This window comes from Sphingomonas sp. JUb134 (genome assembly GCF_004341505.2).
In the GTDB taxonomy this organism is placed as follows: domain Bacteria; phylum Pseudomonadota; class Alphaproteobacteria; order Sphingomonadales; family Sphingomonadaceae; genus Sphingomonas.
The window spans coordinates 1758935-1815842 of the sequence record NZ_SLYP02000001.1; the positions used below are offsets into that span (position 1 = coordinate 1758935).

Below are 56908 nucleotides of genomic sequence, written 5' to 3' on the forward strand. Positions count from 1 at the left end.
CTTTGCGTCGGGCTTCGCGTTGAAGGTCCCGCGATTGTTGGCGAAGGTGACGGTGCTGTTCGCCTCCAGCTTCGTCATGCCCTGTGACAGGTCGGTCATGCCGCTGGCGAGCAGGCTCTTCTGCTGCTGCAGCCCTTCGAGGAAGCCGGCGTTGGCGGCCAGTCCCGAGTTCACCGTGTTCTGGTTCACGTTGGTGTTGGCGATGCTGCCGCCGACCTGCACCGTCTGGGCTGCACCGTTCAGGTTGAAGCCGCTGCTGACGTTGCCGCCAACCACGGCGCCCGACCCGTTGTTGAGGTTCTTCGCGCCCCCGGTCACGTCGCCGACGACGATCAGGCCGGGCGTGTCATAGGAGGACGGCGGCGGCGTCTTGATCTGGTAGTTCGACGAATTGCCGTCGAGGTTGCCGCCGACGAAGGTCCGCCCCTCCACCTCGGAACTGGAGGTCAGGTCCCCCAGCACGATCAGGTTCCATTCCTTCAGCGCGTCGACGCCGACCACCGGCGAGGCGACCGCCGGAAGGGCGAGGGCGGTAGCCGAGAGGGCGGCTGCGAGGAGGCGGGTTCTCATGCCTCCTGCGTACCCGCTTCGCCCGTGCCCTACACGTGAAGAATTGGTTAACCCTGTCCCAAAATGTGCCGGTTCAGCGACCGTCGTAGCGGCGGCGCAGCAATGCCCAGGCTGCGCGCAGGCCATAGGCGTCGCCGCCCTTGGGTCGGCCCGGCTTGGGGGACGGCCGCCACGCGAAGGTATCGAGATGCGCCCAGGCGATCTCCCCGGGCACGAAGCGCCGGAGGAACAGCGCCGCGGTGATCGCCCCGGCGAAACCGCCTTCGGGCGCATTGACCATGTCGGCGACGCTCGATTTCAGCATGTCGTCGTACGCGTCCCACAGCGGCAGCCGCCACAGCGGATCCCCTTCGGCCGTACCGCAGGCGAGCAGGTCGACCGCCAGCGCCTCGTCATTGGCGAAGGTCGCGGGCAGGTCGGGCCCCAGCGCGACGCGCGCGGCACCGGTGAGCGTCGCGAAATCGATCATCAGCTCCGGCTGCGATTCGACGGCGCGGGTGAGCGCATCGCCCAGGATCAGCCGCCCTTCCGCGTCCGTGTTGGTGTTCTCGACCGTGATGCCCTTGCGGGTGCGGAGCACGTCGCCGGGCCTGAAGGCGTCCCCGGCGATCGCATTCTCGACCGCCGGCACCAGCAGGTGCAGCCGGACCGGCAACCGCGATTCGATCACCAGCGTGGCAAGCGCCAGCGCATGGGCGGCACCGCCCATGTCCTTCTTCATCAGCGCCATGCCGCTGCCCGGCTTGATGTTCAGCCCGCCCGAATCGAAGCATACGCCCTTGCCGACGATCGCGACGCGCGGATGCGCCGGATTGCCCCATTCGACCTCGATCAGCCGCGGCTCGCGACCCTTGGCGGCGGCCTTTCCTACAGCATGGATCATCGGGTAGCCCCGTTCCAGCTCGGCACCCTTGGTCACCGTCAGCGTGGCGCCATGCGCGCTGGCGAGGCTTGCCGCCTGCGCCTCCAGCTCGGCGGGGCCGAGGTCGTTGGCGCCGGTGTCGACCAGGTCGCGGACCAGCAGCGTGGCCGCCGCCTGTCGCACCACATCGTCGACCCGCGCCGGGTCGCCGGTCAGCAGGATACGAGGGCCTTCGCCACCCTCGTCCTTGCGGTAGCGGGTGAAGCGGTGCTGCGCGACGAGCCAGCCGAACGCCGCCGCGCCGGGCTCGCCGCTGTGGAGGCGGTAGCTGCCGGCGGGCAGCACCTCGGCCAGCTTGGCCAGGCACCAGGGGGAGAGTTCGCTTGTGTTCGCAACGACACCCACCACCGACCAGTCCTCGGCACCCTCGCCGGGAAGAATGGCGTGGGCAAAGCCCGTCGGCTTCAGCCGCTGCGCGGCGATCGTGGCGCGATGGCGGGGTGGCTGCTGCCCGAGCCACGCGTCGAACCCTTGAGGGTCCACCAGATGGATGGTGCGGGCAGGTTGGCCGCGATCGGCCTGAAGCAGCGAGGAAAGCTCGGACATGGAGGTGATCTAGGCTCTGGACCGGCCGAGCGAAAGACCTTGCTCCGTTCTGGACACGCTACCCGGCCGCCCGTCTGTTCACGCTTTGGGCGCGCGGATAGGCAGGCGGCAGTGCCGGCGGGGGGCTGGAGGGACGAGGGGAGGCTGGTCTGTTCGAAGACGCGCGAAAGCTCGGAAATGCGCCGCTGGAGGCCGATCTCTGCATCATCGGAGCGGGCGCCGCTGGCCTAACCTTAGCCTCACCTTTCGCCGGCACGGGGGTGCGCGTGCTGCTGCTGGAGAGCGGTGGCGAGGGGATCGAGCGGGAGGTGGAGCAGCTCAACGGCAATGCAACAGTCAGCGGGCTTCCCTATCCGCTGCAGGCCTCCCGCCTCCGCTACATCGGCGGGACGACCAACCATTGGTCGGGGCACTGCTACCGCTTTCTCGACCGCGACTTCGCGGCGCGGCCGGGCATCCCCAACACCGGCTGGCCCATCGCCCTTGCCGACGTGGCCGGCTATCTGCCGGAGGCGTCGAAGCGGGTGCTGTTCCGGGAGGACACCGTCGATTGGTCGCCGGAAGCCTGGCGTCGGCGCCTGGCGACGCAGGGTTGGCCGCTCGACCCGCAGCTGTTCGAGACCCGGTTGACGTTCGTCGCGCCGATCAATCCCCAGACCGGCAACCGCACCTTTGCCCGCTATGCGCCTCCGGTCGCCAAGGCGCCGAACATCCGCTTCCTCCACCACGCGAACGTGACCGAGCTGGTCGGCTCCGCGGGTGGCACCAGCATCGAGGAGGCGACGGTTCGCACGCTCGCCGGTACCGAGGCGAAGGTGCGCGCCCGCGTGTTCGTTCTGGCCGCGGGCGGGGTGGAGAATGCCCGAGTGCTGCTCGCCTCGCGCCGGCCGTTCGCGGCGGGCCTCGGCAACGCTCACGACCAGGTCGGGCGCTACTTCACGGACCATGTCGTGATCTACCAGGACTTCGCCCGCAATCCGGCCGTGCCGATGGACCGGCTGATGGCGTTCCAGGACTATCCGGGCGATACCCACACCGTCAGCCACTTCCTGCTCACCGACGCAGCGCTCAGGCGGGAGCGGATCGACGACGTCTTTCTGCGGGTGACGCCCGTCTACGAGCAGCCTACCGCCGGCGGTGCCGCTGCCAAGCGGCTCCAGGACGGCATCGCCGCCGGAGACGCCGGCAGCATCCGCGGCGAAGACCTTTCCACCGCGCTCGCCCACCCGCTCGACACCGCGGGCTGGGCGGTCGATCGCGGTTACTGCCGGGCGGAGCCGACCCGCTACCGCGTCGCCGCTCGGCTGGAGCCGCGGCCGATCCCCGAGAGCCGCGTGACCCTCACCGATGCGGTGGACGCGCTGGGCATGCCGATCCTCAATCTCCACTGGGCGCTGGCGGACGAGGGCAAGCGCTCGCTCCACCGCAGCCTGATGCTCTTCGCCGAGGAGACCGGCCGGCGCGGGCTCGGCCGGTTGCGGCTGCGCTACGATCCCGATGCGCCGTGGCCGGACTTCCCCGAACTCGACATCGGCTATCATCACACCGGCACGACCCGCATGAGCCACGATCCGCGCCGGGGGGTGGTCGATCGCGACTGCCGCGTGCACGGCGTCGGCAACCTCTATGCCGCGGGAAGCTCGGTGTTCCCGACCGCGGGCAGCGGATCGCCCACGATGATGCTGACCGCCCTCGCGCTACGGCTTTCCGATCATCTCAGACAGGAGCATTTCGCATGAAGCTCTCGCGCCGCGGCTTCGCCGCCGGGGCCGGTGCGCTGCTGGCCGGCGGCGCAGGCCTGGCGTTGCCGCCGGTCCGCCGCACCTTGTGCGGCTCGCCGGAGCAGCGCTACCGCCAGGACGCGATGGCGAGTGTCGGCCGCGCCTGCGTGCGCTGTGACCCGGCGCTTTCCCGTGATGCCGTGCGTGCCGGCTGGCGGGCACTCGGCACGCCGGACGGCGAGCGCCTGGCGGCGTTGGTGGCGGCAGACTTCGCAGAGGGCCGGACCCGGCAGGTGGATGGCTGGCTGCTCGCCTCGACAGAGGTGCTGGCCTTCGCCGCCGCCTATCACGGGGTCACCGCATGAAGGCGCTGGGCGGGGCCGCGGGGTTGCTGCTGCTGGCGGCACTCTCCGGGTGCCGGGGCGAGAAGCCGCGCGCCGCGCTCCCGCAACCCGCCGCCTTCGCTGCCTGCCAGACCTGCCATCGCACCACGCCGGGCGCCGTTGCGCTCGGTCCAACTCTCGCGGGTCTCGCCGACCGGCGCGCGGGGAGCCTACCCGGCTATGGCTATTCCCCCGCGATGCAGAAGCTGGAGGGCGGCTGGGACGAGCCGCGGCTGACCGCGTTCCTGCTCGACCCGAACGGCGTCGTGCCCGGTACCCGCATGGCCTTCGCGGGGCTCGAGAACCGGAAGCAGGCGGCCGAGGTCGCCCGCTACGCGCTCAGTCTTCCAGGAGAATGAAGTTCCGAGCAGCCACGGCCCGGCATCCGCGAGTCCGGATCAGGGGGCAACAGCGGTTCGCGCGCGGTACTCTGGGCTCCCGCATGCGCGGGAGCAAAAGCAGGAGGAGGGACCCTCTCACCGTCCTTTCGGAGGAAGGTAGGGTCTATGGATCGAAGATGGCCGAGGCACCGGTATGGCGAACTCGGCGTACCCACTGAATGCCCGCAACGGCGCCGACTTTCGCCGGACGCCGTGGTACTCAGAAGCCAGCCCGCTCTCGGCTCCCTAACGGGGAACCAGCCGCGGATCAGCGGTTGACCGGCACCCCGTAGAGGTCGTGCTCGTCGGCATCCTCCACCAGCACGGGGACGATGTCGCCCTGTGCGAGATGGCCGGAGTCGCGCAGGAACACCTCGCCGTCGATGCCCGGCGCATCTGCCTGCGAGCGGCCGGTGGCGCCGCCCTCTTCATCGACGTCGTCGATGATGACCGGGATGGTGCGGCCGACCTTTGCCTGGAGCTTGGCTGCCGAGATCGCAGCGGTCTTCTCCATCAGGCGGGTGTAGCGCTCTTCCTTCACTTCCTCCGGCACCGGGTCCGGAAGCGTGTTGGCGGCCGCACCCTCGACCGGCTCGAAGCGGAATGCGCCGACGCGATCGAGCTGCGCCTCGTCCAGCCAGTCGAGGAGATACTGGAAGTCCTCCTCCGTCTCGCCGGGGAAGCCGACCACGAAGGACGAGCGGATCGCGATGTCGGGGCAGACCGCACGCCAGCCGCGGAGCCGCTCGAGCACCTTGGCGTCGTTGGCCGGGCGCTTCATCGAACGCAGCACCTTGGGGCTGGCGTGCTGGAACGGGATGTCGAGGTAAGGGACGATCAGCCCCTGCGCCATCAGCGGGATGACGTGGTCGACGTGCGGGTAGGGATAGACATAGTGCAGCCGCACCCAGACCGGCTGGTCGGGCGTGCCGAGCTTGCCGAGCTCGCGGGCAAGGTCGGTCATGTGCGGGCGAACTTCGGCGCCCTTCCAAATGCGCGGCTGGTCGCGGATGTCGATGCCGTAGGCGGAGGTGTCTTGGCTGATGACCAGCAGCTCGCGCGTGCCGGCCGCCACCAGCTTCTCCGCCTCGCGCAGGATCGCGTCAGGACGCCGCGAGGCCAGGTCGCCGCGGATCGCCGGGATGATGCAGAAGGAGCAGCGGTGGTTGCAGCCCTCGGAAATCTTCAGATAGCTGTAGTGGCGCGGCGTGAGCTTCAGCCCCGCCTCCGGCACCAGATCGACGAAGGGCGAGGGGATCGGCGGCGCCGCCTCATGCACGGCCTCGACCACCGACTCATACTGGTGCGCGCCGGTGATCGCGAGGACGTTGGGGAAGCGGGCGCGAATCGCCGCGGCCTCGTCGCCCATGCAGCCGGTGACGATGACGCGGCCGTTCTCGGCGATGGCTTCGCCGATCGCCTCGAGGCTCTCCTCCTTGGCGGAATCGAGGAAGCCGCAGGTGTTGACGAGCACGACGTCTGCGCCGGCATAGTCCGGCGACAGCCCGTAGCCGTCGCTACGCAGCTTGGTGAGGATCCGTTCGCTGTCGACGAGGTTCTTCGGACAGCCGAGCGAGACCATCCCCACTTTGGGGGCTTCAGGAAGTCTGGTTGCCATGATCGCCGCGCGACATAGTGATTTCGTGCGAAAAAGATAGGGGCAGGAGGGGTTTGCCGGCGCTTAACCCGCCGGCGCGCGAAACACGAACCAGGCGCCCAACGCGATCAGCGCAAAGCCGATCAGGTGGTTCACCGTGATCTTCTGCCCCAGGTAGAGCACGGAAAAGGCGCAGAAGATCGCCAGCGTGATCACCTCCTGCATCGCCTTGAGCTGCGCGGCCGAATAGACCTGCGCGCCGATGCGGTTCGCGGGCACGGCCAGGCAATATTCGAAGAACGCGATGCCCCAGCTGCCCAGGATGATCAGCAGCATCGGCGCGCTGCGGACCTTCAGATGCCCGTACCAGGCAAAGGTCATGAACAGGTTGGAGCAGACCAGCAGCAGGATCGGCAGCAACCGGGTCGCGACCTCCGGCATCAGGGCAGCGTCGGCCCGGAGGCCGTTTTCCGGTTCGGGACGATCTCCACGATCAGATCTCCCGACTGGAGCGATGCCGCCTCGGCTTCGGCGAAGCTGAAGAAGCGGTCACCGCGATAGACGCGTACGCCAAGCCCGGTCGTGATCCCCGAGAGCGGTTTTCCGATCTCCTCCGGCCGGACGGGGCGCTCCGACAAGGCGACGGGGCCGCCGATCGAGGCGAGATCGTTGATATAGTCCGCCATGTGCGGTCCGCGGCAGGATCCCGCCAGCAGCAATCCGGCAAAGCTGATCGGGTTGATCACGGTCGTGGCGCCCGCTGCCCGCGCCGGCAGTTCGTTGTCCTCTGCCTTGACGATGATGCTGATCGGCACCGTCGGCGCCAGATGGCGCGCGGTGAGCGTGATCAGGATGGAGGTATCGTCCCGCCCGGCCGCCACGATGATCGTCCGGGCGTTTGCGACGCGCACGTCCTGCAAGACCGTGTCGCGCGTTGCATCCGCCTGGAGAACGGTGCAGCCAAATGCCTCGGCCGCGGCGAGGTTGTCCTGATCGCGGTCCACGACGACGATCCGCTGCGGCATCTCGCCCCGAGCGATCAGTTCGGCGACCGCCTCGGAACCGGTCTTGCCGAAGCCCGCGACGATCACATGGTCTTCCAGATTCTTTTGGATGCGCGCCATCAGCCATCGGTCCCAAGTACGTCGAAGCACGAATTGATAGGTGGTGCCGATGAACAGCAGCACCACGAAGACCCGGATCGGAGTGACGATCAACGCGTCGAACAGGCGGGCGCGCTCGGACACCGGCGCGATATCCCCATAGCCCGTCGTCGTGATGGAGATCATCGTGAAGTAGATGACGTCGAGGAAGCTGACCTCGCCGTCGTAATTGTCCCGCAGCCCGGTGCGGTCGAACCAGTGGACGCTGATGGCGAGCGCGAGCAGCGAGAGAACCGCCACCACCCGCCAGGCGATCTGGGCCCAGACCGGCGTCTGGGACGCTCGCCTGAGCGTTCGGTGGGAGGGTTCGCGCCGGTTCACCGCGCGGGCAGCTTCGACAGCGGATCGACGGGCGCGCGGCCCTGGCGGATCTCAAAGTGCAATTGCGGTCGGGCGGCATAGCCGGTCTCTCCCGAAACCGCGATCTGCTGTCCGCGTTTGACCGACTGCCCCCGCTGCACGAGCAACTCCTTCGCATGCCCATAGACGCTGGTGTAGCGGTCACCGTGCCGGAGGATGACGACGCCGCCAAGGCCCGGAACGCCGCTGCCCGCATAAGCGACGACGCCGTCCGCCGCCGCGAGCACGGGCGTGCCGAGCGGCACCGCGATCTTAATGCCGTCGTTGCGTTCCCCGCTTTCGCCCGCGCCGAACCGCTTCGAGACGGTGCCGCTGGCGGGCCATTGGAACTGGCCGGCCAGGCGCGCGGGCGGGGCCACCGCTGCACTGGGGGGCAGCACGCGGGCGGGCGAAGCGGTGGCTCGGGCGGGCTTGTCCTCCGGCTCGATCGCCGGTTCGCCGCCGGTCAGGATGTCGTCGATGTCGAGGCGGAAGGCAGCGGCCCGTTCGGCGACGCTCATGCCGGCAGTCGCCGCGGCGCCAGGGATGAGGATCCGCTGTCCGGTGCGGAGGATATAGGGATCCTCCAGCCCGTTGGCGGAGACGATCTTCGACCAGGGCACGCCATAGGCGCGGGCAATGGCGATGCCGGTCTGCCCCTCGCGCACCAGATGGTAGCGACCACCCGGAATGGTGAGCTTCTGCCCCGGATAGATGGTGAAGGGCGGGGCGAGACCGTTGGCACGCGCGATCGCTTCTGATCCCGCGCCTGTCTTGTTCGCGATCGCGCGCAGCGTCTCTCCGCGAGTTACGGTGTGGACGTCCTGCGCGACGGTCCGGGCGTCCGCCACGACGCGGTTGACCTCCCACGCGGGCGGCGCGGTCGGCGGCGCAGTGACGCCCTCCGCCTGCGGCTGCGCGCTGCCCGTCCGGTCGTCCGGCGGCCCCGCCACCGTTCTCGACGGGATCTGCTGCGGCCGGCCGCCGGGAATGCAGGCACTCAGCAGCCCCAGTGCCAGCAAGGGCAGAGCGCGGCAGCAAGCGCGTTGGCCGATCATGCGTTCCCCCTCGATCCCTTGCCTGGCCGGCAAACCGGTTTTCAGCGCGTCGGCGCGAGCGTCTCCAGTCCGCCCAGATAGGGCTGCAGCACGTCCGGCACGCCGACGCTGCCGTCGCCGCGCTGGTAATTCTCCAGCACTGCCACGAGCGTGCGCCCCACGGCCAGGCCGGAGCCGTTGAGCGTGTGGACGAAGCGAGTCGCCTTTTCACCCTCGGGCCGGAAGCGCGCGTTCATCCGGCGCGCCTGGAAATCGGTGCAGGTGGAGCAGCTCGAGATTTCCCGATAACGATCCTGGCCCGGCAGCCACACCTCCAGGTCGTAGGTGCGCCCTGCCGAGAAGCCCATGTCGCCCGTGCACAGCTTCATGCGGCGGAACGGCAGGCCCAGGCGGGTGAGAATGTCCTCGGCCGCGGCGGTCATGCGCTCATGCTCCGCCTCCGACTGCTCGGGCGTCGTGATGGAGACCATCTCCGCCTTTTCGAACTGGTGCTGGCGGATGAAGCCGCGCGTGTCGCGACCGGCCGCACCCGCTTCGGAGCGGAAGCAGGCCGTCAGCGCGGTGAAGCGCAGCGGCAGCTCCGTCTCGCTCAGGATCTTGCCGGCGACGATGTTGGTGAGGCTGACCTCGGCGGTCGGGATCAGCCAGCGCCCGTCGGTAGTCCGGAACAGGTCCTCGGCGAACTTGGGCAGCTGCCCGGTTCCGAACAACGCCTCGTCCCGAACCAACAGCGGCGGCACGACCTGTTCGAAGCCGTGCGCATCGGAAAGCGTGTCGAGCATGAACTGGCCGAGCGCACGGTGCAGCCGTGCGGCGCCGCCGCGAACCAGCGTGAAGCGTGCCCCGGACAGCGCCGCGCCGGTTTCGAAGTCGAGGCCGATCGCGGGGCCGATCGCGTCGTGCTCCCGGACGGCGAAGTCGAAGCTCCGGGGCTGGCCGCGCTCGTGCACCAGGGCGTTGTCGTCTTCGTCGGCACCTTCCGGCACGTCGGCGAGGGGAAGGTTGGGGATGGACGCTAACCGCGCGGTGAGGTCCTCGCCGACCGTGCGCTCCTCTGCTTCCAGGGCGGGCAGCCGTTCCTTGAGGATCGCCACCTCGGCCATCAGGGCAGCGGCGGTCTCCTCGTCCCGCTTTGCCTTCGCAGCGCCGATCGCCTTGGACGCTTCGTTGCGACGGGCCTGTCCTTGCTGCAGCTCGGTCACCAGCGCGCGACGGCGCTCATCCAGGGCGACGAGCTCGGCCGATACCGGCGCCAGGCCCCGGCGGGCTAGCGCTGCGTCGAAGGCTGCGGGATCGTCGCGGATCAAACGGATGTCGTGCATGGCCGCGGCTATGGCCGGGCGTTCCGCGCCGTGCAAGCCGCAAGACCAACCGGGGAAACCTGTACGGCGAACGATGCGTTGGGCTGGCAACTGGAACGAGAGGAGACCCTTCCATGCAGATCCCCCACGACGCCTTCGTGCTTGTCGCCGACGGCCGCAAGATGCTGTTCCTGCGCAACGAGGGTGACGCGGTGCAGCCGAACCTGCAGGTCGAGGCCAAGGAAATCCATCCGAACCCGAAGGACAGCGACCAGAAGCGGGATGCGTCCGGAACCGCGTCTTCCACCCAGTCCGGCCCCGGCGCCCCGTCCGTGGCCCGCAACGGCTCGATGCATGCCCAGGGTGGCGGCGCGCAGTTTGCGCCTTCGCGCGGCACCTTCGAGGAAACCGACTTCCACCAGCTGGAGGAGGATCGATTTGCCGCAGAGACCGCAGAGATGCTGCGCAAGCGCGCGCTCAGCAACGAGTTCGACAAGCTGATCATCGTTGCGCCGCCCAAGACGCTCGGCGAACTGCGCAAGCATTACCACAAGGAAGTCAGCACCCGCCTGATCGGGGAACTGGACAAGGACCTGACCGGGCATCCGGTGGATCAGATCGAGCGCCTCCTGCTCGACGCCTGACGCGCACGAGCCCCGAAAGAGGAAGGGCCGCGCGAGGCGATCGCGCGGCCTTTTCTATGCGGAGGTTTCGGCCTGCGACTTGCGGGCGAAGCGGCGGCGGCCGACCAGCGCCGCGGCGGCGCCGCCGAACAGCAGCAGCATCGGCGGTGCGGGCACCGGAGCGGGCGGTCCCGGAGGTCCTGGAGGACCGGGCGGATGGCCATGCGAGCTGCCGGAACTGGTCGACGTCGAACTGGACGTCGAGGAGGAACTCGAGGTCGAGGACGAGGTGGACGTCGAGGATCCGCCGCTGCTGGTGGAGGTCGACGATCCGCCGGTGGAGGTCGACGTCGAGGACCCGCCCGTCGAGGTCGAGGAGCCTCCGGTCGACGTCGAGGTGGACGAGCCACCGGTGGAGGTCGACGAGCCCCCCGTAGACGTGGACGAGCCGCCAGTCGAAGTGGAGGATCCCCCCGTTGAGGTTGAGGATCCTCCACTCGACGTCGAGCCCCCGCTCGAACTGGAACTCGTGGTCGAGGAGATGACGATGCCGCTCGACCCGCCGGTGCCCCCGACGAAGCCACCGCCCCCAAAGAAGCCGCCGCCGCCGTAGAAGCCACCACCACCGGTGCCGCCGACGACCACAGGACCGCTGCTCCCGCCGCTCGGCGCGATCGGCACCTCGCCGCTCGAACCCACATAGACGGGGGGCGGGACCGACGGTTCCGGCGCCCCGGCGACCGTCACCACGGGCGGCGGACAGGCGGCAGTTGCGACTACCGGGTTGCGAAGCAGCCGCTTGGTGGGGCGGGGAGTCTCCTGGCGCGCGACTCGCTTCTTCGGGACGATGCGTTTGGTGATGCCGTAGCTGGTCGGATTCTCGGCCACGTGCACGGCGCCGCCTCCGACCAATGCGCCCCCACAGGCGCATGCACAGAGTTTCGCCAAGGCCATACGAACCGACATAGTGCCACTCTTCATCTTTGGCAGGAGTCGCAGCCGTCGGATGACGGCGGCGCTACGCTCGCACGCACCGGGTCCGGCGCACCGTGTGGAGCGAGAGACCATTAACGCATCTATAACCATATAGTGGCGTGCGTTTACAGCCTTCTTGGCGCCGCCGGGGCGCTTGTGTCGTTATGGTACGGACGCGGAAGTGTTCGCAGGTCGGAACATCTGCAAGCTTCCAAGTCATGATCGGCGGTATCCAGAATTTCCCCGAAGTCGATCGGGATAAAAGCTAGTGTTCCTGCGGCTTTGTGGCGCTTGTGATGGCTTGTGCTTGTCAGTATAGGCGCGCCAGGCACAGGCGGTTCCCCCGCCAGTACGTTCGGGCGGGAGACCGGGGTGGAGAGTGGGGATGGCAAGTGTATTTGATTTGACCGGGCAATCTGACACACCGCCCGTTGCGGCCAATGACCAGGTCGCCGATGGCTATCGTCCAAGTTCGGACGAGCCGTTCATGAACCTGCGGCAGCAGGCATATTTTCGACAGAAGCTGCTCGCGTGGAAGGAAGCGATCCACCGCGAGGCACAGGGCACGCTTTCCCAGTTGCAGGTGGACTCGCTTCGCGAAGCGGACCTGACGGACCGTGCATCGAGCGAAACCGACTGGTCGATCGAACTGCGCACCCGCGATCGCCAGCGCAAGCTGATCGCAAAGATCGACGCGGCCCTTCGCCGCATCGAAGATGGCGAATATGGCTATTGCGAAGTGACGGGAGAGCCGATCTCGTTGGGCCGGCTGGAAGCGCGGCCGATCGCCACCATGACCGTCGAGGCGCAGGAGCGACACGAGCGGCAGGAGAAGATCTCTCGCGAGGAGTAGGCCTCACATCGCCGCACCGTTAACTTTTGGGTAAGGAGTTGCTGGTTGAGGTCTGCCGAAGCACGCGTTCGGAGTAGATAGGATCAGCGAGGATATTTCCCCCGACGGCCAGCACAAGCGCGCCCAGGATCGCGACAGCCTCCTGCTCACTGCCACGCTGCGGCGGGTGGGGCGCGGCGATCCGGTGCCGGTGCGGATCAGAAACCTTTCGGCAGGCGGCCTGATGGCAGAGCACGGGCCGGTGCTGCCCGTAGGAGCCGAAGTGGAGATCGATCTGCGAGGCGTGGGCCTGGTGCGCGGGACGGTGGCTTGGTCCACCGAAGGGCGCATCGGTGTCGCCTTTGTCGAAGAGATCGACCCGAAGGCTGCACGCAAGCCGGTCACCGTTCGCAAGCCAGAAGCACAACCGCTCAAGCGTCCGCTTTGATCCTGCAGCTTTGGTGAGGTCCCCGCGCTCTGCACGCGCTTTGCGGGCGCAGGGGCATGCGGGGGTCGTGGGGCGCGGATCTTTCGACCCGCGCCCGAAGGCATCACTGCGCCGTCATCTCTTGCTTGATCTGCAACTTGCGCTTCTTGAGCGTGGCGAGCGTCTCCTGATCCGGGGACGGGCGTCGCGACTCGGCCATGATCTGGCTGTCGAGCAGTGCGTGCTTCGCCTCAAGCGCGGCGAGATGGCCAGTCTGCATGGATGCAATCCTCTGCTGTTGGGGTTGGGGGAGGAGCATTAGAACACGCGATTCTCCGCTTGTCTCCGCACTAGCCGTGCGCTTTCGACGCGCCGTGCGGAAAGTGCAGACGGAGCGTTGCACCCTTCCTCGACACAGGCAATGGTTAGCGGATGCACGATCCCGAGATCACGACCCAGCTGGAGCACCTGCGCGTGGAGCATCGCGACCTGGATGATGCGATCGCCGCGTTGGTGGTGCAGGCAAGTCCCAACCAGTTGCAGATCGCCCGGCTCAAGCGGCGCAAGCTGCGCCTGCGCGACGAGATTGCGGCCCTGGAAGACCAGCTGATCCCCGACATCATCGCCTGACCCGTGCGCGTTTCAGAACGGGACCGCATCCTTGTTCTTGATCATATCGCACTGCAACCAGCTGTGGCATCTCCACGGGCCATGGATCGCTTCGCTCCGCCTCCTGCGCTGCATCACCGGCTGATCGGCCCGCTCCACGTCGAGGCGATGCTGCTCGCTGACGAAGCGCGGGCCTATTTCGACCTGGCCGGCAAGCGCGACCGCGGCCGATTGGATCCGATCGCGCGGGTCGCCTTCTCCTGCGAATCGCTGAAGCTGACGACGCGGCTGATGCACGTGACCTCCTGGCTGTTGACCCAGCGGGCTCGGGAGACCGGAGAAGTGGAGGCACGACCCGTTCTCACGAGCAGCCGCGCAATCGGGATCGCGCCGGAGACTGCCGAGGATGTGCTCGCGCTGCTTCCGGAGCCGGCCCGTGTGCTGATCGAGGCCAGCATCGACCTTTACCGGCGGGTGGAGCGGCTGGATGCCGCTCAAGGAGCGGATGCTGCAAGCCCCGCGCGCGTCATGCTCGACAGGCTCTCCGCCAGCTTCTGATCGGGGCCCCGGGCTACAGCAGCCCGGCAACTTGCCCCAGCAGCACGCAGTTCAGCGTGATGACTGCGGCACAAATCGCCCACGCCGCGATCTTCATGACCGGCCCGTTGACGAAGCTGCCCATGCGCCGGCGGTCGCTCGTGATCTGCACCAGCGGATAGACGGCAAACGGAAGCTGGAGGCTGAGCACCACCTGGCTCGCCAGCAGCAGCTGTGCCGTGCCGCTCGCACCATACCAGGTCGCAACCACGGCCGCCGGCACGATCGCGATCAGCCGGGTGATCATGCGCCGCATCCAAACCGGCATCCGCAGATCCAGGAAGCCTTCCATGACGATCTGGCCGGCGAGCGTGCCCGTCAGCGTGGAATTCTGCCCGGACGCGAGCAGGGCGATGCCGAACAGGATGCTTGCCACGCTCGCGCCCAGCATGGGCGTCAACAGGGCGTACGCGTCCTGAATCTCGGCAACATCGGTTCGCCCGGCGGTATGGAACGTCGCGGCGGCGAGCACCAGGATCGAGCCATTGATGAAAAGCGCCAGCATGAGCGCGACGGAACTGTCGATGGTGGCGAGCTTCACCGCCTCCTTGCGCCCCTCCAGCGAGCGATCGAAGCGCCGGGTCTGCACGATCGAGGAGTGCAGGTAGAGATTGTGCGGCATCACCGTCGCGCCGAGGATGCCGATCGCAACATAGAGCATGGCCGGGTTGGTGACGATCTCCGGCTTGGGGATCAGCCCGGCGGCGATGCCGGCAAGGCTCGGCTGCGCCAGGAACAGCTCGACCGCAAAGCACCCGGCGATGATGATCAGCAACGCGACGATGAACGCCTCGAGCTTGCGGAAGCCATATTGCTGAAGAAGCAGGATCAGCATGACGTCGACCGCCGTCAGGCAGACGCCGAGCGCAAGCGGAATGCCGAACAGGAGCTGGAGCGCGATCGCGGTGCCGATCACCTCGGCGAGATCGCAGGCGATGATCGCCAGTTCGCAGAGCACCCAGAGCATCCAGCGGACGGGCGTGGAATACTGCTCGCGGCATGCCTGCGCCAGGTCGAGCTCGGTCACGATGCCGAGCTTTGCCGACAGCGCCTGCAGCACCATCGCCATGATGTTGGAGATCAGGATGACCGACAGCAGCGTGTAGCCAAAGGCCGATCCGCCCGCCAGGTCGGTCGCCCAGTTGCCCGGGTCCATATAGCCGACGGCAACGAGGTAGCCTGGGCCCGCGAAGGCGCCCAGTTTTCGCCAGAAGCTGCCGGCGCCTGCAGGCACGCTGATGCTGCGGTTGGCGCCGGGGAGGCTGGGTGCCCGGGGTGCGGCGGCACCCCCGGCGAGCGGTGAAGAACTCGCCGGGGGTGGGGTCATTCTGCCATTCTTCCTCGGTATTCGGTGTTTCTCGCGGGCCTCAGAGCGCCGCGCTGGACTTGAGCAGGCCGTTCACACCCTTCGGGAAAAAGCCGCCGCTGGTTGCGACCTTGTTGCCGAGATAGACGATGTTGAGAACCTGCGTTGGGGTACGCGCGAACGCGATCCCCGTTCCGTCAGAAGGCACGATGTTCGACGCATTGTTCACCAGCCGGACGCCTTGGTCCGTGTCGCTGCCGGCGCCGTCGAGCGCGTCGCGCGCATTGGAGATCTTGTCGGTGGCGTCCAGCAGCGACGCCATGTTGACCCCCTTGCGGTAGAGGACGGTACGGACGAGCCCCGCGTGATAGGCTTCCGACGCCTGGATGCCGGCCGTCGCGTCGATGTAGCTGGTGGTGCTCAGATACTGAATGGCGCCGCGATAGGCGGTGACGCCCACGTCCTCGAACAGGAACGCCGCGAGCAGGAAGTTCTCGTCGTTCGCATACGGATCGAACGTCTGCCCCTGCTGGATCAGGCCTGCGGCGACCGCGGCGCTTGCAAAGGCGCTGGTGGCGGACGTGCCGAGGTCGATCGCCGGCTGCGCGATCACCGGAGTGCCGATCGTGCGGCGGAGGAAGGCGACGTGCGCCTGCTCGTCCGCTGCGATCTCGCGCGCATAGCGCGCCACCAGCGGATCGGTGAAGTTCACCTGGCGTCCACCCGTCGCCTCGCCCGCGGTGCCGGCGCCCGACAGAAGGTTCGACGGCAGGCCCGCACCGGTCGCGGCGAAGGCATAGAACTGCGCCTCGAGATATTCGAGGTTCAGCGCGAAGTTGAGCACGTCCGCTTCGGTGGCCGTGGGCGTCGGCGTCGGCGTTGCGGTTGCCGATCCGGTCGGCGTGGGCGTCGGGGTGGCCGCAGTGGTCACCGTACCCGCGTCGTCGTCATCGTTGCCGCCGCACGCCGACAGCACCGCGGCACCGGCCGCGGCGATGCCGAAGCCGCCTGCATAGCGGAAGAATTCACGGCGCTCGGCGCGACGCTTGTCGCTGGCTTCGAGCACCTGCTGGAGGGGTTCCTGCTGATCCATGGTAAGCTTCCTGCCTGTCGGTGCGTCAGTTGGCGTCGCTGGTCTTGACGGCGCCGTTCACCCCGTTGGGGAAGAAGCCGCCCTTGTCTGCCGCCGCCGCGCTCAAGAAGAGGACGTTCAGCGTCTGCTTGAACGAACGACCCAGCACCAGGCCGTCGTCGTTAGTCGGCACGATGTTGCTCGCGTCGCCACGGTTGCTGATCCCCTGGTCCAGGTCGCTGCTGCCGTCATAGCCGTCGCGCGCGTTGGACAGACCGTCGGCGCGCGTGATCAAATCGGGATTGGTCGAGCCCTTGGTATAGAGCGTCGTGCGGACCATGGCGGCGTGATACGCCTCGGTCGACATGATGCCGCTCGCCACCTGAAGCAGGGTGCTGCTCTTGATGAGGGTTGCCGCACCGCGATAGGCGCTGACCCCCAGATCCTCGAACAGGAATGCCGCGAGAAGGAAGTTCTCGTCGCTGGCATAAGGATTGAAGGTCTCGCCGGTGCCGATAATGCCGGCCGCACGGGCAACCACCGAGAAGGCACTGGTGGCGCTGACGCTCAGGTCGATGGCAGGTTGGGCGACCGCCGAGGTGCCCAGCGCGCTGCGCATGAACTCGACATGGGCGAGCTGGTCCTGCGCGATCTCCCGCGCCATCTGGCCGACCACGTCATCGCTGAAAGTGACTTTCGCGCCACCCGTCACGCTGCCCTGCGTACCCGTACCGGTGAGAAGGGTGCTGGCGATCCCGCTGCCGGTGGTCGCCAGGGCATAGAATTGCGCCTGGAGATACTCGATCTGGAGCAGGAAGTTCAGGATGTCGGCATCGCTGATCCCGCTCGTCGCAGAGGTCGTGGGGGTGGGCGTCGGGGTCGGCGTGGGGCTCGACGAGCCGCCGTCGTCATCGTCGTCGCCGCCACAGGCGCTGACCAGCGCCGCACCTGCCGCCGCGACGGTGAAGCCGCCCGCATAGCGCAGGAAATCACGCCGGTCGGCGCGGCGCCGCTCCTGCGTGTCCAGAACCTCGTCCAGCCCCGTGTCGTCGCTCATCAACGCCTCCCAATGAACACGTCGGTCCGCCGTTCTGCGGTGTTGCCGCGCTCAGCTCCCGACGGCACGCCCGCCCATGCCGATCCGGCAAGGGCGGTCCGTGTCCGAACCGCTGCTGTTACCGGCGATTGCGTCGATTACCAACTGTCTTTCGGCAGCATGCCAAACGCGAGCCACTACAGGCTGGGTCGCCTCGACGAGCGGTGTCATGAATGAAGGGGGGGCAGGATAGGTCCCGCTATCCAACACGCACACCTATCCTGCCGTCAGATCGTCATGTTTCTGAGGAGGAAGGTGGTGGACGCACTTGGGCTCGAACCAAGGACCCGCTGATTAAGAGTCAGCTGCTCTACCAACTGAGCTATGCGTCCGTCGCCTTTGGCGAGGGCGGTGGGCTAGGCCCGCCGCGTTGGAGGCGGCCAACTAGCAACGTCCCCCGAGCCTGCCAACCCCAAAAATGCAGTGCGGCGAAGTTTTTTCACCAGCGCTGCTGATCGCGGTTGCTCCGGTCGATCGACATCAGAATGCCGAGCGACAGCAGCACCGTCATCTGGGCCGATCCGCCATAGCTGACGAGCGGCAGGGGAATGCCCACCACGGGTGCGAGGCCCATCACCATCATGAGGTTGATCGCCACATAGAAGAAGATGGTGGTGGCGAGTCCGGCCGCGGCAAGGCGGGCGAAGCGGGTGTTCGAGCGCACGCCCACGTTCACGCCCCAGCGGATGACCAGCAAGAACGCCAGGATCAGCAGCACGCCGCCGATCAGGCCCCATTCCTCGGCCATCGTGGCGAAGACGAAGTCGGTGTGACCTTCGGGGAGGTAGTCGAGGTGGCTCTGGGTGCCTTGAAGGAAGCCCTTGCCGAAGATGCCGCCGGAGCCGATCGCGATCTTGGACTGGCTGATGTGATAGCCGGCACCCAGCGGGTCGCTTTCCGGATCCAGGAAGATCAACACCCGGTTGCGCTGATAGTCGTGCAGCAGGAAGTTGAACGCCACGGGCACGATCACGACGAACGCCAGCGCGCCACCGATGAACAGCCGCAGCGGCAAGCCTGCCAGGAACATGACGGTCAGGCCGCCCGCGGTGATCATCAGCGCGGTGCCGAGATCGGGCTGCAGCATCACCAGCGCGGCGGGGACGCCGATCAGCGCGAGCGCAGGCCAGATCGCGCCGAAGCGCCGGATCTCGGAAGGCGGCAGGAGGTCGTAGAAGCGCGCCAGGGCCAGGACGATGGCAGGCTTCATCAGTTCGGAAGGCTGAAGCCGGATAATGCCGATGTCGAGCCATCGCTGGCTCCCGCCGCGCACCGCCCCCAGCAGTTCCACCAGCAGGAGCAGGACGACGATCACCGCATAGGCGGGAAGCGCGCCTTGCTGCCACACCGAGAGGCGGACGCGCGAGATCACTACCGCTGCGGCGACGAAGACCAGGAAGCGGATGCCCTGGCGGAGCGCCCACGGATTGATGCTGCCGCCGGCGGCGGAGAACAGCACCACCAGCCCGAATCCGCCGATCGCCAGCACCAGCACGAGCATCCGCCACGGCAGCTGGGCGAGCGCCGACGGAACAAGGCCGAGGCCGACGCCGGAGTTCTTGATGCGCTTCATTCGGGCCGCTTCACTCCGGACTACGGCTGGTGTTGGACTGGGCGACGTCGCCTTCGGGCACGGCCTGGTTGGCGATCGCCGCATCGACGGCGTTGCCGACCGCCTCCGGCGTGTCGACCGTTGCGGGGGCGGGCGCTACCTGCGCAGCGGCGTTGGCTGCCTGGAAGGCGGCTGCTTCCGCCCGCATGCGTGTGGCGATGTCGCCGCCCCAGGTTGGCTCGAACTCCGCCAGCGATTTCATCGCCCGCTCCTTGTCATAGAGATAGGTGAAGATGTCGCGCGCGATGATCGGGGTGTCCAGGTTCCGGATCAGGTGGGCGTTGTGCTCCAGCACGATACCCGCCGCGTAGCGCGGGTTGTCCGCCGACGAGAAGCAGATGAACAGCGCGTGGTCGCGCAGCTTGAAGGGCAACTGGGCGTTGCTGAGCACACCGGAGCGGCGCTCTGCCATGGTGATGCGGCGGACCTGGGCGCTGCCCGTCTTGCCGGCGATGGTGACACCCGGCACCTGCATCCGTGCCGCGCCGCCGGTACCACCGTCGTTGACCACGGCGAACATCGAATCCCGCACGATCGCCATCTGCTCGGGCGTTGCCGAGAGCAGCGGTGCGGTAGGAGCGCGGCCGTTCAGCAGCAGCCGAGGCTGAAGCGCGCGACCCGAGGCGAGCCTGGACGCCATCACCGCCAGCTGGAGCGGGTTGGCGAGCACGTACCCCTGACCGATCGACGCATTGAGCGAATCGGCCACGGTCCAGGGCTTGCCATATTTTTTCAGTTTCCACGCCGAATCCGGCATGGTCCCGTAGCGCTGGGAGGAAAACGGCAGGTCGAAGGTCTGGCCGAGCCCGAGCGAGCGGGCGACCTTTGCGAACATGTCGTAGCCGAACCGGCGTGCCATCTCGTAGAAGTAGATGTCGCAGCTCTGCGCCACCGCGCGGCGCATGTTGGTGGGGCCATGGCCGCCGCGCTTGTGGCAGTGGAAGACGCCGGTACCGACGCGCATCGCGCCTGAACAAAACACTGTCTCCTGCGGGTGCACGCCCGCCTGCAGCAGGGCCAGCGCGTTCATCGGCTTGACCGTCGAGCCGGGGGGATACAGCCCCTGGAGCACCTTGTTCATCAAGGGGATGTGGTCGTCTTCCGAAAGCATCTTCCATTCGAGCCGGCCGATGCCGTCGGAGAAGCTGTTCGGATCATAGGCGGGCATCGACACCATCGCCAGGATGTCCCCGGTCAGGCAGTCGATGACGACCGCGGCGCCGGAATTGGTGCCCAGGCGGCGGGCCGCATATTCCTGCAGCCCCGCGTCGATCGTCAGGCGGACGGTCTGGCCGGGGCGGTCCGGACGGGTGGCGAGTTCGCGCACCGGCTCGCCGCGGGCGGTGACCTCCACCCGCTTTTCTCCCGGCACCCCGCGGAGCCGAACTTCCAGCGTCTTTTCAAGGCCATCCTTGCCAAGCTTGAAGCCCGGTGTGATGAGCAGGCGGTCCTTGGTCTCCTGATACTGCTCGGCCGACGCGGCTCCCACATAGCCCGTCAGATGGGCAACGGCCGCTCCCATGGGGTAGTTGCGCGAGAAGCCGCGTGCCGGGACGACCCCTGGAAGGTCGGGCAGGCGAACGCTGAGCGCGGCATAGCGCTCCCAAGGCAGGTTCTCGGCGACCTGAACCGGCTGCAGCCCGCGGCTGCGCTTCAGGTCAGTCTCGATCCGCTCCATGTCTTCGGCGGGCAGCGCGAGCAGATCCCGCAGCACCCCCAGAACGCGGGCAGGATTCTCCAGCCGGTCCGGGATGATATCGACGCGGAAATCGGTGCGGTTGTTGGCGATCGGCGCGCCGTTGCGGTCGACGATCCAGCCACGGCGCGGCGGCACCAGCGTCATGTTGACGCGGTTGCTTTCCGCCATCAGTTCGTAATGTTCGTTCTCGGCGACGGCGAGCCACGCCATCCGCCCGGCGAGCAGCAAGCCCATGCCGCCCTGCATCGCCCCCAGCGCAAAGGCGCGACGGGAGAAGGTGAAGGCCTGGGTCGCCTCGGTAACCACCCGCGACGGGCGGCTCACCTGCCGGCGCTCCGGCGATACTGCCAGGCGCAGAGGCGGGTGATCGCAGGAAAGAGCAGCCCGGAAAGAGCCGTCTGGATGAGCAAGGGGCCGTCCACATAGGCCGAAAGCATGCCGGCGAAGACCCGGCCAAGCGCCAGGCAAAGCGCCACAGCCGCGGTTGCGATCAGCCAGTCCTGCCAGAAGTCCCGCTGGACGAGGCGGGTGTCCAGCACGTCGAGGGCGATGAGGCACAGCGACCAGAGCAGCATCGCGCTGCCGAGCGGCTGGCCGCTCACGAGGTCGTCGAACAAGCCCAGCGGTGCGGCCGCCCAGGCCGGCAAGGCATTCGATCGAAACAGCCGCCACGCGAGCAGGGCCAGCAGCCCGAACGGGGGCAGGAACGGGATGGTCGCGATGATCGGCACGATGGTGATCAGCGATCCGATCAGCACCATCACCACGGCTGGACGCCAATGGCGATAGGGCGGTTCGGGCACCGAAAGCTCGATCGGCACGGGCGTGCTCACGGAGCCGCGTCCGGGGCGGGAGCGGGGGGCGACGACGCGCTCGAAGCCGGGAAGGCGGGGGGCGGCGGCAACGGCGGCAAGAAAGTCTGCAGCACCAGCGCATAATCCGCGCGGTCGGGCTGGGCGAAGACCCGCGAGGTCGCGGTGTCGCGCGCATTCTGGAGCACGCGGGCAACCGGGATCCCGGGCGGATAGATGCCGCCGATCCCCGACGTCACGAAGATGTCCCCCGCGAGGAACGGCGCGTTCGCGATGTTCGCGGACCGCACGTCCACGAACCCGTCGCCACGGCCGCTGGCAATCGCGGGCAGCCCGTCGCGAGTACGGCGAACGGGAATGACGCTGTCCGGGTCGGTCAGCAGAACCACGCGTGCGGTATTGGCGCTGGTCTCGACCACACGGCCCAGCAACCCTTCCGGTCCACGAACCGGTTGACCGGAGCGCACGCCTTGGCTGTAGCCGGCGGCAAGCACGGCATAGCGCCGCGTGCTCGACGCGCTCGAACTCACGAGCCGGGCCGTGGCCACGGCCTGGATCGGCAGTTCCCGCACCTCGAGAAGCCGCCGCAGCCGCGCATTCTCCCGCGCCAGGAGGCGTGCGCGCTGCACCAGGGCCTCGTCCTGCTTCAGCGTGGCGCGCAGCCGACGGTTCTCACTCGCCGTCCGGAAATGCTCCGAGACGGCCGCCGGACCGCTCGCGAGGAAGTCGCGGACGTGGCGCAGCCCCAGCGAAACGGGTGCCGTCCCTTCGCGCACGACGCCGCGCGCGGCTGCGAACGCTGCGGGGTGGAACGTCGACAGCAGCAGCAGGGCAGCCGCGATCAGCGCCCCTGCCGCCGCCGCGACATAGCCCAGGAACAATCCATATTGCGCCCGGCGCGAAAAGCCCGGACGCCGGTCGCGTTGCGGCGCCATGGCCGGCAACCCCCCATCAGACGGCGAGCAGAACGCCCCGGTAGATCTCGTCCTCGAGCGCACGGCCGGTGCCCAGCGCCACGCAGGTCAGCGGATCTTCCGCAACCGAAACGGGCAGGCCGGTCTCGTCGCGCAGCACCTCGTCCAGCCCATGCAGCAAGGCGCCGCCGCCGGTGAGCACGATGCCCTGGTCGACGATGTCGGCGGCCAGCTCGGGCGCGGTGTTCTCCAACGCGATGCGAACGCCCTCAACGATGGTGTTGACCGGCTCCGCCAGCGCCTCGGCGATCTGGCCCTGGTTGATCTGGATTTCCTTGGGCACGCCGTTCACGAGGTCACGACCCTTGATGTGGATCACCTTGCCGATGCCGTCCACGGGCGGCTTGGCGGTGCCGACTTCCTGCTTGATGCGCTCGGCCGTGGCCTCGCCGATCAGCAGGTTGTGGTTGCGGCGGACGTAGCTGACGATCGCCTCGTCCATCTTGTCGCCGCCGACGCGCACCGAGGTGGAATAGGCGAGGCCGCGCAGCGAGAGCACCGCGACTTCGGTGGTGCCGCCGCCGATGTCGACGACCATCGAGCCGATCGGCTCGGTGACGGGCATGTCGGCGCCGATCGCGGCCGCCATCGGCTCCTCGATCAGGAACACCTGGCTCGCGCCGGCATTGGAGGCAGCGTCGCGGATCGCGCGGCGCTCGACCGAGGTCGAGCCCGACGGCACGCAGATCACGATCTGCGGCCAGCGCACGAAGCGGCGCTTGCCGTGCACCTTCTCGATGAAGTGCTTGATCATCTGCTCGGCGACATCGATGTCGGCGATCACGCCGTCGCGAAGCGGGCGAATCGCCTCAATCGAGCCCGGCGTCTTGCCCATCATCAGCTTGGCGTCGTCGCCGACCGCCTTCACCTTCTTGACGCCGTTGAGCGTTTCCACGGCTACCACCGACGGCTCGTTCAGCACGACACCGCGACCGCGCAGATAGACCACCGTGTTCGCGGTGCCGAGGTCGATCGCCATGTCGTGCGACATGAATTTGAAGAAGCGGGAGAAGAGCGCCATCAGTTGTTCCGTCTATCGCCGCGTCGCCCCCGTCGCGGCAGTTCGCACCTGTTCCGGACCCCATCGACTGGATCTCTCCGGCCGATTTACGTGGCGGATGCGGGTCGCGGGATGGCGCCGCTTGGGCTAGAGCGGCACCCATGTCAATACGACGCCTGCCCGAGCATCTCGTCAACCGCATCGCCGCCGGTGAAGTGGTGGAACGCCCCGCCAGCGCGCTGAAAGAACTGGTCGAAAATGCGATGGACGCCGGCGCTGCGCGGATCGCCGTCCGCATCGCGGGCGGAGGCATCGACCTGATCGAAGTGACCGACGACGGATGCGGCATGTCGCCCAGCGACATGGCCCTGGCGCTGGAGCGGCACGCGACCTCCAAACTGCCCGACGAGCGCATCGAGGCGGTGGAAACGCTGGGCTTCCGCGGCGAGGCGCTGCCCTCGATCGCGAGCGTCGCTAGGCTGACGATGGAAAGCCGTCCGCGCGGCAGCGTCGGCTGGATGCGGACGGTCGACAACGGCCGGGTCGAGGCGGAAGGACCGGCGGCGATCCCGCCGGGTACCCGCATCCGCGTGGAGGGGCTGTTCGCGCGGGTGCCCGCCCGTCGCAAGTTCCTGCGCACGCCGCGTGCCGAGTTCGGCGCCTGCCTGGACGCGGTGCGCCGGCTGGCGATGGCGCGGCCGGACATCGCCTTCTCGCTGGAGCATGACGGCAGGCGCGCCCTGTCGGTTCAGGGCGGCGAGACTCAGCCCGAACGGGTGGCCGGGCTGGTCGACCGGGCGCTCGCCGAGAACAGCGTCGCGATCGACTATGTGCGCGAGGGAATGCGGCTGGGTGGCGTCGCGGGGCTGCCGACCTTCAACCGCGGCATCGCCGACCACCAATATCTGTTCGTCAACGGCCGGCCCGTAAAGGACCGGCTGCTCGCCGGCGCCGTTCGCGGCGCCTATGGCGAGATGCTGGCGCGGGACCGCCATGCGGTGGTGGCGCTGTTCCTGGACGTGCCGCCCGACCAGATCGACGTCAACGTCCACCCGGCCAAGACCGAGGTCCGCTTCCGCGACCCGGCGCTCGCACGCGGGCTGATCGTGGGCGGCTTGCGGCGCTCCCTGGACGCTGCCGGGCACCGCGTGGTCCAGCGCCCGCAGGCAGATGCGCTCGCGGCGTGGCAGCAGGAGCCGCTCGCGCCGGCGATGCCCGAGGGGGCATTGTTCGCAGCCGCGGCGGCGGCGGCGGCAGGGCAGGGGACGACGCCCTATGTACCGGTGCCGAGCTTTCACGAGCCGCGCACCAGCTTCTTCACGCCGCCTCCGCTCCAGGCGCGGGCCGAGGTTGCGGAGGCGCCGGTACCCGCAACCGTGTCGCATCCGCTGGGGGTCGCCCGCGGGCAGGTGGCCAAGACCTACATCGTCGCGGAGGCGGAGGATGGATTGGTGCTGGTCGACCAGCATGCCGCGCACGAGCGGCTCGTGCTTGAACGCATGCGTCGCGCACTCGCGCAAGGCGGCGTTGCCGCCCAGGCGTTGTTGCTGCCGGAGGTGGTCGAACTCGACGAGCCTGCCTGTGACCGGCTGGAGGAGCGCAGCGCCGAACTCGCCGAATTCGGGCTGGAACTGGAGCGTTTCGGTCCGCGCGCCATGCTGGTCCGCGCGACCCCGGCGATGCTGGGGAAGAGCGACATTGCCGGGCTCGTCACCGACCTCGCCGACGAACTGGCCGCGCACGACACGGCGTTCAGCCTGAAGGAACGGATCGACCATGTCGCCGCCACCATGGCCTGCCACGGATCGGTACGGGCCGGGCGGGTGCTCTCGGTCGCCGAGATGAACGCGCTGCTCCGCGAAATGGAGGTGACGCCGCATTCCGGCCAGTGCAACCATGGTCGGCCGACGTGGGTGAAGCTGTCCATGACGGACGTGGAGAAGCTGTTCGGGAGGAAGTAGCCCCGGAAGGGCGGTTCAGAAGTGGCGATCGCAGAACTTCTTCTGCTCGGCAGGGTGGAGGCTATTCCATTGGCGCACGATGAAGTCGGCCGCTGCGAAGCATTGTCGGTAGAAGTCTCGTCCGTTCTCTTCCGCCGTTCTCGCGGAGGCGAGGCAGAGACGCGCCGTCTCCTCGCCCGAGAAGATCGCCGAGACATAGGGACCGGGCACGCCCCTGCTTGGGAGGGCGACCAACAGGTCCGATTTGAAGCGCTCGACGCCGGTCGCATCTTTTGCCCACGATGGCACGGCGGCGACCTGCTTGGGTGCCGGGCGTTGCGCGGTCGGTTGCGCTACGGGAGGCGTAGGTGCTGGCTGCCGCTCTTGGGTCGCTCTGTCGGTCCAGGCTCTCAATGCGAGGGCGCCGAGGATCGGAAGGAACGACAATCCGTAGGTCGGGATGGCGAGCAGAAGCGCGACGAATAGCAACATCCACACGGTTGACGGCCCCCTGTCGGCGAGCAGCCCTCCGTCGATGCACCCCCATGTGCCGGATCAGCTGATTGCCACTTCCCGCTCCTAGCGCGAGAACCCTAACAATCGGTAGCCAACGCGCGCCTCCGGGGCACCGTGAGCCGTAGCAACCCAGCGGAGCCCCGGATTGGAAACCGGCGCTACGCCGCCGCCCGCCGCCGCTCCGCCATCTCTGCGTTCAGCATCTCGGCGAGCAGGAAGGCCAGTTCCAGGCTTTGCCCGGCGTTCAGGCGCGGATCGCAATAGGTGTGGTAGCGATCGGCAAGCGCCTGCTCGGTCACCGCGACCGCACCGCCGGTGCACTCGGTGACGTTCTGGCCGGTCATCTCCGCATGGATGCCGCCCGCGAAGCTGCCTTCCGCGCGATGCACGGCAAAGAAGCCGCGCACCTCGGCGAGAATCCGGTCGAAGGGGCGCGTCTTGTAGCCGTTCGCCGCCTTGATGACGTTGCCGTGCATCGGGTCGCAGCTCCACACCACCGGATGGCCCTCGCGTTGGACCGCGCGGACCAGCGTCGGCAGGTGCTTTTCGATCTTGTCATGCCCGTAGCGGGTGATGAGCGTCATGCGCCCCGGCACCCGGCCCGGGTTGAGCACGTCGAGCAGGCGCAGCAGTGCATCCGGCTCCAGGCTCGGCCCGCACTTCATACCGATCGGGTTGCGAATGCCGCGGAGATATTCGACGTGCGCCGAACCTTCGAACCGCGTGCGGTCACCAATCCACAGGAAGTGGGCCGAGGTGTCGTACCAGTCGCCGGTCAGCGAATCCTGCCGGGTCAGCGCCTGCTCGTACGGAAGCAGCAGCGCCTCGTGGCTAGTGTAGAAGCTGGTTGCCTTGAGCTGCGGCACGCTGTCCGCGTCGATGCCGCAGGCGGACATGAAGTCCAGCGCCTCGCTGATGCGATCGGCGATGTCGGCATATTTCTGCGCGAGCGGACCGCGGCCCATGAAGTCGTGCGTCCAGCGGTGCACCTGGTGCAGGTTCGCGTAGCCGCCGGTCGCAAAGGCGCGCAGCAGGTTGAGCGTCGCTGCCGACTGCGAATAGCCGCGGATCATCCGCTGCGGATCGGGGATGCGGGATTCCGGCGTGAAGGCGATGTCGTTGATGATGTCGCCGCGGTAGCTCGGCAACTCCACGCCATCCTGCGCCTCCAGCGGCGCGGAGCGCGGCTTGGCGAACTGGCCCGCCATGCGGCCGAGCTTCACCGTCGGCAGCTTGGACGCAAAGGTCAGCACCACCGCCATCTGCAGCAGCACGCGGAAGGTGTCGCGAATGTTGTTGGCGCTGTGCTCGGCAAAGCTCTCCGCGCAATCCCCGCCCTGGAGCAGGAACGCGCGGCCGGCCGCGACCTCGGCCAGTTCCGCCGTCAGGTTGCGCGCCTCGCCCGCGAACACCAGCGGCGGGAAGCTCGCGAGCTGTGCGGTGGCGGCGTCGAGCGCGTCGGCGTCGGGATAGTCGGGCATCTGGCGGGCCTCGGCCCGTTTCCAGCTGTCGGGGGCCCAGTTCGCGGCCATGGCATTCTCCAGCGAGGGAGCCGGGATGAACCAGTCGGCGTGATGCGCGATGCCGTTCGCGGCGATCTGGTTGACCACCTTGGCATTCGCGCGCTTGCCGTCTTCTTCCCAGCCTTGGACGGTGCTGCCAGGCGTGTCGTACCATGCGCCGAAGCCCGCGCGGGTCAGCGCGCGTTCTTCGCGGAAACGTCGGATCTTGGCACCGGCTAGCGTCGTCATGCGCCGGCGTTACCCGAACAGGGTAAGGCTCTGCAACCCGCTTTGTGGCGCCATCCCTTGATCGGGGGTGGCGCCGTTGGATCAGCGGCGGCCGTCCTCGCGCCGCTCCTGCGCGCGGTCGGAGGTCGCGTGCGGCGTCGCCTGCGCCCTGGGGTTGGTCGAAACTGCCCGGTCGCCGCGCTGGTTGGCGGTCGGCTGCATACGCCTCGGAGCCTCGGGCGCGGCTGCGGTGCGGGTCGGGGTCGGAGTGGGTCGCGCGGTATCGGTATCGCGGCTCCCGTGCTGGGTCGGGGCGGGGGCTTGCGTGCGGCCACTGCCTGTGGCGGTCGGCCGCGGCGAGCGCGCCGCCTGCTGCCTGGCCTCGTCACGCTGGTTGCGCGCCGTCCGGGCGACCTGTTCCGCCTCGCGGGTGCGGGTTGCGTCCGGCCTTTCCGACCTGCCGTTGCGATCGACGACGCCGCGAACCTTGCCGCCTTCATAGGTATAGCCGCGGTCGTCGCGCTGGACGAAATAGGGGGCATCCTCGCCGTTGCGGAAATAGGCGACCTGCTTGCCGTCACGCGAGGCGGTGCGGACGATCTGGCCGTTGCGCATCCACGCCCAGCCATCCCCGTGGCGAACGCGGGTGATGCCCGTGTCGGCCGCGATCGCTGCCGCCGTCGCCGCTGCGGCCGCCACCGCCGTGGCGTCTGCCGACGACGTGCTGCTGGTCACGGCCGGAACGGCTTCCACTTCCACGTCCTCGATGGTCGCCTCGTCGACGACATCCTCGTCGACGCCATTCTCGTCGAGGACTCCGTCGTTGAGGGCCGCTTCGCTGTTCTCGGCGGCAGGCTCGCTCGGGCTGTTGCAGGCGCCCAGCGCCAGCAGCGCCGCGAGCGCGCCAGCGGAAGCGAGCGTCCGAGCGCGTCGAGGGGGGAAGCCATAAGCCATGCACGGTCCTTTCTTGCTGCCGCCGACCGGGTCATGGCCCGCGTCGGAACGGCTGCTTGAATGATCCTGCGCCCCGGCCGGTTCCGTTTCGCCCCCGAAAGGATGTTGCCGCGCTGCCAGTCTACAGCGTCGGTTTCCAGTCCCAGCCCAGCGGATCGCCGTCCATCACCTCGATCTGTGCTGCCGAGAGTTCGTCGCGGATCGCGTCCGATCGCGCGAAGTCCTTGTCGGCGCGAGCCTGCTTGCGCTCCGCCAGCCGGGCCTCGATCGCTTCGGCGGTGAGCGTGGCCACGGCCGGGCGCACCCGCAGGGTGGTACGCTCCAGGTGCAGCAGGTCGAGGCCGAGCACCGCGTTGAACTGCGCGAGGGCTGCCAGGCGATCGGCGGGCGACAGCTTCTTGTCGGCGAGCAGTTCGTCGAGCACCGGCAGGGCGCGCGGGGTAGCAAGATCGTCGGACACCGCTTCGTCCAGCCGCGCGAGATAGGCTCCTGCCTTTTCCGCGTCGCCTTCCGCATCGCCCGCGCGCGCCTTGAGTGCGGAGACCGTCATCACCAGTCGCTTCAGCCGGGTGAGCGCAGCGAGCAGGTTCTCGCCCGAGAATTCCAGCTCGGAACGATAATGGGCCGAAAGGCACATCAGCCGGTAGGCGAGCGGGTGGACGCCCGCATCGATCAGCGTCTGCAGGGTGGTGAAGCCGCCCTTGGACTTGGACATCTTGCCCGATCGTTCGACCAGGAAGTTGTTGTGCATCCAGAAGCGCGCGCCGGTGAAATCCGGGTCCGCATCGGTGCAGCCGCAATAAGCCTGGTTCTGCGCGATCTCGTTGGGATGGTGGATCTCGCGATGGTCGATGCCGCCGGTGTGGATGTCGAACGGCTCGGGCCCGAGATACTTCAGGCTCATCACCGAGCATTCGAGATGCCAGCCCGGCGCGCCCTTGCCCCAGGGCGAGTCCCATTCCATCTGGCGCTGCTCGCCCGGCGGCGACTTGCGCCAGATCGCGAAGTCCTGCGGGTGGCGCTTGCCGGCCACCGGATCGATGCGCCCCGCGGCCGCATCGTCCTGGCCACCGGCGAGGCGACCATAGTTCGGTACGCTGCTGCTGTCGAAATAGAGGCCGCTTTCGAGTTCGTAGCAGTGGTCGGGCGCGATCTTCTCGGCAAAGGCGATCATCTCGGCGATGTGATCGGTCGCGACCGACCAGCGCGTGGGATCGGCGATGTTGAGATCGGCGAGGTTCTGCTTGAACGCGGCGGTGTAGTGGGCGGCGATGTCCCAGATGCTCTGCGCCTGGGCGCGAGCGGCGGCCTCCATCTTGTCGTCGCCGGCATCCGCATCCGACGTCAGGTGGCCGACGTCGGTGATGTTGATGACGTGGGTGAGGGAATAGCCCTTCCACTTGAGCACGCGCGCCAGCGTGTCGGTGAAGACGTAGGCGCGCAGGTTGCCGATGTGCGCATAGTTGTAGACCGTCGGGCCGCAGGAATAGACCCGCACGCCGCGCTCGGGATCGGCAGGCGCGAAGCGCTCCAGCGAACGGGTCAGCGAATTGTAGAGCGTGAGCGGTGCGGTCGACATGGTGCGCGCATAGCTCTTGCGTGCGGCGCTGCCAACGCGCGTCCGAGCGACTTTCGCGTCGCTCGGCGGAACGGGCGCGCGCGCTGTCGGTTGGCAGCACAAGGCGATTTCCGAAACGCCGCGAAGCAGAAACAGCCCAGGAGCGATGCGATGAGCGATGAGGCGAGGGACGACGCGCCCGACATCCTTGCGAAAGACGCCGAGGTACGGCGCAGTGACACGCCCGGAGGCCAGTCCTCGGTGAGCGGCGTCGCGGTCACGATCAACAAGCCCCGCCAGGAACTCTATGCCTATTGGCGTGACTTCTCGAACCTCGCCGGGGTCATGGAGAACGTCGAGTCGATCGAGGTCCTCGATCGCAACCGCTCCCACTGGAAGGTGAAGGGCCCGAACGGCGTCTACGAGTGGGACGCGATCGTCACCGAGGACGTCGAGGGCGAGCGCATCGCCTGGAAGTCGGCCGAGGGCGCCGATGTCGAGAACAGCGGCTGGGTGGCATTCAGCGATGCGAACCCCGGGCGCGGGACGGTCGTGACCGCAGCCATCGCCTATGAGCCGCCGGGCGGTCTCATCGGCAAGGTGGTGGCCAAGCTCACCCAGAAGGAACCGCGCATCCAGGCGCGGCGGGACTTGCGGCGGCTGAAGCAGCTGCTGGAGACGGGCGAGATCGCGACGAGCTCGCCGCCCAACCCTGCGCCCAAGGCCTGACCCCCTCTTTTCTCAAGGAAAACCAGATGCGAGCGCTCACCTGGCACGGCAAGCACGACGTCCGCGTGGATACGGTTCCCGATCCCGAGATCCTCAACCCACGGGACGCGATCCTCAAGATCACCTCGACCGCGATCTGCGGATCCGACCTGCACCTCTACGACGGCTATATCCCGACCATGAAGGCGGGCGACATCCTGGGCCATGAGTTCATGGGCGAGGTGGTCGAGACCGGCCCCAAGTCCACGCTCAAGAAGGGCCAGCGGGTCGTTGTCCCCTTCGTGATCGCGTGCGGCGAATGCTATTTTTGCGGCAAGCAGCAATATTCGGCCTGCGACAACTCGAACCCGGCCGACAACCAGGACATCGCCCCCAACCTCTGGGGCGCGGCACCCGCGGGGCTGTTCGGATACAGCCACATGACCGGCGGCTATCCCGGCGGCCAGGCGGAATATGTCCGCGTGCCCTTCTCCGACGTCGGCCCGATCGTGATCCCGGACGGGATCGAGGACGAAAAGGTGCTGTTCCTGTCGGACATCCTGCCCACCGGCTGGATGGCGGCGGAGAATTGCGACATCGAGCCCGGCGACACGGTCGCGGTGTGGGGCTGCGGCCCCGTGGGGCTGTTCGGCATCCAATCCGCATTCGTGCTGGGTGCGCATCGGGTGATCGCGATCGACCATTTCCCGCACCGGCTGGAATTGGCGAAGCAGATGGGCGCGGAGGTCATCAACTTCGAGCAGACCGATGTCTATGATGCGCTGATGACGATGACCGGCGGTATCGGGCCCGACGCGGTGATGGACGCGGTCGGGCTGGAGAGCCACGGGCTCTACCTCGACAACGTCGTCGACCAGATCAAGGCGTCGACCTTCCTCGGCACTGATCGGCCGCATGCACTGCGCCAGGCGATCATGGCCTGCCGCAAGGGTGGCCGGGTGTCGGTGCCGGGCGTCTACGGCGGCTTCGTCGACAAGTTCCCGTTCGGCGCAGTGATGGAGAAGGGACTGACGCTCAAGACGGGACAGACGCACGTCCAGCGCTGCCTTCCCGGACTGCTGCAGGCGATCCTGGAGGAGAAGCTCGACACGACCTTCCTGATCTCGGACCGGATGAGCCTGGAGGAAGCCCCCAAAGGCTATGCCAAGTTCAAGAACGAGCAGAACGAATGCACCAAGGTGGTGCTGAAGCCGGACTGGGCGAAGGCCACGGCCTGAACGCCGGAGAGGAACTCGAAGCATGGCAGAAAAGCTTGCAGTGATTACCGGTGCCTCGACGGGCATCGGCTATGAGATCGCGAAGATTGCGGCAGGGGAGGGCTTCGACCTGATCCTGGTCGCCGACGAGCCCCAGATCGAAACGGCTGCGGCCACGCTGGTCGGGACTGGCGTGACGGTGGAAACGGTGCAGGCCGACCTCGCGACCTTCGAAGGCAATGACCAGTTGCTGGCGAAGATCGGCGAGCGGCCGGTGGACGTGCTCGTCGCCAACGCCGGACGCGGGCTGGGTCACGCCTTCGTCGAGCAGGACGTGGCGGCGTGGCGCAAGGTGATCGACACCAACGTCACCGGCACCACCTATCTGCTGCAGAAGATGCTGCAGCGGATGAAGGCGCGCGATGCCGGCCAGGTGCTGATCACCGGATCGATCGCCGGGCTGATGCCGGGTGCCTACCAGGCGGTGTACAACGGCACCAAGGCGTATCTCGACAGCTTCGCCTATGCCTTGCGCAACGAGCTGAAGGACACGGGCGTGTCGATCACCGTGCTGATGCCGGGGCCGACGGAGACCGAGTTCTTCAAGCGCGCCAACATGATGGACACGCCGGTCGGCACCCAGGACAAGGACGATGCCGCGATGGTCGCGCGCACCGGCTGGGACGCGATGCAGAAGGGCACGGCGCATGTCGTCGCCGGCACCAAGAACAAGATCCAGGCGGCGGTCAGCCACGTCGTCCCGGACACCCTGCTGGCCCGCATGCACGAGAACATGGCCAAGCCGGACGGGGAGTGACCGTCTCTCTGGGCTCCCGCCGCGGCGGGAGCCCAGGGGCGGCGCACGTCTGATGCCGAGGGTGGCTGCCTCTTGGCGGTTGCTTAAGGAAAGGGGGAGCGCGGCTCCCCCTTTTTTGCGTCAGCCGGCGAGCGGGGTCGGTATTGCGGCCGCGGCGCGCGGCTTTTCGCCAAGGGCTGCGCGGACCATCGTGTCCCAGATCTCGGCGGCGTCGGCGCTTCCCAGCGCATTGCCTGCGGTCACCATCTCCTGGCTGGGTTCGCGCAGCGCGCGCAGGATCGCTGCGGCACGCGGCAATTCGTCCGCAAGCCGGTCGTTGACCTCGGCGCTGACGACCTCGTCCGGCTCGGCATCGCCGCGGCCATTGGGGCTGAGCGCGTGCGCCACCAGCACGCGCGCGATGCGCTCGATCGGGGAGGTGGCGGCGATATGGGTCATGGGGCTCTCCTTTGGCCGATCGAACGCGCCTGCGCGCCGCTGCGTTCCGCCGGCGGCCGTGGTTGACAAGCGCGTCCCGGACGGCACGTGGTGAGCGAGATGAATTCCCCCCAAGCTCCTGCCCCGGCTGACCGCACGGCGAGTCCGGCGAAGCCTTCGCTGGGTCGGATCGCTCTTTTTGCGACCGGCGATTTCGCCTGCAATCTCTACTGGCAGAGCCTCAGCTTCTTTCTGCTGTTCTTCTACACCGATGCGCTGCGGCTCTCGCCTGCGGTGGCCGGTATCGTGCTGCTGATCGGATCGGTGTGGGACGGGATCGCGGACCTGCTGGTCGGCATTCACGCCGAGCGCTCCCGCCGCGACTATCGCTGGTTCCTGAGCGCGGGGGCGATGCCGCTGGGGCTGGGGTTCGTGCTGCTGTACGTGGCGCCGCCGCTGGACGGCGCTGTCTTGATGGTGACCGTGCTGGCGATGCACCTTCTCTTCCGGGCGCTCTATGCCTTTGTGAACATTCCCTATTCGGCCATGACCGCGCGGATCACGGGCGACAGCGGGCAGCGGGCGCTGATTTCCGGTCTGCGCATGCTCTTCGGCACGGCGGCTGCTCTGGTGGTGGCGCTGGGGACCGAACGCATTGCGGCGATCCGGCCGGGAGGCTTGGGAGGGACGGAGGGGTATCTGACGGCGGCGCTGCTGTTCGGGCTCGTCGGCGCGGCGCTGCTGGTCGTCGTCGGTCGCGGATCGCCCGCCGCCTATGGCCAGGGGCAGGCGCGCGTCTCCATCCTCGCCGCGATGCGGGTGCTCGCCCGCAATCGCGCCTTCGTGACGCTCAACCTCGCGATGGCGGCGGTCGGCATGGCCGCGACGGCGCTCACCCGGTCGGTACTCTATTATTTCAGCTATGTGGTGGGCGACAGCGCAGGCGGCCCGGCAGCGCTGGCGATGATGGGCTTTGCGGGCGCGCTCTTCGTACCGATGTGGATGGCGCTCGGCGTGCGGACCGGGATGCGTGGACTCTGGTTCGCTTCCGCCGTGCTCGGGACCGCTGCGGTCGGTGCATTCGCGGGAGCCGGTGGGTCGGATGCCTGGACGGCGCAGCTGTTCCTGGTGGTGATGCAGGCGGTGCTGGTCGGCTTCAACCTCGTGTTCTGGGCCATGCTGCCGGACACGGTGGAATATGGCGAGCACCGCGCCGGGGTGCGGGTGGAGGCGCTGGGTTTCGGCGTGTCGGCGCTGGTTCAGAAATTCGCGCTGGGGTTGGCCGCCGCCCTGATGGGGCTCATCTACCAGCTGGTCGGCTATCATCCCGGCGCCGTGCAGACGGCGGAGACGGTGACGGGCATCCGGTGGGTGATGCTGGCGATGCCGGCCCTGTGCTTCGGCGCTTCGGCCGTCGTGATGTGGGCGAACCCGCTCCGGCGCGGAGCGCATGCGAAGATCGTCGCGGATCTTGCGTCACGCGCGAAGGAGAAGTGAGGCACCGTGCCCCTGCTGCAGGAGCACGGTGCCGGTGGCGCGCCTCAACCCTTGGTGAGGGTGAAGCCGCTTGAAACGCCTTCCGCTTCGGCGGAGGGCGCCACCCACAGGCGGAACAGCCCCGCCTCGACGGTCGGGCGGCCGTCGAGACCCAGGAACTGGAGGTCGGCGCGGGTGAGGGTGAAGCGCACCTCCTGCGATTGGCCGGGTTCGAGCTTGATCTTGCGATAGCCCTTCAACTCGCGGACCGGACGGGTGAGGCTGGCGGTCTGGTCGTGGATGTAGAGCTGGACCACTTCCTCGGCGGTACGCGTGCCGCGGTTGGTGATCGTCGCCCGCACCGTCAGCGTGCCATCCCAGGCAAGCGTGCCGCCGCCCAGGTCGAGGTCCGAATATTCGATCCGGCCGTAAGTGAGCCCATGTCCGAACGGGAAGCGGGCTGCGTTGGACGCCTCGCGGTAGTGCGTCTTGTAGGGCTGGAGCGGCCCCGCTGGATTGGGGCGCCCCGTGCGCTTGTGCGCGTAGTAATAGGGCACTTGTCCCGGCACCTGCGGGAAGCTGACCGGAAGGCGTGCGGAAGGACCCTCGCGCCCGAACAGGATGTCGGCGGTGGCGGGGCCGCTCTCGGAGCCCAGGAACCAGGTCACCAGGATCGCCGGGGCGGCGAGCACTGCCCCTTCGAGCGCAAGCGCGCGGCCGTTCTTAAGCAGCACCACGATCGGCTTGCCGGTCTTGGCGACGGCTTCGGCCAGGGCCTGTTGCGCCGGCGGGATCACCACCAGGTTGCGCGACTGCGCCTCGCCCGACATGTCCTGGCTCTCGCCGATCGCGAGCACGACGATGTCGGCGGCATTCGCGGCGGCGATCGCAGCCTCGATGCCGCCGGGCAGCGGGGCGGTCACTCCGGAGCCTGCCGTTGCCGTCACCAGCGACGGATCCGCTATCGCCTGGCGCACGCCGGTCAGCAGGTCGACCGCCTCCGCATCGGAGCCATAGACGTTCCACGGGCCGATCAGGTCGTGCTTTCCTTCTGCGAAGGGGCCGATCAGCGCGATCCGCTTGCCGGAACGGGGCAGGGGAAGTAGGTCGCCCTCGTTCTTCAAGAGCACGATCGAGCGGCGCGCAGCCTCCCGCGCCACGGCCAGATTTCCGGCGCTGCGCACCCGCGCCTTTTCGCGGCGCGGGTCGATGCGACGGAACGGGTCGTCGAACAGGCCAAGACGCACCTTGAGCGCCAGCACGCGGCGGACCGCCTGGTCGAGTCGCGCCATCGGCACCTCGCCCGCGGCAACCAGCGACGGCAGGTGCTGCATGTAGAAGCCGCTCTGCATGCTCATGTCGACTCCCGCGAGGAAGGCGAGCTTCGTCGCCTCCCGCGCATCGGCGGCAAAGCCGTGGTCGATCAACTCCATGTCGCCGGTGTAGTCGGACACGACCAAGCCGTCGAAACCCCACTCCTTGCGCAACACGTCGTCCAGCAGCCAGGGATTGGCGGTTGCCGGGACGCCGGACAGTTCGTTGAACGAGGCCATGACCGTGCCGGAGCCTGCGTCGAAGGCGGCCTGGAAGGGCGGGAAGTAGATCTCGCGCAACGTGCGCTCGGAGACGTCGACCGCTCCGTAGTCGAGCCCGGCCTCCGCTGCGCCATAGGCGGCGAAATGCTTGGCGCACGACATCACGGAATCATTGGCCCACAAGGATTTCCCCTGGAAACCGCGCACGCGCGCCGTCGCCATGTCGCGGCCGAGCCGTACGTCTTCGCCGGAACCCTCGACTCCGCGACCCCAGCGGGCGTCGCGGGCGACGTCGACCATCGGCGCGAAGGTCCAGTCGATGCCGGCGGCGGCCGCCTCGATCGCCGCGACCCGTGCGGCCTTCTCGACCAGCTCCGGCTCGAAGCTTGCCGCCTCCGCGAGCGGTACCGGGAAGACGGTGCGAAAGCCGTGGATGACGTCTGCCGCGAACAGCAGCGGGATCTTCAGGCGGGATTCGCGGACTGCCACACGCTGCATCTGGCGCGCCATTTCGGCACCATTGCCGTTGAAGACGCCGCCCAGCCGCCCGGCCCGGGTCTGGGCGAGCTGGGCATCGAAGGTGCCGTTGGACGCCGCGGGGTTCAGCGCGTTGGCCGCGCCGCCGGCCCATGCCGCAGCCATCAGCGTCAGCTGTCCGGCCTTTTCCTCGACCGTCATCTTTCCGATCAGAGCCTCGACGGAAGCGGGAAGCCCCTGGCTTTCGGCCGCGACCGTCCGCAGCAGTGCATGCGCGGGGCTCGCGCGCCAAGCGGTCAGCGCGGCCGCTCCCATCACCATCGCACGCCTGGAAATGCGCAGGTCGTTCATCAGAAATCCTCCCGGAAAATGTCGTTCCACCGCGGCTGTGGCCCGGCTTGTTTCGCCTTCTTGCCCACCGCGTCAAATTGATGTAACCGGTTACACATACAGTGATCAGCGGCGCAACAGCAAGCCGTTGGCGGGACCGGAAGTGCCGGTCTGGGTTTTGGAAGGACGTCGGGAAGGGCAATGGCGCACGCCACCATCCGTGATGTGGCTCGGGAGGCGGACGTCTCCGTTGCCTCCGTTTCGCGCGTCCTCAACGGACACAGCAACGTCCGGCCGGCGGTGCGCGAGCGCGTGCAGGCCGTTGCGGCGGCCCTCGGCTACGTCCCGCACGCGGGCGCCCGTAACCTTAGCCTGGCGCGCACGAACGCCATCGGCGTCATGCTCCCGGATCTCCACGGTGAATTCTTTTCCGAAACCGCGCGCGGCATCGACAGCGAGGCGTCGACGCGCGGGCTGCAACTGCTGCTCTCCAACGCGCATACGAACCCTGCGCGTGCGATCGAGACGCTGCGTACGATGCGCGGGCGCGTCGATGGCGTCATCATCATGGCGCCGGACCTCGATCCCGAGCAGTTGTTCGAGCATCTGCCGCCGAGCCTCCCCGCCGTGCTGATCAACTGCCCGGGGAATGTTGGGGGCCGCGCCGAACTGCGGGTGGATAATGTCGCCGGCGCCGAGGCGATGGTGGACCATCTGGTGTCCACGGGACGCCGCCGGATCGTCCACCTGTCGGGGCCGGAAGGGAACTCCGAGGCGCAGGCGCGTATCGCGGGTTATCGGGCGGCAATGGCGCGCCACGGGCTCGTGCCGCGGATCCTGCCCGGCGACTTCTTCGAGGGGGCGGGTACTGCTGCTGCGGAAGCGCTGCTTAGCGAACTCGATGGCCGGGAGGCGCCCGACGCGCTGTTCGCGGCCAATGACATGATGGCGATCGGCGCGATGATGCGCCTTCGCCGCGCCGGGGTCGCCGTACCCGGGCGCATCGCAATTGCCGGCTTCGACGATGTGCCGCTCGCGCGGCTGATCTCGCCGGCTCTCACCACCATGCGCGTCGGCATCGCCGGAATCGGCGCGCGTGCGGTCGTCCGGCTGGCAGCACTGATCGCGGGAGGGCTCGACCATGCGGTCGAACCGCGAACTCCCGAACTGATCGTGCGCGAAACCAGCGGGCCGGCCATCAACACAGAACAACCGGCAGGCAGGGAATAAGGGCAAAATCATGAGTAGGACCAAGGCTTTGCGGCTAGCGCTCGCGGGCGCGACGATGCTGGCGGCCAGCACGGCAGTGATTACGCCGGCAGCGGCACAGGTCGGGCAGGCATCGCTGCGCGGCACCATCACCGCCCCCGCGGACAATCCCGTGGTGGAGGTCACCGTCGTCGAGGTCTCGACCGGCTTCCGGCGGACCGTGGTCGCGGGCGCGGACGGCAGCTACAACTTCGCGTCGCTGCGGGCGGGCACCTACCGGCTCGAGATCAAGCTGCAGAACGGCACCCGCAACTCCGACAACTTCACCCTCAACGTCGGTCAGAACGCAGGCCTGGACCTCGACCTGAGCGCCGACCAGGGCGCCGGGGCTCCGGCAGCCGAGCAGCCGCAGGACGGCGGAGGGGCCGTCGATACGGCGGATACCAGCGGTGACGTGATCGTGACGGGCAGCCGCCTGCGCTCGCTGACCGGCGGGCAGGTGGGCATCAACATCACCACCCGGCTGATCGAGCAGCTGCCGCAGAACAGCCGCAACTTCCTCGCCTTCGCCGATCTGGCGCCCGGCGTCCGCTTCATCGAGAGCTCGGACGGCTCCTCGCGCATCCAGGGCGGCGCACAGGGCAGCAACTCCGTCAACGTGTTCATCGACGGCGTCAGCCAGAAGGACTATGTCCTGCGTGGCGGTCTGACGGGCCAGGACTCGTCGCCGGGCAATCCGTTCCCGCAGCTCGCGATCGGCGAGTATCAGGTGATCTCCTCCAACTACAAGGCGGAGTTCGACCAGGTCGGATCGGTAGCGATCACCGCCACGACCAAGTCGGGTACCAACGAGTTCCACGGCGAAGGCTTCTTCGACTACACCGACGAGAGCCTGCGCGACCGTCGCCCGACCGAAATCTATCCGACCAAGATCGACAAGGTGAAGACGACCGACAAGCAGTTCGGCGTCGCGCTGGGCGGTCCGATCGTGAAGGACCTCGCGCACTTCTTCGTGAGCTACGAAGGCAAGCGGCGTGAAGTGCCGGTCGACGTTCTGCCTGCAAACGGCATCTCGGTCGACAGCCTGCCGGAGCAGTATCGCGACCAGTTCGGTACCTACAGCTCCACCTTCAAGCAGGATCTGTATTTCGGCAAGATCGACATCACGCCGACCGACAGCGATCTGCTTGAATTCACGGGCAAGTACCGCAACGAATCCGGCCTGCAGATCAGCAACGGCATCGCGGCCTATTCGACTGCGACGCTGAGCAAGGTCGAGGAAATCCGCGGCACCGCCCGTTGGCAGCATACTGCCGACAACTGGATCAACGACTTCCGCGTTGGCTACGAGGATGTGAGCTGGGCGCCGCGGCCCGCGACGGACGGCATCAGCCAGCAGTTCCGCCGTTCCGAGGTGAACGGTAGTTCGATCAACACCTACAACCTGTTCCGCATCGGTGCGGGCCTGAACTTCCAGGACAAGGGCCAGACCGGCTGGACCGTCCAGAACGACTTCACCTGGACCGGCTTCGACGGCCACACGATCAAGGCCGGCGTGAAGAGCAAGTGGGTCAAGCTCAATACGCTTGAGCAGAACCTCCTCAACCCGCTCTACAGCTACGACCTCAACCTTCCGGTCGCGGACGGCTTCAACGACGACATCCCGTACCAGCTTCAGTTCGGTGCGGTCGGTTCGCTCGGCGACCCGCGCATCCGTTCGAAGAACTGGCAGCTCGGCCTGTACCTTCAGGACGACTGGGACGTCACCGACCGGCTGACGCTGAACCTGGGCCTGCGCTGGGACTACGAGCGGACGCCGGCGTTCCTCAACTATGTCACCCCGGACGAGGATCTGACGGCGATCTCGCCGGAGAACTACCCGAACCTCATCAACGCCGACTACGACATCAACGATTATATCTCGAACGGGAACAATCGTAAGGCGTTCAAGGGCGCCTGGCAGCCGCGCGTGGGCTTCACCTATCGCTTCGACGAGGCGGGCCGCTTCTCGGTGTTCGGCGGCTACGGCCGGTCCTACGACCGCAACCAGTTCGACTTCCTGCAGCAGGAGCTGGCCACCGGCCGCTTCCAGCGTCGCACCTTCCTGTTCCAGGGTGCCGACACGCAGAACCCGTGCCTGCCGACCAATCCGGTCTGCATCGCCTGGGATCCAGCATATCTGACGGAAGAAGGCCGTCAGCAGCTGGCGGCGCGCGGCACGGCGGGCGGGCGCGAGTTCCGCTTCATCAACAACGACCTGAAGGTTCCGTACTCGGATCAGTTCAGCCTCGGCCTGCGCGGCCGGTTCCAGCCGGTCGAGCTGGAAGTCGGCTATACCCGCATCGTCAGCAAGGACGGCTTCGTCTACCTGCAGGGCAATCGTCGCCCGGACGGCTCGTTCTTCGCACCGTCCCCGACCACGGGCGCGCCACAGGGTCCTGGCAACTTCTCGCCGGCCGGTTACGGGTCGATCATCATCGGCGACAACGGGCTCGAGACGAAGGCGGACTCGGCATACGTCAAGCTGACCAAGGTCTATTCGGCTGAGTCGCCGTGGAGCCTGGATGCGACCTACACCTACACCGAGGCGGAGGATAACCGCCCGAACGGGGACCAGGCCGCATACTTCCTGCTCGATTTCCCGAGTGCGGCCGATTACCCGTTCGTTCGCTCCGGTGCCGTGCCGCGGCATCGCTTCGTGGTGGCGGGCAGCGTCGATCTGCCGATCGACATGTCGATCTCCGCGAAGTTTCAGATCGAATCGCCGACCTACCTGCGGGCGCTGGTCGATCGGGCGGATCCGTATGAACGCGTGATCGTCGGTGCAGAGGCGCTGGGTTCGGGCGATCGTTGGGGCCGTCGCCAGCTCGACCTGGCGATCACCAAGTACGTGCCGCTCAACTTCCTGTATGATCAGGCGCGTCTTCGCTTCCGGCTCGACATCATCAACCTGATGAACGACCGCAACTATGTCGACTTCAACAACAGCCCGGACGACACGACGCGGACCCCTGGTTCGCCGAGCGTCTATCGCGAGCGTTCCACCTACAGCATCGGCGGGAACCCGCCGCGCACGGTGAAGCTCTCCGCGGGCTTCTCCTTCTAACTCTCCCTGCTCTGGCGGGTGGTGCTGTCGCGCCGCCCGCCAGTTTTGTTGCTCCGCGTTTGTGAAAGGTGTCTCATGCTCGACCGGCGACAGCTTCTTCTGGCCGGGGCGAGTGGCGCGACAGGCCTGCTGGCGGGCTGTGCGCAGACGGAGCGCCTGCTGAGCGCGGCGCTGGGGCCGCTTCCGACGCCCGTGCCCGAGGACGGCGTCGAACTGCCGAGGCTGGTTGCCGAAATCCAGCAGCGCACCTTTCGATATTTCTGGGAAACTACCGATCCCAAGACCGGTCTTGCGCCGGATCGCTGGCCGACCCCCTCGTTTGCGTCGATCGCGGCAGTGGGGTTTGCGCTGACCGCCTATCCGATCGGCGTCGTGCATGGTTGGGTGACGCGAGCCGCGGCGCGCACGCGTACGCTGGCGACGCTCGAATTCTTTGCCGACGCGCCGCAAGGACCGGGCGAAACCGGGTTCAGCGGCTACAAGGGCTTCTTCTACCACTTCCTGGGCGTGACCAGGGGGCATCGCTTCGCCCGAGCAGAGCTTTCGACCGTCGACACGGCGCTGCTCCTGGGCGGCATTCTCTTCGCTCAAAGCTGGTTCGACGGCGATCATCCCGACGAAGTGCGCATCCGCGCGCTCGCAGACCAAATCTATGCCGCGGTCGAGTGGAACTGGATCACCCCGCGGGCACCGTTCCTGTCGATGGGCTGGCACCCGGAGAGCGGTTTCATCCGCCACGACTGGGAAATCTACAACGAGGGCATGCTCCTCTACGTGCTGGCGCTAGGCTCCCCCACCCATGCGTTGCCGGCGGAGACCTGGGATGCATGGTCGCAACAGTTCGAACCCAGCTGGACGGGGCGCTTCGGCGGCGACCCCTATCTGCACTTCGCCCCCATGTTCGGGCACCAATACAGCCACGTCTGGATCGACTTCCGCGGCATCCGCGACACCTACATGACAGGCAAGGACCTCGACTATTTCGAGAACAGCCGCCGGGCGACCTATGCGCAGCGCGCCTACGCTGCCGACAACCCCGCCGGCTGGACCGGCTATAGCGCGGACGTGTGGGGGCTGACCGCGTGCGATGGCCCGGGTGACTTCAAGGTGCGCCTCGACGGACGGGAGCGGGAGTTCTTCAGCTATTCCGCCCGCGGTCCGGGCGACCGGGACGATGGTACGCTGGCGCCAACGGCCGCCCTGGGATCGATCGCCTTCGCGCCCGAGATCGTCGTGCCGGCGGTGGAGGCGATGCACGCCCGCTATGGCGCGGCCATCTATGGGAAATACGGCTTCCTCGATGCGTTCAACCCGACGATGACCGCGCCGAACGTGGGGCTGAAGCACGGCAAGGTCGTGCCCGGCGTCGGCTGGGTCGATGTCGACTATCTCGGCATCGACCAGGGGCCGATCGTCTGCATGATCGAGAATTGGCGTTCCGGCCTCATCTGGAAGACCATGCAGAAGAACCCGCACATCCGCCGCGGGCTTGAGCGGGCGGGCTTCACCGGCGGCTGGCTCTCCGCAGCCGGAGGGGCCGGCGCCTAGCTTTTGCTGGAGGCGCCGGCGGAGCGGCCTAGTTCTTGGTCGCGCCCACCTTGCTGTAGGGGACGAACTCGCTCAGGCCGATCGAGCCGGACGAGAAGCGGCTGGTCCGGCTCACCAGCTGGACGATGTCGATGCTGCACAGCTGCGACGTGAACGTCTTGGTGACGAGGATGTCGTCGTTGTCGAGGGTCGAGGCGCCGGAGGGACGATTGACGTACACGGTGCCGTTGTACATCCGATACAGGATCGCAGTCCGGTCGATGATCTCGGTCGATCGGATGTCCCGCAGGTTGATGCACTTGACGGGTTCTCCCGCTGTGCGCCCTTCGAGCGCCTTGGCGAGCTTCGCCTCGTAGCGGCTGTTGTCCTGGGGCGCGGCGGAGGCAGTACCGCCCGCAAGCAGTGCGGCGGCGAGAAGAGCGAAACGGAGACGCATCGCGGATACCTTTCGTTGATTGCTACGCAAATGCCACAGCGGTGCTGAACGATCGATGAGCAAGATTGTCCCGCGGCTTCATCCGGGTTAGTTGAAACAAAATTACAGGCAGACGGCCAGCAGACGCCGCGCCTGCGAGGAGAGAGAGCCGATGCGTTTCATCGACCATGTCGTCGCGCGAGCCGACGACGCGCCAGCCGGCGGCCGGACGGGCCGCGTGTTCGATCCCAACAGCGGCCAGGTGCAGGCGGAGGTGCGGCTGGGGTCGCGGGCCGACCTCGACCGGGCGGTAGCCGCAGCCGAGGCGGCGCAGCCCGGCTGGGCCGCAACCAACCCGCAGCGTCGGGCTCGCGTCATGTTCCGCTTCAAGGAACTGGTCGAGGCGGAGATGGACAGCCTCGCACGGCTGCTGTCCTCCGAACATGGCAAGGTGCTGGCGGATTCGCGCGGCGACATCCAACGGGGCCTCGAGGTGGTGGAGTTCGCCTGCGGCATCCCCCACGCCTTGAAGGGCGAGTATAGTCTGGGGGCAGGGCCGGGGATCGACGTCTTCTCCATGCGCCAGCCGATCGGCATCGGTGCGGGCATCACCCCGTTCAACTTCCCCGCGATGATCCCGATGTGGATGTTCGGCATCGCGATCGCCTGCGGCAACGCCTTCATCCTCAAACCCAGCGAGCGCGATCCGAGCGTACCGGTGCGTCTGGCCGAACTGATGCTGGAGGCCGGCGCGCCGGAAGGCATTTTGCAGGTCGTGCACGGGGACAAGGAGATGGTGGATGCGATCCTCGACCACCCCGCCATTGCCGGCGTCAGCTTCGTCGGCAGCTCCGACATCGCGCACTACGTGTACCGCCGCGGGGCCGAGGCGGGGAAGCGGGTGCAGGCGATGGGCGGGGCCAAGAACCACGGCGTGGTGCTGCCCGATGCCGACCTCGACCAGGTGGTCGCCGACCTGGCGGGCGCGGCGTTCGGCTCGGCGGGCGAGCGCTGCATGGCGCTGCCGGTGGTGGTGCCGGTTGGCGAGCGTACCGCGGAAGCGCTGCGGGAGAAGCTGATCCCGGCGATCGAGGCGCTTCGCGTCGGGGTCTCGACTGACCCGGAGGCGCATTACGGGCCAGTGGTCACGGCCGAGCACCGCGCGCGGATCGAGGGCTGGATCCAGCGTGGCGTCGAAGAGGGTGCCGAACTCGTCGTCGACGGCCGCGGCTTCGCGCTGCAAGGGCACGAGCAGGGCTTCTTCATCGGCCCCTCGCTGTTCGACCGCGTGACGCCGGACATGGCGAGCTATCGCGAGGAGATCTTCGGCCCGGTGCTCCAGATCGTCCGCGCGCCCGATTTCGAGACGGCGCTGAAGCTCCCGTCCCAGCATCAATACGGCAATGGCGTCGCGATCTTCACCCGGAACGGCCACGCCGCGCGCGAATTCGCCGCGCGGGTGAACGTCGGCATGGTGGGGATCAACGTGCCGATCCCCGTGCCGGTCGCCTACCACAGCTTTGGCGGGTGGAAGCGCTCGGGCTTCGGCGACTCCAACCAGCACGGCATGGAGGGCGTCCGCTTCTGGACGAAGGTGAAGACAGTCACCCAGCGTTGGCCCGACGGATCGGCGCTCCCGACCGGAAGCGAGGACGGCGGACCCAGCCGCGTGCAGGACGCCTTCGTCATCCCCACGATGGGGTGATCTGCCCACCAGCCACAGGGCCGATCGGCCGGAACGACACAGACGAGTTGTACCCTGAACATGACAAACCAGTTCGACCTCACCGAGGACCAGCGCGAGATCCAGGATCTGGCGCGGCGGTTCACCGCCGATCGCATCACGCCGCATGCAGGCGAGTGGGACGAGAAGCACATCTTCCCGCGCGACACGATCAAGGCGGCCGCCGAACTCGGTTTCGCCGCCATCTATGTGTCGGAGGAGCAAGGAGGCATCGGCCTCGGCCGGCTGGAGGCGGCGCTGATCATGGAGGCGATGGCTTATGGCTGTCCCTCCACCAGCGCGTTCATCTCCATCCACAACATGGCGTCGTGGATGCTCGACCGTTTCGGCTCGGACGCGCTCAAGGCCAAGTACCTTCCGGACCTCGTCACGATGGAGCGGATGGCGAGCTATTGCCTGACCGAGCCGTCGTCCGGCTCCGACGCGGCGGCGCTGCGAACGCGGGCCGTGCGTGACGGCGACGACTATGTGCTGACCGGCACCAAGCAGTTCATCTCCGGCGCGGGCGAGAACGACGTCTACCTCGTCATGGCGCGGACGGGGGAGGAGGGGCCGCGCGGCATCTCCTGCATCGTGGTGGAAAAGGAGATGCCAGGCGTCTCCTTTGGCGCGCAGGAGCGCAAGCTCGGGTGGCACTCCCAGCCGACCGCGCAGGTGAACCTGGACGGCGTGCGCGTGCCGGCCGAGAACCTTGTGGGACAGGAGGGCGAGGGGTTCCGCTTCGCGATGATGGGGCTCGACGGGGGGCGGCTGAACATCGGCGCCTGTTCGCTGGGCGGCGCGCAGCGCTGCCTGGACGAGGCCATCCGCTACACCCGCGATCGCAAGCAGTTCGGTCGTGCCCTTGCCGACTTCCAGAACACCCAGTTCACCCTCGCCGACATGGATACCGAGCTGCAGGCGGCCCGCGCGCTTCTCTATACCGCGGCGGCCAAGGTCACGGCGGAGGCGCCGGACAAGACGCGCTTTGCCGCGATGGCCAAACGCTTCGCCACGGACACGGGATCGTCCGTGGTCGATCGTGCGCTCCAGCTCCATGGCGGCTACGGCTATCTGATGGACTATCCGATCGAACGTTTCTGGCGCGACCTGCGCGTCCATTCGATCCTAGAGGGGACGAACCAGGTGATGCGTATGATCGTGGGCCGGGAACTGGTGCGCGAATGAGCGGCGAGGTCCTGACGGCAGTAGAGGGCAAGGCCGGACGTATCCGGCTCAACCGACCGCGAGCGCTCCACGCGCTGAACGAGGCGATGTGCGCCACCATGCTGGAGGCGATCGAAGCCTGGCGCGGGGACGCGGCCGTGGAGATCGTGCTGATCGACCACGCGGAGGGCCGCGGCTTTTGCGCAGGGGGCGACGTGCGGCGTGCTGCCGAAAGCGGCAAGGGGGACGGCGTCGAGGCGCGGGCGTTCTTCGCGACCGAATACCGCCTCAACCATCGGCTCTTCACCTACGCCAAGCCGGTCGTCGCCTTCATGGACGGGGTGGTGATGGGTGGCGGCGTCGGTATCTCGCAGCCGGCGCGCTTTCGGATCGCGACCGAGAACACGCTGTTCGCCATGCCCGAGACCGCAATCGGCCTATTTCCCGACGTGGGCGGCGGCTGGTATCTGTCGCGCCTGCCGGGCCGGATAGGGCAATATCTTGCGCTGACCGGCGCCCGCATCGGCGGTGCCGAATGCCACGCGCTGGGCCTCGCCACCCATTATATCCCTTCCGAACGCCTGGAGACCGCCAAGGCGCGGCTGAGCGAGGCGCCGCAGGAAGCCGCTGGCATTCTCGACGCACTCTCGGATGAGCCCCCATCCGCGGCTATCCTGGAGCATCGGGAGGCGATCGATCGCCTGTTCGCGTCGGATCGACTGGAGGAAATCCTGGCGGCGTTGGATGCGGATGGCGGCGACTGGGCAACCGAGCAACTGTCGGTGCTGCGCAGCCGATCGCCGCTATCGATGAAGGTCGCGCTCAAGCTGCTGCTGGAAGGCGCGACCATGCCGACCTTCGAAGACGAGATGCGCCAGGAATATGCGGTGGCTGCCCACATCGTGCAGCGCCCCGACTTTGCCGAAGGGGTGCGCGCGGTGCTGGTCGACAAGGACAATGCGCCCCGCTGGGACCCGGCGACGCCCGAAGGCGTGACCGACCACATGATCGACCGAATCTTCGCACCCCTGGACGCGGAGAGCGAATGGAGCCCCGAGGGCTGAAGGAGACCTGCATTGGCTGAATATGAGACCATCCTGGTCGAGCAGCGCGAGGCGGTGACGCTGATCACGCTCAACCGGCCCAAGGCGCTCAACGCGCTCAATGCGCAGGTGCTCGCCGACCTGATCGCCGCGCTTGCCGCCTTCGACGCAGATGCCTCGCAGGGATGCGCGGTCATCACCGGCAGCGAGAAGGCGTTCGCCGCCGGCGCCGACATCAAGGAAATGGCGGAGATGGGCTTTGCCGACATGTACGGCACCAACCATTTCGCCGGGTATGAGCGCATCACCGCCACCCGCAAGCCGGTGATCGCGGCGGTCGCGGGCTATGCGCTGGGCGGCGGCTGCGAGCTGGCGATGATGTGCGACTTCATCCTTGCCGCCGACACCGCGAAGTTCGGCCAGCCCGAGATCAAGCTGGGCGTATCGCCGGGCATGGGCGGGTCACAGCGGCTCGTGCGAGCCGTCGGCAAGGCGAAGGCGATGGAGATGTGCCTGACCGGCCGGATGATGGACGCCGAGGAGGCGGAGCGCGCCGGCCTCGTCAGCCGGGTGGTGCCCGCCGCCGATCTTGTCGAGGAAGCGGTGAAGACCGCCGCCACCATCGCAGGCATGGCGCCGCTGGCGGTCAAGGCGAACAAGGAGATGGTGAACGCCGCCTTCGAGACCGGGCTTGCCCAAGGCATCCATTTCGAGCGTCGGCTGTTCCACGGGCTCTTCGCCACCGCAGACCAGAAGGAAGGCATGGCCGCCTTCGTCGAGAAGCGGCCGGGCAATTGGACGGGCCGCTGAGGCAGGCGGAGAGAGGGTAGCATATGGCACGGATCGGCTTCATCGGCCTTGGCAACATGGGCGGCGGCATGGCCGCGAACCTGGCGAAGGCAGGGCACGACGTCCGCGCCTTCGACCTTTCGCAAGAGGCGCTGGAGCGTGCCCGCAAGGCTGGATGCCTGCCGACGGAGAGCGCGCGGGCGGCTGCCGAGGGCGCCGAAGCGGTGGTGACGATGCTCCCCGCGGGGCAGCATGTCGCACAAGTCTATGAGGAAGCGGTGTTCGGCGTGGCCGCACCAGGGGCGGTTCTGATCGACAGCTCCACCATCGACGTCGCGACCGCGCGCCAGCTGGCCGAGGCGGCGACGGCCAAGGGGCTGCTCGCCGTCGATGCACCGGTCTCCGGCGGGATCGCCGGCGCGGCCGCCGGAACGCTGACGTTCATGGTCGGCGGAAGCGAGGAGGCATTCGCGGCCGCCCAGCCGCTGTTGCAGGCGATGGGCAAGGCGGTGATCCATGCAGGCGGGGCGGGAGCCGGGCAGGCGGCCAAGGCCTGCAACAACATGCTGCTGGGCGCGACCATGATCGCCACCTGCGAGGCGTTCGTCCTGGCCGAGCGGCTGGGGCTCGACCCGCAGACCTTCTACGACATCAGCTCGGCAAGTTCCGGGCAGAGCTGGTCGATGACGACCTATTGCCCCGTGCCGGGCGTGGGGCCGGAGACGCCGGCAGATCACGACTACCAGGGCGGATTCGCCGCAGCCCTGATGCTCAAGGACCTGCGGCTGGCGCTCGACGCGGCGAGCGGCGCCAATGTCGACACGCCGATGGGCGCGCGGGCGGCGGAGCTCTATGGCAGCTTCGTGGCGCAAGGGGGTGCCGGCACCGACTTTTCCGGCATCATCCGGATGCTCGACCGGCAGGGTTGAGGGCAAGCGCCGCCAAGCAGTGCTTGGCCGCGCGGCTTGTTTTTTGACTTGGCTTCCTGGGCACCGGGCGACAGGAGCCGGTCTTCCAACACGGTGGACCGATGCGCCTTTTCTTTGCCCCCATTCTTGCCGGTGCAAACCTGCCGGATCGCCTGCTCGCCTGCCTGGGCGGGGTGCTCGGGATCGCGCTCACCAGTGCGATCAGCTTCTGGGCGCTCGGCGACGCGACGTCACTGCCGCTGCTCGTTGCGCCCATGGGCGCGGCGGCGGTGCTGGTGTTCGCGGTGCCGGCAAGCCCGCTCGCCCAGCCCTGGTCCGTCGTCGGCGGCAACATCGTCTCCGCGCTCGTCGGGGTGACGGCGGCGAAGTTGGTGCCGGTGCCGCACCTGGCGGCGGGGATCGCGGTCGGCGGCGCGATCCTGGCGATGTCGCTGCTGCGCTGCCTCCATCCGCCAGGGGGGGCCGCGGCACTAACCGCAGTGGTCGGCGGCCCCGTGGTGCTGTCGGCCGGCTATGGTTTCGCGTTCGTGCCGGTGGGCATCAATGCCGTGCTGCTGATGGTGGCGGGCGTCCTGTTCCACCGCTTCTCAGGGCACTCGTACCCGCACCGGCCGGTGCCGGTCGCGCCACGTGCGCCCTTGCCCGTCGAGAGCGTGCCGCACCCGGAGGATCTGGACCGCGCGCTGGAGGACCTCGGCGAGACGTTCGACGTCAGCAAGGAAGACCTCGACCTGCTGTTCCAGCGGGTGGAGCATCATGCGAACGAGAGGCGCGCGCGCAAGCGATCCTAAGCGCGCTCCGTGCTCCCGTGTTCGCTGATCAGTCGCGAACGGCGATCGTCGCGCCGACATGCTCCTGGCCGCGCGCCCCGGCGAGCTTCTCCTGCCGGTGCCGCTCGGCATAGCGGGCGCGATCCTCGTCGCTGCGCTGGTGGTAGCAGGCGGGGCAGCTGACGCCTTCCTCGAAGAGCGGTGACGCCCGATCGGCGACGCTCACCGGCATGCGGCAGGCATGGCACAATGCGTGGCTGCCTGGCGCCAGGCCATGACCCACTGCGACCCGCTGGTCGAAGACGAAGCACTCGCCGTTCCAGCGGCTGTCCTTCTCCGGCACCGTCTCCAGATACTTCAGGATGCCGCCCTTGAGGTGGTAGACCTCGTCCACGCCCTCCGCCCGGAGGAGCGCCGTCGCCTTTTCACAGCGGATGCCACCGGTGCAGAACATCGCCACCTTGCTCTTGCCCGCCAGCAGTTCGTCGCGGTGCTCGCGAAACCAGCGCGGGAAGTCGCGAAAGCTCTCCGTCTGCGGATCGACGGCCCCTTCGAAGGTGCCGACCGCCACCTCATAGGCGTTGCGCGTGTCGATCAGCACCACCTCCGGATCGGCGATCAGGTCGTTCCATTCCTCCGGGGCGACATAGGCGCCAACCTGGCCGACGGGATCGACCTCCGGCTCACCCATCGTGACGATTTCCTGCTTCAGCCGCACCTTCATGCGGTGGAAGGGCATGGTCGCCGCGCGCGACTCCTTGTGCTCCAGTTCGGCGCAGCCCGGCAGCGCGCGGATGGCGGCGAGCGCCCCGTCGATGGCCGCATCCGTGCCTGCGATGGTGCCGTTGATCCCCTCCGGCGCGAGCAGCAGCGTGCCTTTCGCGCCGAGGCTGCAGCACGTGTGGGCGAGGGGCCCCCGCAACGCGGCCGGGTCGGCGAAGGAGGTAAAGCGGTACAGCGCGACGACGCGGATCGGCAACGGATCGGACACGGTGGTTCTCGGGAAGATGGGGATTGCCGCTGCTCTAGAGGATCGCGTCGTCGCCCGCCAGCAGCGCCACGACGCTTTTCGGCTGTTTCACGCACGCGCAACTTTCGTTCGCGAAAACCCGTGCTACACTCGGGCAAAACAGAACGAATGGAGAGGCCATTTGACCCCGGACTTCGACTTCGCGCTCGGCGACATGGCCGACGCGATCCGTGAGACCACACGCCGCTTCTCTGCGGATCGGATCGCGCCCCTTGCCGCGCGGGTGGATGCGGAAGACTGGTTCCCGCGCGACCTGTGGCCTGAGATGGGTGCGCTCGGCCTGCACGGCATCACCGTGGAGGAAGAGTTCGGCGGGCTGGGCCTCGGCTACCTCGAGCATGTCGTCGCGGTCGAGGAAGTCAGCCGCGCCTCCGCCTCCGTCGGGCTGAGCTATGGCGCGCACTCCAACCTGTGCGTCAACCAGATCCGCCGCTGGGGCAATGCCGAGCAGAAGGCGAAGTACCTGCCCAAGCTGGTGTCGGGCGAGCATGTCGGCAGCCTGGCGATGTCCGAGGCGGGTGCCGGCTCCGACGTGGTCTCGATGAAGCTGAGGGCCGAGGCGGTCGACGGCGGATTTCGCCTCAACGGCACGAAGTTCTGGATCACCAACGCGGCCTATGCCGACACGCTGGTGGTCTATGCCAAGACCGGCGAGGGAAGCCGCGGCATCACCGCCTTCCTGATCGAAAAGGACATGGCCGGCTTTTCGATCGGGCAGAAGATCGACAAGATGGGCATGCGCGGCAGCCCCACTGCGGAACTGGTGTTCAACGACTGCTTCGTGCCGGCTGAGAATGTGATGGGGCCGCTGAACGGCGGCGTCGGCGTGCTGATGTCGGGGCTCGATTACGAGCGCGCGGTGCTGGCGGGCATCCAGCTCGGCATCATGCAGGCGTGTCTCGACGTGGTGCTGCCGTTCGTGCGCGAGCGGCGCCAGTTCGGCCGGCCGATCGGCGAGTTCCAGCTGATGCAGGCCAAGGTCGCCGACATGTACGTCGCACTCAATTCGGCGCGGGCCTACGTCTATGCCGTCGCGCGCAGCTGCGACGCCGGGCGGACGACGCGCTTCGACGCGGCAGGTGCGATCCTGCTGGCGAGCGAGAATGCGGTGAAGGTGGCGCTGGAGGCAATCCAGGCGCTGGGCGGGGCCGGTTACACGAAGGACTGGCCAGTCGAGCGCTTCCTGCGCGACGCCAAGCTGCTGGATATCGGCGCGGGGACGAACGAGATCCGGCGGATGCTGATCGGCCGCGAGCTGGTCGGCAACAACCCGACGGTGGCGCAGTGATCCTCCCCGGCACGGGGAGGGGGACCGCCGGCGCAGCCGGTGGTGGAGGGGGCATGCCGCACCCGCCCCGCTTGCCGCACGCCCCCTCCACCAGCCTGCGGCTGGTTCCCCTCCCCGCGAACGGGGAGGAGCTGTCATGAGCGCCCCCGTCCTCTCCACCAACGTCGCGCCGGATAGCGAGACGTTCAAAGCCAACGCCGCACACAATCGCGCGCTCGCCGAGCGGCTGCGCGCCGACGTCGCTGCGGCCGCGCAAGGCGGCGGCGAGCGCGCCCGCGAGCGCCACACCGCGCGCGGCAAGCTGCTGCCGCGCGAGCGCGTCGAGCGGCTGCTCGACCCGGGCTCGCCGTTCCTGGAGATCGGCCAGCTCGCCGCGCACGATCTCTACGGCGGCGAGGTGCCGGGCGCCGGTGTGATCGCCGGCATCGGCCGCGTCTCCGGCCGGCAGGTGATGATCGTCTGCAACGACGCGACGGTGAAGGGCGGGACCTATTACCCGCTCACCGTCAAGAAGCATCTGCGCGCGCAGGAGATCGCCGAGGCCAACCGGCTGCCGTGCATCTATCTGGTCGACAGCGGCGGCGCCAACCTGCCGCACCAGGCGGAGGTCTTCCCGGACCGCGACCACTTCGGCCGCATCTTCTTCAATCAGGCCAACATGTCGGCGCTCGGCATCCCGCAGATCGCCTGCGTGATGGGCAGCTGCACTGCCGGCGGCGCCTATGTCCCCGCCATGTCGGACGAGAGCGTGATCGTGCGCAACCAGGGCACGATCTTCCTCGCCGGCCCGCCGCTGGTGAAGGCGGCGACGGGAGAGGAGATCGGCGCCGAGGAACTCGGCGGGGCGGAGACCCACGGCCGCACCTCCGGCGTGGTCGACCACGTCGCCGAGAACGACGAGCATGCGCTGACGATCGTGCGCGACATTGTCTCGACGCTGCCGCCGCCGGCGCAAGCGAGCGTCAATCGGCAGCCGCCGCGCCCGCCCAGGCACGACCCGCAGGAGCTCTACGGCATCGTGCCGCAGGACGTGCGCGCGCCCTATGACGTGCACGAGGTGATCGCCCGGCTGGTCGACGGCAGCGAGTTCCACGCGTTCAAGCCGCTCTATGGAAGCAGCCTGGTGTGCGGCTTCGCCCATATCTGGGGCCAGCCGGTCGCGATCCTCGCCAACAACGGCGTACTGTTCAGCGAAAGCGCGGTGAAGGGCGCGCACTTCATCGAGCTCGCCTGCCAGCGCCGCGTGCCGTTGCTGTTCCTCCAGAACATCTCGGGCTTCATGGTCGGTGGCAAGTACGAGGCGGAAGGAATCGCCAAGCACGGGGCCAAGCTGGTGACCGCGGTCGCGACCGCCTCGGTGCCCAAGATCACCGTGCTGATCGGCGGCAGCTTCGGCGCCGGCAACTACGGCATGTGCGGGCGCGCCTATAGTCCGCGGTTCCTGTTCAGCTGGCCCAACAGCCGCATCAGCGTGATGGGCGGGGAACAAGCAGCGAGCGTGCTCGCTACGGTCCACCGCGACGCGGCCAGCTGGTCGCCGGAGGAGGCGGAGGCGTTCAAGGCTCCGGTTCGTCAGAAGTACGAGGACGAAGGCAACCCCTGGCATGCCACCGCGCGGCTGTGGGACGACGGCATCATCGATCCGGTGCAGACCCGCGACGTGCTGGGGCTCGCGCTGGCGGCAACGCTGGAAGTGCCGATCCCGGAGACGCCGCGCTTCGGCGTGTTCCGGATGTGAGGGGCGTGGTCGGAACGATTCCTCCCCGGAACGGGGAGGGGGACCAGCCGCAGGCTGGTGGAGGGGGAGCACCGCGCACGCTCCGTCCGGAAGTAGCGCAGGCGCGATCCTTGCGCCGGCAGATGACGCTCCCGGAGGTACTGCTGTGGCAGCAACTCAGAGGCAGCCAGCTCGGAGTGCGCTTCCGCCGACAGCATCCTGTAGGCCCATATATCGTCGACTTCTTCTGCGCGTCTGCGTCTTTAGCGGTAGAAGTTGATGGCACCGCGCACGACTACGGAGACAGACCGGCGCGAGATGCGGAGCGCGACCGCTTCCTCAGCGACAACGGTATCGATGTGCTGCGCCTCTGTGCCTCCGACGTACTGCGCGACATTGGTTCGGTGCTCGCCGCCATCGCAGCGCGCGTGGCCCGCCCCCTCCACCAGCCTGCGGCTGGTCCCCCTCCCCGTGCCGGGGAGGAGCAGGAGTTTCTATGATTCAGTCTCTTCTCATCGCCAATCGGGGCGAGATCGCGTGCCGGATCATCGGCACGGCGCGGCGGCTGGGGATCCGCACCATCGCCGTCTATTCAGAGGCCGACGCGAACGCGCGGCATGTCCGGTTGGCGGATGCGGCGGTGGCGATCGGGCCGGCGCCGGCGCGCGAGAGCTATCTGGTGGGTGAGCGCATCCTCGCCGCTGCGCGCGAGAGCGGGGCGGAGGCGATCCATCCGGGCTACGGCTTCCTGTCCGAAAATGCCAACTTCGCCGAGGCGGTGGTCGCTGCCGGGCTGGTGTGGGTCGGGCCGGACGCGGCGAGCATTCGCGCAATGGGGCTGAAGGACGCCGCCAAGCAGCGGATGATCGCCGCGGGCGTGCCGGTGACACCGGGCTATCTCGGCGAAGACCAGAGCGCCGATCGACTGGCGGCGGAGGCGCAGGCGATCGGCTATCCGGTGCTGATCAAGGCGGTGGCGGGCGGCGGTGGCAAGGGAATGCGGCGCGTCGATGACCCTGCGCAATTCGCCGAGCTGCTCCAGTCGTGCCGGCGCGAGGCGGCATCGGCATTCGGCGACGATCGTGTCCTGATCGAGAAGTACATCGCCCGCCCACGCCACATCGAGGTGCAGGTGTTCGGCGACACCCATGGCAATGTCGTCCACCTGTTCGAACGCGACTGTTCGCTCCAGCGGCGCCACCAGAAGGTGATCGAGGAAGCGCCCGCACCCGGCATGGACCCGCACACGCGCGAGGCGATCTGCGCCGCCGCGGTGCGCGCGGCCAAAGCGGTCAACTATGTCGGGGCCGGCACGATCGAGTTCATCGCCGACGGATCGGAGGGCCTGCGCGCCGACCGCATCTGGTTCATGGAGATGAACACGCGGCTGCAGGTCGAGCATCCGGTGACCGAGGCGATCACCGGCGTCGACCTGGTCGAATGGCAGCTGCGCGTCGCGAGCGGGGAGCCGCTGCCGCTGCGCCAGGACGAGCTGGCGATCGACGGCTGGGCGATGGAGGCGCGGCTCTATGCTGAGGATCCGGCGACCGGCTTCCTGCCGTCCACCGGTCCGCTCGAGGTGCTGCGACTGCCTGGCACCGAAGCGGGCCTGCGCTACGACATGGGCGTGGAGGCTGGGGACCGTGTCTCCGACCAGTATGACCCGATGCTGGGCAAGCTGATCGCGCGGGGGCAGGCCCGCGAAGCCGCCGCGGAGGCGCTCGCCACCGCGTGCCGGCTGGCGCAGGTCTGGCCGGTGCGCACCAACCTGGGCTTCGCCGCGCGTTGCCTCAGCCATCGGGAGTTCCGCTCCGGCGCGGTCGACACCGGCTTCATCGAGCGCCACCTAACCGCGCTGACCGAACCCGCGCTGCCGCTCGACGCGATGGCGCGCTGGGCCGCCGACGAGCTTGTCGCGCCGGAAGGCGAGGGGCCGTGGGAACGGAGCAGCGGCTTCCGCCTCAACGCCGCCCCGCGGCGCGAGGTCGCGTTGGTCGACGACCGCGGCGGCCGCTATGCGGTCGATCTTGCCGAGCCGGCCGCGCAGGCGTTCGGCGGCTTCGACACCGACGAGGGCCCGGTGGTGCAGCACGACGGCGAGCTGCGCCGCTTCCGCCGCTTCCGCGCCGAGCGTGCGGCAGGCGGCGGCGCTGCCGACGGCAGCCTGCTGGCGCCGATGCCGGGCCGAGTCACCGCGGTCGACGTCGGCGAGGGCCAAGCGGTCGCCAAGGGCCAGCGCCTGCTGACGCTCGAGGCGATGAAGATGGAGCATGGGCTGGTCGCGCCGTTTGACGGTACGGTGGCCGAGCTACCCGCGGCGGCGGGCGCAAAGGTTCGCGAGGGATCGTTGCTCGTACGAGTCGAGCGGGAGGAAGGCTGATGGCGGGACGCTTCTACGACCAGTGGCAGGTGGGCGACCGCCTGGTCCACGACATCCGCCGCACCGTGACCGAGACGGACAACCTGCTGTTCTCGACCATGACCCACAACCCGCAGCCGCTGCACCTGGATGCGGAGGCGGCGCGAGCGTCGGAGTTCGGGCAGATCCTGGTCAACGGCACTTTCACCTTCGCGCTGATGGTGGGGCTGTCTGTGGGCGACACGACGCTGGGCACGCTGATCGCGAACCTGGGCTACGACAAGCTGGTCCATCCGCAGCCGGTGTTCCTGGGCGACACGCTGCGCGCCGAAACCGAAGTGGTGGAGCTGCGCGACAGCCGGTCGCGGCCCGATGCCGGGATCGTCACCTTCCGCCACCAGCTGTTCAACCAGCGCGACGTGGTGGTGTGCGACTGCCTGCGAACCGCGCTGCTGCGGCGGAGCGCGGCATGAGGCTGCGGTCGCTGCTCTTCGTTCCTGCCGACCGGCCCGAACGCTTCGCCAAG

The 56908-nt window shown here is 68.0% G+C and carries 53 protein-coding genes and 1 tRNA gene (2 of these 54 cut by a window edge); 29 read left to right on the forward strand and 25 right to left on the reverse strand.

Annotation, left to right across the window (positions count from 1 at the left end; translation table 11 throughout):
• Together EDF69_RS08400 and EDF69_RS08405 are read right to left on the reverse strand one after the other, a co-directional pair.
• Positions 1–570, reverse strand: partial view of a choice-of-anchor A family protein gene (locus tag EDF69_RS08400; RefSeq protein ID WP_132882794.1) — the 5' portion only. It extends 462 nt beyond the left edge of the window; only the first 570 of its 1032 coding nucleotides appear in the window; it begins with the start codon at positions 568–570; its stop codon lies off the left edge, out of view.
• A 73-nt stretch (positions 571–643) separates the two neighbouring features.
• On the reverse strand, positions 644–2038 hold the full coding sequence (locus tag EDF69_RS08405; protein WP_132882795.1) for a leucyl aminopeptidase family protein: 1395 nt from the start codon (positions 2036–2038) through the stop codon (positions 644–646).
• A 260-nt stretch (positions 2039–2298) separates the two neighbouring features.
• Here EDF69_RS08405 and EDF69_RS08410 point away from each other — a divergent pair, with 260 nt between their 5' ends.
• Genes EDF69_RS08410 through EDF69_RS08420 form a run of 3 tightly spaced genes read left to right on the forward strand, consistent with a single transcriptional unit; the run spans position 2299 to position 4501 of the window.
• The gene (locus EDF69_RS08410) at positions 2299–3777 is read left to right on the forward strand and encodes a GMC oxidoreductase (protein ID WP_132882796.1); all 1479 of its coding nucleotides are present in this window, start codon (positions 2299–2301) and stop codon (positions 3775–3777) included.
• Entirely contained in the window at positions 3774–4124 is a 351-nt protein-coding gene (locus EDF69_RS08415) for a hypothetical protein (protein ID WP_132882797.1), read from the forward strand. The genes EDF69_RS08410 and EDF69_RS08415 overlap by 4 nt, the downstream gene beginning before the upstream one ends.
• Positions 4121–4501 (forward strand): c-type cytochrome, encoded by a 381-nt coding sequence (locus EDF69_RS08420; protein WP_132882798.1) that lies wholly within the window; start codon positions 4121–4123, stop codon positions 4499–4501. Before EDF69_RS08415 ends, EDF69_RS08420 begins: the two co-directional genes overlap by 4 nt.
• Before the next feature lie 289 nt (positions 4502–4790).
• On the opposite strand, the gene rimO is transcribed toward EDF69_RS08420, so the two are convergent.
• The 5 genes from rimO to serS all read right to left on the reverse strand — a co-directional run bounded on the left by rimO (position 4791) and on the right by serS (position 10001).
• Positions 4791–6140 carry a 30S ribosomal protein S12 methylthiotransferase RimO gene (rimO, locus tag EDF69_RS08425; RefSeq protein WP_132882799.1) on the reverse strand — a complete coding sequence of 450 codons (1350 nt, stop codon included), beginning with the start codon at positions 6138–6140 and terminating at the stop codon, positions 4791–4793.
• Between the two features lie 63 nt (positions 6141–6203).
• On the reverse strand, positions 6204–6560 hold the full coding sequence (locus EDF69_RS08430; RefSeq protein WP_132882800.1) for a DMT family protein: 357 nt from the start codon (positions 6558–6560) through the stop codon (positions 6204–6206).
• Entirely contained in the window at positions 6560–7603 is a 1044-nt protein-coding gene (locus EDF69_RS08435; protein WP_132882801.1) for an NAD-binding protein, read from the reverse strand. Before EDF69_RS08435 ends, EDF69_RS08430 begins: the two co-directional genes overlap by 1 nt.
• On the reverse strand, positions 7600–8679 hold the full coding sequence (locus tag EDF69_RS08440; RefSeq protein WP_132882802.1) for a peptidoglycan DD-metalloendopeptidase family protein: 1080 nt from the start codon (positions 8677–8679) through the stop codon (positions 7600–7602). Before EDF69_RS08440 ends, EDF69_RS08435 begins: the two co-directional genes overlap by 4 nt.
• 41 nt (positions 8680–8720) lie before the next feature.
• Positions 8721–10001 (reverse strand): serine--tRNA ligase, encoded by a 1281-nt coding sequence (gene serS / locus EDF69_RS08445; RefSeq protein ID WP_132882803.1) that lies wholly within the window; start codon positions 9999–10001, stop codon positions 8721–8723.
• 113 nt (positions 10002–10114) lie between these two features.
• Between serS and EDF69_RS08450 the strand changes: the two genes are divergently transcribed.
• From EDF69_RS08450 to EDF69_RS08465, 4 genes are all read left to right on the forward strand, one after another.
• On the forward strand, positions 10115–10624 hold the full coding sequence (locus EDF69_RS08450; RefSeq protein WP_125960507.1) for a host attachment family protein: 510 nt from the start codon (positions 10115–10117) through the stop codon (positions 10622–10624).
• A 79-nt stretch (positions 10625–10703) separates the two neighbouring features.
• On the forward strand, positions 10704–11216 hold the full coding sequence (locus EDF69_RS08455; protein ID WP_204991342.1) for a hypothetical protein: 513 nt from the start codon (positions 10704–10706) through the stop codon (positions 11214–11216).
• A gap of 747 nt (positions 11217–11963) precedes the next feature.
• A complete protein-coding gene (dksA, locus tag EDF69_RS08460; RefSeq protein ID WP_125960506.1) occupies positions 11964–12431 on the forward strand; it encodes an RNA polymerase-binding protein DksA in 468 nt (155 codons plus the stop codon).
• Between the two features lie 94 nt (positions 12432–12525).
• Complete coding sequence (locus EDF69_RS08465) at positions 12526–12858, forward strand: PilZ domain-containing protein (RefSeq protein ID WP_272695560.1); 333 nt, start codon at positions 12526–12528, stop codon at positions 12856–12858.
• A gap of 103 nt (positions 12859–12961) precedes the next feature.
• Here the strand turns inward: EDF69_RS08465 and EDF69_RS08470 are convergent, their stop codons facing one another.
• Positions 12962–13117 carry a YdcH family protein gene (locus EDF69_RS08470; protein ID WP_132882804.1) on the reverse strand — a complete coding sequence of 52 codons (156 nt, stop codon included), beginning with the start codon at positions 13115–13117 and terminating at the stop codon, positions 12962–12964.
• A gap of 152 nt (positions 13118–13269) precedes the next feature.
• Between EDF69_RS08470 and EDF69_RS08475 the strand changes: the two genes are divergently transcribed.
• Both EDF69_RS08475 and EDF69_RS08480 read left to right on the forward strand, forming a co-directional pair.
• Positions 13270–13467 carry a YdcH family protein gene (locus EDF69_RS08475; RefSeq protein WP_132882805.1) on the forward strand — a complete coding sequence of 66 codons (198 nt, stop codon included), beginning with the start codon at positions 13270–13272 and terminating at the stop codon, positions 13465–13467.
• A gap of 81 nt (positions 13468–13548) precedes the next feature.
• On the forward strand, positions 13549–14004 hold the full coding sequence (locus EDF69_RS08480; protein ID WP_132882806.1) for a DUF1465 family protein: 456 nt from the start codon (positions 13549–13551) through the stop codon (positions 14002–14004).
• 13 nt (positions 14005–14017) lie between these two features.
• On the opposite strand, the gene EDF69_RS08485 is transcribed toward EDF69_RS08480, so the two are convergent.
• The 9 genes from EDF69_RS08485 to EDF69_RS08525 all read right to left on the reverse strand — a co-directional run bounded on the left by EDF69_RS08485 (position 14018) and on the right by EDF69_RS08525 (position 23635).
• Entirely contained in the window at positions 14018–15370 is a 1353-nt protein-coding gene (locus EDF69_RS08485; protein WP_132882807.1) for an Nramp family divalent metal transporter, read from the reverse strand.
• A gap of 40 nt (positions 15371–15410) precedes the next feature.
• The gene (locus EDF69_RS08490) at positions 15411–16442 is read right to left on the reverse strand and encodes a ferritin-like domain-containing protein (protein ID WP_125960500.1); all 1032 of its coding nucleotides are present in this window, start codon (positions 16440–16442) and stop codon (positions 15411–15413) included.
• Positions 16443–16467: 25 nt separating this feature from the next.
• Entirely contained in the window at positions 16468–17478 is a 1011-nt protein-coding gene (locus tag EDF69_RS08495) for a ferritin-like domain-containing protein (RefSeq protein WP_132882808.1), read from the reverse strand.
• Positions 17479–17773: 295 nt separating this feature from the next.
• Positions 17774–17849: transfer RNA gene (locus tag EDF69_RS08500), tRNA-Lys, on the reverse strand.
• A gap of 107 nt (positions 17850–17956) precedes the next feature.
• A complete protein-coding gene (rodA, locus tag EDF69_RS08505) occupies positions 17957–19090 on the reverse strand; it encodes a rod shape-determining protein RodA (protein WP_132882809.1) in 1134 nt (377 codons plus the stop codon).
• Between the two features lie 10 nt (positions 19091–19100).
• Positions 19101–21152 (reverse strand): penicillin-binding protein 2, encoded by a 2052-nt coding sequence (mrdA, locus tag EDF69_RS08510; protein ID WP_132882810.1) that lies wholly within the window; start codon positions 21150–21152, stop codon positions 19101–19103.
• Positions 21149–21661: a rod shape-determining protein MreD gene (gene mreD / locus EDF69_RS08515; RefSeq protein ID WP_339538071.1), complete on the reverse strand. Its 513-nt coding sequence runs from the start codon at positions 21659–21661 to the stop codon at positions 21149–21151. Before mreD ends, mrdA begins: the two co-directional genes overlap by 4 nt.
• Positions 21658–22521: a rod shape-determining protein MreC gene (mreC, locus tag EDF69_RS08520; RefSeq protein WP_339538073.1), complete on the reverse strand. Its 864-nt coding sequence runs from the start codon at positions 22519–22521 to the stop codon at positions 21658–21660. The genes mreD and mreC overlap by 4 nt, the downstream gene beginning before the upstream one ends.
• 70 nt (positions 22522–22591) lie before the next feature.
• Positions 22592–23635, reverse strand: a complete 1044-nt coding sequence (locus tag EDF69_RS08525; protein WP_125960494.1) for a rod shape-determining protein — start codon at positions 23633–23635, stop codon at positions 22592–22594.
• 140 nt (positions 23636–23775) lie between these two features.
• On the opposite strand from EDF69_RS08525, the gene mutL reads away from it, so the two are divergent.
• A complete protein-coding gene (gene mutL, locus EDF69_RS08530) occupies positions 23776–25575 on the forward strand; it encodes a DNA mismatch repair endonuclease MutL (RefSeq protein ID WP_132882812.1) in 1800 nt (599 codons plus the stop codon).
• 15 nt (positions 25576–25590) lie between these two features.
• Here mutL and EDF69_RS08535 read toward each other — a convergent pair whose 3' ends face one another.
• The 4 genes from EDF69_RS08535 to cysS all read right to left on the reverse strand — a co-directional run bounded on the left by EDF69_RS08535 (position 25591) and on the right by cysS (position 30333).
• Positions 25591–25785: a hypothetical protein gene (locus tag EDF69_RS08535; RefSeq protein ID WP_132882813.1), complete on the reverse strand. Its 195-nt coding sequence runs from the start codon at positions 25783–25785 to the stop codon at positions 25591–25593.
• 443 nt (positions 25786–26228) lie between these two features.
• Positions 26229–27602, reverse strand: a complete 1374-nt coding sequence (locus EDF69_RS08540; protein ID WP_204991437.1) for a class II 3-deoxy-7-phosphoheptulonate synthase — start codon at positions 27600–27602, stop codon at positions 26229–26231.
• A 300-nt stretch (positions 27603–27902) separates the two neighbouring features.
• Positions 27903–28754 (reverse strand): hypothetical protein, encoded by an 852-nt coding sequence (locus EDF69_RS08545; protein ID WP_132882814.1) that lies wholly within the window; start codon positions 28752–28754, stop codon positions 27903–27905.
• Between the two features lie 121 nt (positions 28755–28875).
• Entirely contained in the window at positions 28876–30333 is a 1458-nt protein-coding gene (gene cysS / locus EDF69_RS08550) for a cysteine--tRNA ligase (protein ID WP_132882815.1), read from the reverse strand.
• 150 nt (positions 30334–30483) lie between these two features.
• Between cysS and EDF69_RS08555 the strand changes: the two genes are divergently transcribed.
• Genes EDF69_RS08555 through EDF69_RS08565 form a run of 3 tightly spaced genes read left to right on the forward strand, consistent with a single transcriptional unit; the run spans position 30484 to position 33054 of the window.
• Positions 30484–31041, forward strand: coding sequence for an SRPBCC family protein (locus EDF69_RS08555; protein WP_132882816.1), 558 nt, complete (start codon positions 30484–30486; stop codon positions 31039–31041).
• Between the two features lie 26 nt (positions 31042–31067).
• A complete protein-coding gene (locus EDF69_RS08560; RefSeq protein ID WP_132882817.1) occupies positions 31068–32258 on the forward strand; it encodes a zinc-dependent alcohol dehydrogenase in 1191 nt (396 codons plus the stop codon).
• Positions 32259–32280: 22 nt separating this feature from the next.
• A complete protein-coding gene (locus EDF69_RS08565) occupies positions 32281–33054 on the forward strand; it encodes an SDR family NAD(P)-dependent oxidoreductase (protein WP_132882818.1) in 774 nt (257 codons plus the stop codon).
• 120 nt (positions 33055–33174) lie between these two features.
• Here EDF69_RS08565 and EDF69_RS08570 read toward each other — a convergent pair whose 3' ends face one another.
• Complete coding sequence (locus EDF69_RS08570) at positions 33175–33492, reverse strand: hypothetical protein (RefSeq protein WP_132882819.1); 318 nt, start codon at positions 33490–33492, stop codon at positions 33175–33177.
• Between the two features lie 99 nt (positions 33493–33591).
• On the opposite strand from EDF69_RS08570, the gene EDF69_RS08575 reads away from it, so the two are divergent.
• On the forward strand, positions 33592–34968 hold the full coding sequence (locus tag EDF69_RS08575; protein WP_132882820.1) for an MFS transporter: 1377 nt from the start codon (positions 33592–33594) through the stop codon (positions 34966–34968).
• A gap of 44 nt (positions 34969–35012) precedes the next feature.
• Here the strand turns inward: EDF69_RS08575 and EDF69_RS08580 are convergent, their stop codons facing one another.
• Complete coding sequence (locus EDF69_RS08580; RefSeq protein WP_132882821.1) at positions 35013–37310, reverse strand: glycoside hydrolase family 3 N-terminal domain-containing protein; 2298 nt, start codon at positions 37308–37310, stop codon at positions 35013–35015.
• Positions 37311–37490: 180 nt separating this feature from the next.
• Between EDF69_RS08580 and EDF69_RS08585 the strand changes: the two genes are divergently transcribed.
• The 3 genes from EDF69_RS08585 (at position 37491) to EDF69_RS08595 (ending at position 43152) form a co-directional block, all read left to right on the forward strand.
• Positions 37491–38519, forward strand: a complete 1029-nt coding sequence (locus tag EDF69_RS08585; RefSeq protein WP_132882822.1) for a LacI family DNA-binding transcriptional regulator — start codon at positions 37491–37493, stop codon at positions 38517–38519.
• Positions 38520–38529: 10 nt separating this feature from the next.
• Entirely contained in the window at positions 38530–41604 is a 3075-nt protein-coding gene (locus tag EDF69_RS08590) for a TonB-dependent receptor (RefSeq protein ID WP_132882823.1), read from the forward strand.
• Positions 41605–41679: 75 nt separating this feature from the next.
• Complete coding sequence (locus tag EDF69_RS08595; protein WP_132882824.1) at positions 41680–43152, forward strand: glucoamylase family protein; 1473 nt, start codon at positions 41680–41682, stop codon at positions 43150–43152.
• Between the two features lie 28 nt (positions 43153–43180).
• Here EDF69_RS08595 and EDF69_RS08600 read toward each other — a convergent pair whose 3' ends face one another.
• Positions 43181–43588: a hypothetical protein gene (locus EDF69_RS08600; RefSeq protein ID WP_125960480.1), complete on the reverse strand. Its 408-nt coding sequence runs from the start codon at positions 43586–43588 to the stop codon at positions 43181–43183.
• A 151-nt stretch (positions 43589–43739) separates the two neighbouring features.
• On the opposite strand from EDF69_RS08600, the gene EDF69_RS08605 reads away from it, so the two are divergent.
• The 6 genes from EDF69_RS08605 to EDF69_RS08630 all read left to right on the forward strand — a co-directional run bounded on the left by EDF69_RS08605 (position 43740) and on the right by EDF69_RS08630 (position 50009).
• Positions 43740–45272 (forward strand): CoA-acylating methylmalonate-semialdehyde dehydrogenase, encoded by a 1533-nt coding sequence (locus EDF69_RS08605; RefSeq protein ID WP_125960479.1) that lies wholly within the window; start codon positions 43740–43742, stop codon positions 45270–45272.
• Between the two features lie 60 nt (positions 45273–45332).
• The gene (locus tag EDF69_RS08610) at positions 45333–46478 is read left to right on the forward strand and encodes an acyl-CoA dehydrogenase family protein (RefSeq protein WP_132882825.1); all 1146 of its coding nucleotides are present in this window, start codon (positions 45333–45335) and stop codon (positions 46476–46478) included.
• Complete coding sequence (locus EDF69_RS08615; protein WP_132882826.1) at positions 46475–47521, forward strand: enoyl-CoA hydratase/isomerase family protein; 1047 nt, start codon at positions 46475–46477, stop codon at positions 47519–47521. Before EDF69_RS08610 ends, EDF69_RS08615 begins: the two co-directional genes overlap by 4 nt.
• Positions 47522–47533: 12 nt before the next feature.
• Positions 47534–48310: an enoyl-CoA hydratase gene (locus EDF69_RS08620; protein WP_132882827.1), complete on the forward strand. Its 777-nt coding sequence runs from the start codon at positions 47534–47536 to the stop codon at positions 48308–48310.
• Between the two features lie 23 nt (positions 48311–48333).
• Entirely contained in the window at positions 48334–49218 is an 885-nt protein-coding gene (gene mmsB / locus EDF69_RS08625; RefSeq protein WP_132882828.1) for a 3-hydroxyisobutyrate dehydrogenase, read from the forward strand.
• A gap of 101 nt (positions 49219–49319) precedes the next feature.
• Positions 49320–50009 carry an HPP family protein gene (locus EDF69_RS08630; protein ID WP_132882829.1) on the forward strand — a complete coding sequence of 230 codons (690 nt, stop codon included), beginning with the start codon at positions 49320–49322 and terminating at the stop codon, positions 50007–50009.
• A gap of 28 nt (positions 50010–50037) precedes the next feature.
• On the opposite strand, the gene trhO is transcribed toward EDF69_RS08630, so the two are convergent.
• Positions 50038–50979, reverse strand: coding sequence for an oxygen-dependent tRNA uridine(34) hydroxylase TrhO (trhO, locus tag EDF69_RS08635; protein ID WP_339538081.1), 942 nt, complete (start codon positions 50977–50979; stop codon positions 50038–50040).
• A gap of 160 nt (positions 50980–51139) precedes the next feature.
• On the opposite strand from trhO, the gene EDF69_RS08640 reads away from it, so the two are divergent.
• From EDF69_RS08640 to EDF69_RS08665, 6 genes are all read left to right on the forward strand, one after another.
• Positions 51140–52306 carry an isovaleryl-CoA dehydrogenase gene (locus tag EDF69_RS08640; RefSeq protein ID WP_132882830.1) on the forward strand — a complete coding sequence of 389 codons (1167 nt, stop codon included), beginning with the start codon at positions 51140–51142 and terminating at the stop codon, positions 52304–52306.
• Between the two features lie 136 nt (positions 52307–52442).
• Positions 52443–54044, forward strand: a complete 1602-nt coding sequence (locus EDF69_RS08645) for a carboxyl transferase domain-containing protein (protein WP_132882831.1) — start codon at positions 52443–52445, stop codon at positions 54042–54044.
• A 5-nt stretch (positions 54045–54049) separates the two neighbouring features.
• Positions 54050–54523 (forward strand): endonuclease domain-containing protein, encoded by a 474-nt coding sequence (locus EDF69_RS08650; protein ID WP_339538084.1) that lies wholly within the window; start codon positions 54050–54052, stop codon positions 54521–54523.
• The gene (locus EDF69_RS08655; protein ID WP_132882833.1) at positions 54520–56403 is read left to right on the forward strand and encodes an acetyl/propionyl/methylcrotonyl-CoA carboxylase subunit alpha; all 1884 of its coding nucleotides are present in this window, start codon (positions 54520–54522) and stop codon (positions 56401–56403) included. The genes EDF69_RS08650 and EDF69_RS08655 overlap by 4 nt, the downstream gene beginning before the upstream one ends.
• Positions 56403–56855: a MaoC family dehydratase gene (locus EDF69_RS08660; protein WP_132882834.1), complete on the forward strand. Its 453-nt coding sequence runs from the start codon at positions 56403–56405 to the stop codon at positions 56853–56855. Before EDF69_RS08655 ends, EDF69_RS08660 begins: the two co-directional genes overlap by 1 nt.
• Positions 56852–56908, forward strand: partial view of an HpcH/HpaI aldolase/citrate lyase family protein gene (locus EDF69_RS08665; protein WP_132882835.1) — the 5' portion only. It continues 777 nt past the right edge of the window; 57 of the gene's 834 nt are visible here — the first part of the coding sequence; its start codon is at positions 56852–56854; the stop codon falls past the right edge of the window. The genes EDF69_RS08660 and EDF69_RS08665 overlap by 4 nt, the downstream gene beginning before the upstream one ends.

Coding starts and splice junctions, on each gene's coding strand:
- EDF69_RS08560 (WP_132882817.1), top strand. CDS start 31,068: ATGCGAGCGCTCACCTGGCACGGCAAGCACGACGTCCGCGTGGATACG.
- EDF69_RS08595 (WP_132882824.1), top strand. CDS start 41,680: ATGCTCGACCGGCGACAGCTTCTTCTGGCCGGGGCGAGTGGCGCGACA.
- EDF69_RS08585 (WP_132882822.1), top strand. CDS start 37,491: ATGGCGCACGCCACCATCCGTGATGTGGCTCGGGAGGCGGACGTCTCC.
- EDF69_RS08545 (WP_132882814.1), bottom strand. CDS start 28,754: ATGGCTTATGGCTTCCCCCCTCGACGCGCTCGGACGCTCGCTTCCGCT.
- EDF69_RS08415 (WP_132882797.1), top strand. CDS start 3,774: ATGAAGCTCTCGCGCCGCGGCTTCGCCGCCGGGGCCGGTGCGCTGCTG.
- EDF69_RS08495 (WP_132882808.1), bottom strand. CDS start 17,478: ATGAGCGACGACACGGGGCTGGACGAGGTTCTGGACACGCAGGAGCGG.
- rodA (WP_132882809.1), bottom strand. CDS start 19,090: ATGAAGCGCATCAAGAACTCCGGCGTCGGCCTCGGCCTTGTTCCGTCG.
- EDF69_RS08570 (WP_132882819.1), bottom strand. CDS start 33,492: ATGACCCATATCGCCGCCACCTCCCCGATCGAGCGCATCGCGCGCGTG.
- mmsB (WP_132882828.1), top strand. CDS start 48,334: ATGGCACGGATCGGCTTCATCGGCCTTGGCAACATGGGCGGCGGCATG.
- EDF69_RS08575 (WP_132882820.1), top strand. CDS start 33,592: ATGAATTCCCCCCAAGCTCCTGCCCCGGCTGACCGCACGGCGAGTCCG.
- EDF69_RS08590 (WP_132882823.1), top strand. CDS start 38,530: ATGAGTAGGACCAAGGCTTTGCGGCTAGCGCTCGCGGGCGCGACGATG.
- EDF69_RS08540 (WP_204991437.1), bottom strand. CDS start 27,602: ATGGCCGCGAACTGGGCCCCCGACAGCTGGAAACGGGCCGAGGCCCGC.
- EDF69_RS08525 (WP_125960494.1), bottom strand. CDS start 23,635: ATGGCGCTCTTCTCCCGCTTCTTCAAATTCATGTCGCACGACATGGCG.
- EDF69_RS08485 (WP_132882807.1), bottom strand. CDS start 15,370: ATGACCCCACCCCCGGCGAGTTCTTCACCGCTCGCCGGGGGTGCCGCC.
- EDF69_RS08475 (WP_132882805.1), top strand. CDS start 13,270: ATGCACGATCCCGAGATCACGACCCAGCTGGAGCACCTGCGCGTGGAG.
- EDF69_RS08490 (WP_125960500.1), bottom strand. CDS start 16,442: ATGGATCAGCAGGAACCCCTCCAGCAGGTGCTCGAAGCCAGCGACAAG.
- dksA (WP_125960506.1), top strand. CDS start 11,964: ATGGCAAGTGTATTTGATTTGACCGGGCAATCTGACACACCGCCCGTT.
- EDF69_RS08580 (WP_132882821.1), bottom strand. CDS start 37,310: ATGAACGACCTGCGCATTTCCAGGCGTGCGATGGTGATGGGAGCGGCC.
- EDF69_RS08645 (WP_132882831.1), top strand. CDS start 52,443: ATGAGCGCCCCCGTCCTCTCCACCAACGTCGCGCCGGATAGCGAGACG.
- EDF69_RS08470 (WP_132882804.1), bottom strand. CDS start 13,117: ATGCAGACTGGCCATCTCGCCGCGCTTGAGGCGAAGCACGCACTGCTC.
- EDF69_RS08430 (WP_132882800.1), bottom strand. CDS start 6,560: ATGCCGGAGGTCGCGACCCGGTTGCTGCCGATCCTGCTGCTGGTCTGC.
- EDF69_RS08440 (WP_132882802.1), bottom strand. CDS start 8,679: ATGATCGGCCAACGCGCTTGCTGCCGCGCTCTGCCCTTGCTGGCACTG.
- EDF69_RS08605 (WP_125960479.1), top strand. CDS start 43,740: ATGCGTTTCATCGACCATGTCGTCGCGCGAGCCGACGACGCGCCAGCC.
- EDF69_RS08600 (WP_125960480.1), bottom strand. CDS start 43,588: ATGCGTCTCCGTTTCGCTCTTCTCGCCGCCGCACTGCTTGCGGGCGGT.
- EDF69_RS08655 (WP_132882833.1), top strand. CDS start 54,520: ATGATTCAGTCTCTTCTCATCGCCAATCGGGGCGAGATCGCGTGCCGG.
- EDF69_RS08405 (WP_132882795.1), bottom strand. CDS start 2,038: ATGTCCGAGCTTTCCTCGCTGCTTCAGGCCGATCGCGGCCAACCTGCC.
- EDF69_RS08660 (WP_132882834.1), top strand. CDS start 56,403: ATGGCGGGACGCTTCTACGACCAGTGGCAGGTGGGCGACCGCCTGGTC.
- EDF69_RS08555 (WP_132882816.1), top strand. CDS start 30,484: ATGAGCGATGAGGCGAGGGACGACGCGCCCGACATCCTTGCGAAAGAC.
- serS (WP_132882803.1), bottom strand. CDS start 10,001: ATGCACGACATCCGTTTGATCCGCGACGATCCCGCAGCCTTCGACGCA.
- EDF69_RS08565 (WP_132882818.1), top strand. CDS start 32,281: ATGGCAGAAAAGCTTGCAGTGATTACCGGTGCCTCGACGGGCATCGGC.
- EDF69_RS08450 (WP_125960507.1), top strand. CDS start 10,115: ATGCAGATCCCCCACGACGCCTTCGTGCTTGTCGCCGACGGCCGCAAG.
- cysS (WP_132882815.1), bottom strand. CDS start 30,333: ATGTCGACCGCACCGCTCACGCTCTACAATTCGCTGACCCGTTCGCTG.
- EDF69_RS08615 (WP_132882826.1), top strand. CDS start 46,475: ATGAGCGGCGAGGTCCTGACGGCAGTAGAGGGCAAGGCCGGACGTATC.
- EDF69_RS08610 (WP_132882825.1), top strand. CDS start 45,333: ATGACAAACCAGTTCGACCTCACCGAGGACCAGCGCGAGATCCAGGAT.
- EDF69_RS08420 (WP_132882798.1), top strand. CDS start 4,121: ATGAAGGCGCTGGGCGGGGCCGCGGGGTTGCTGCTGCTGGCGGCACTC.
- rimO (WP_132882799.1), bottom strand. CDS start 6,140: ATGGCAACCAGACTTCCTGAAGCCCCCAAAGTGGGGATGGTCTCGCTC.
- mutL (WP_132882812.1), top strand. CDS start 23,776: ATGTCAATACGACGCCTGCCCGAGCATCTCGTCAACCGCATCGCCGCC.
- EDF69_RS08630 (WP_132882829.1), top strand. CDS start 49,320: ATGCGCCTTTTCTTTGCCCCCATTCTTGCCGGTGCAAACCTGCCGGAT.
- EDF69_RS08480 (WP_132882806.1), top strand. CDS start 13,549: ATGGATCGCTTCGCTCCGCCTCCTGCGCTGCATCACCGGCTGATCGGC.